At 72.8% G+C, this 57,014-nt stretch carries 45 protein-coding genes and 2 pseudogenes (2 of these 47 cut by a window edge); 24 read left to right on the top strand and 23 right to left on the bottom strand.

Annotated elements, in window-relative coordinates; all coding sequences use genetic code 11:
• Both ACWD1Z_RS22590 and ACWD1Z_RS22595 read right to left on the bottom strand, forming a co-directional pair.
• Positions 1–323, bottom strand: partial view of an N-acetyltransferase family protein gene (locus tag ACWD1Z_RS22590; RefSeq protein ID WP_451121193.1) — the 5' portion only. 160 nt of this gene lie to the left of the window's left edge; only the first 323 of its 483 coding nucleotides appear in the window; its start codon is at positions 321–323; its stop codon lies beyond the left edge, outside the window.
• A 55-nt stretch (positions 324–378) separates the two neighbouring features.
• Positions 379–552 carry a hypothetical protein gene (locus ACWD1Z_RS22595; RefSeq protein ID WP_389418975.1) on the bottom strand — a complete coding sequence of 58 codons (174 nt, stop codon included), beginning with the start codon at positions 550–552 and terminating at the stop codon, positions 379–381.
• A gap of 473 nt (positions 553–1,025) precedes the next feature.
• Here ACWD1Z_RS22595 and ACWD1Z_RS22600 point away from each other — a divergent pair, with 473 nt between their 5' ends.
• On the top strand, positions 1,026–1,478 hold the full coding sequence (locus tag ACWD1Z_RS22600) for a hypothetical protein (RefSeq protein WP_451121195.1): 453 nt from the start codon (positions 1,026–1,028) through the stop codon (positions 1,476–1,478).
• 25 nt (positions 1,479–1,503) lie between these two features.
• Positions 1,504–2,313, top strand: a complete 810-nt coding sequence (locus ACWD1Z_RS22605) for an SDR family oxidoreductase (protein ID WP_451121197.1) — start codon at positions 1,504–1,506, stop codon at positions 2,311–2,313.
• Between the two features lie 70 nt (positions 2,314–2,383).
• Here ACWD1Z_RS22605 and ACWD1Z_RS22610 read toward each other — a convergent pair whose 3' ends face one another.
• The 4 genes from ACWD1Z_RS22610 to glgA form a co-directional block, all read right to left on the bottom strand.
• Positions 2,384–3,877 carry an SDR family NAD(P)-dependent oxidoreductase gene (locus ACWD1Z_RS22610; RefSeq protein WP_451121199.1) on the bottom strand — a complete coding sequence of 498 codons (1,494 nt, stop codon included), beginning with the start codon at positions 3,875–3,877 and terminating at the stop codon, positions 2,384–2,386.
• A gap of 105 nt (positions 3,878–3,982) precedes the next feature.
• Complete coding sequence (locus ACWD1Z_RS22615) at positions 3,983–5,314, bottom strand: wax ester/triacylglycerol synthase family O-acyltransferase (protein ID WP_451121201.1); 1,332 nt, start codon at positions 5,312–5,314, stop codon at positions 3,983–3,985.
• Between the two features lie 127 nt (positions 5,315–5,441).
• Entirely contained in the window at positions 5,442–6,662 is a 1,221-nt protein-coding gene (gene glgC, locus ACWD1Z_RS22620) for a glucose-1-phosphate adenylyltransferase (protein ID WP_451121203.1), read from the bottom strand.
• 52 nt (positions 6,663–6,714) lie between these two features.
• Positions 6,715–7,866, bottom strand: coding sequence for a glycogen synthase (glgA, locus tag ACWD1Z_RS22625; RefSeq protein WP_451121205.1), 1,152 nt, complete (start codon positions 7,864–7,866; stop codon positions 6,715–6,717).
• A 373-nt stretch (positions 7,867–8,239) separates the two neighbouring features.
• Here glgA and ACWD1Z_RS22630 point away from each other — a divergent pair, with 373 nt between their 5' ends.
• On the top strand, positions 8,240–9,322 hold the full coding sequence (locus tag ACWD1Z_RS22630) for a DMT family transporter (RefSeq protein ID WP_451121207.1): 1,083 nt from the start codon (positions 8,240–8,242) through the stop codon (positions 9,320–9,322).
• Here ACWD1Z_RS22630 and ACWD1Z_RS22635 read toward each other — a convergent pair.
• Positions 9,312–10,448 carry a transglycosylase family protein gene (locus tag ACWD1Z_RS22635; RefSeq protein WP_451121209.1) on the bottom strand — a complete coding sequence of 379 codons (1,137 nt, stop codon included), beginning with the start codon at positions 10,446–10,448 and terminating at the stop codon, positions 9,312–9,314. The two genes, ACWD1Z_RS22630 and ACWD1Z_RS22635, sit on opposite strands and share 11 nt — an antisense overlap.
• Before the next feature lie 299 nt (positions 10,449–10,747).
• Between ACWD1Z_RS22635 and gndA the strand changes: the two genes are divergently transcribed.
• A complete protein-coding gene (gndA, locus tag ACWD1Z_RS22640; protein WP_451121211.1) occupies positions 10,748–12,187 on the top strand; it encodes an NADP-dependent phosphogluconate dehydrogenase in 1,440 nt (479 codons plus the stop codon).
• A gap of 751 nt (positions 12,188–12,938) precedes the next feature.
• Here gndA and ACWD1Z_RS22645 read toward each other — a convergent pair.
• Genes ACWD1Z_RS22645 through panD form a run of 3 tightly spaced genes read right to left on the bottom strand, consistent with a single transcriptional unit; the run spans position 12,939 to position 14,399 of the window.
• Complete coding sequence (locus ACWD1Z_RS22645; protein ID WP_451121213.1) at positions 12,939–13,598, bottom strand: aspartate/glutamate racemase family protein; 660 nt, start codon at positions 13,596–13,598, stop codon at positions 12,939–12,941.
• Entirely contained in the window at positions 13,598–13,942 is a 345-nt protein-coding gene (locus ACWD1Z_RS22650; protein WP_451121215.1) for a GNAT family N-acetyltransferase, read from the bottom strand. The genes ACWD1Z_RS22645 and ACWD1Z_RS22650 overlap by 1 nt, the downstream gene beginning before the upstream one ends.
• Before the next feature lie 37 nt (positions 13,943–13,979).
• Complete coding sequence (gene panD, locus ACWD1Z_RS22655; protein ID WP_451121217.1) at positions 13,980–14,399, bottom strand: aspartate 1-decarboxylase; 420 nt, start codon at positions 14,397–14,399, stop codon at positions 13,980–13,982.
• Between the two features lie 202 nt (positions 14,400–14,601).
• On the opposite strand from panD, the pseudogene ACWD1Z_RS22660 reads away from it, so the two are divergent.
• Positions 14,602–15,477 (top strand): annotated as a pseudogene (locus ACWD1Z_RS22660) (oxygenase MpaB family protein); the annotation flags it as partial.
• A 290-nt stretch (positions 15,478–15,767) separates the two neighbouring features.
• A complete protein-coding gene (locus tag ACWD1Z_RS22665) occupies positions 15,768–17,276 on the top strand; it encodes an aldehyde dehydrogenase family protein (RefSeq protein ID WP_451121219.1) in 1,509 nt (502 codons plus the stop codon).
• A 25-nt stretch (positions 17,277–17,301) separates the two neighbouring features.
• Here the strand turns inward: ACWD1Z_RS22665 and ACWD1Z_RS22670 are convergent, their stop codons facing one another.
• Entirely contained in the window at positions 17,302–17,928 is a 627-nt protein-coding gene (locus ACWD1Z_RS22670; RefSeq protein ID WP_451121221.1) for a TetR/AcrR family transcriptional regulator, read from the bottom strand.
• A 126-nt stretch (positions 17,929–18,054) separates the two neighbouring features.
• Here ACWD1Z_RS22670 and ACWD1Z_RS22675 point away from each other — a divergent pair, with 126 nt between their 5' ends.
• On the top strand, positions 18,055–19,194 hold the full coding sequence (locus ACWD1Z_RS22675; RefSeq protein WP_451121222.1) for an acyl-CoA dehydrogenase family protein: 1,140 nt from the start codon (positions 18,055–18,057) through the stop codon (positions 19,192–19,194).
• A 70-nt stretch (positions 19,195–19,264) separates the two neighbouring features.
• Here the strand turns inward: ACWD1Z_RS22675 and ACWD1Z_RS22680 are convergent, their stop codons facing one another.
• The 3 genes and pseudogenes from ACWD1Z_RS22680 to ACWD1Z_RS22690 all read right to left on the bottom strand — a co-directional run bounded on the left by ACWD1Z_RS22680 (position 19,265) and on the right by ACWD1Z_RS22690 (position 23,112).
• The gene (locus ACWD1Z_RS22680) at positions 19,265–21,097 is read right to left on the bottom strand and encodes an AMP-dependent synthetase/ligase (RefSeq protein WP_451121224.1); all 1,833 of its coding nucleotides are present in this window, start codon (positions 21,095–21,097) and stop codon (positions 19,265–19,267) included.
• Positions 21,098–21,209: 112 nt separating this feature from the next.
• On the bottom strand, positions 21,210–22,235 hold the full coding sequence (locus ACWD1Z_RS22685) for an LLM class F420-dependent oxidoreductase (RefSeq protein ID WP_451121226.1): 1,026 nt from the start codon (positions 22,233–22,235) through the stop codon (positions 21,210–21,212).
• A pseudogene (locus tag ACWD1Z_RS22690) lies at positions 22,235–23,112 on the bottom strand (CoA transferase). The gene ACWD1Z_RS22685 and the pseudogene ACWD1Z_RS22690 overlap by 1 nt, the downstream one beginning before the upstream one ends.
• Positions 23,113–23,372: 260 nt before the next feature.
• Between ACWD1Z_RS22690 and ACWD1Z_RS22695 the strand changes: the two are divergent.
• From ACWD1Z_RS22695 to ACWD1Z_RS22710, 4 genes are all read left to right on the top strand, one after another.
• Positions 23,373–24,083 (top strand): TetR/AcrR family transcriptional regulator, encoded by a 711-nt coding sequence (locus tag ACWD1Z_RS22695; RefSeq protein ID WP_451121228.1) that lies wholly within the window; start codon positions 23,373–23,375, stop codon positions 24,081–24,083.
• Between the two features lie 43 nt (positions 24,084–24,126).
• Positions 24,127–24,642, top strand: coding sequence for a DUF4334 domain-containing protein (locus ACWD1Z_RS22700; protein WP_451121230.1), 516 nt, complete (start codon positions 24,127–24,129; stop codon positions 24,640–24,642).
• Positions 24,639–25,730 (top strand): NAD(P)-dependent alcohol dehydrogenase, encoded by a 1,092-nt coding sequence (locus ACWD1Z_RS22705; RefSeq protein ID WP_451121232.1) that lies wholly within the window; start codon positions 24,639–24,641, stop codon positions 25,728–25,730. The genes ACWD1Z_RS22700 and ACWD1Z_RS22705 overlap by 4 nt, the downstream gene beginning before the upstream one ends.
• A 98-nt stretch (positions 25,731–25,828) precedes the next feature.
• Complete coding sequence (locus ACWD1Z_RS22710) at positions 25,829–27,025, top strand: TetR/AcrR family transcriptional regulator (protein WP_451121234.1); 1,197 nt, start codon at positions 25,829–25,831, stop codon at positions 27,023–27,025.
• Positions 27,026–27,106: 81 nt separating this feature from the next.
• Here the strand turns inward: ACWD1Z_RS22710 and ACWD1Z_RS22715 are convergent, their stop codons facing one another.
• A complete protein-coding gene (locus tag ACWD1Z_RS22715; protein ID WP_451121236.1) occupies positions 27,107–28,306 on the bottom strand; it encodes an oxygenase MpaB family protein in 1,200 nt (399 codons plus the stop codon).
• Between the two features lie 176 nt (positions 28,307–28,482).
• Here ACWD1Z_RS22715 and ACWD1Z_RS22720 point away from each other — a divergent pair, with 176 nt between their 5' ends.
• Positions 28,483–29,820, top strand: coding sequence for a diacylglycerol/lipid kinase family protein (locus ACWD1Z_RS22720; protein WP_451121238.1), 1,338 nt, complete (start codon positions 28,483–28,485; stop codon positions 29,818–29,820).
• Positions 29,821–29,857: 37 nt separating this feature from the next.
• Here the strand turns inward: ACWD1Z_RS22720 and ACWD1Z_RS22725 are convergent, their stop codons facing one another.
• Together ACWD1Z_RS22725 and ACWD1Z_RS22730 are read right to left on the bottom strand one after the other, a co-directional pair.
• Positions 29,858–33,784, bottom strand: a complete 3,927-nt coding sequence (locus tag ACWD1Z_RS22725) for a glycoside hydrolase family 2 TIM barrel-domain containing protein (RefSeq protein ID WP_451121240.1) — start codon at positions 33,782–33,784, stop codon at positions 29,858–29,860.
• 92 nt (positions 33,785–33,876) lie between these two features.
• A complete protein-coding gene (locus ACWD1Z_RS22730) occupies positions 33,877–35,808 on the bottom strand; it encodes an ABC transporter ATP-binding protein (protein WP_451121330.1) in 1,932 nt (643 codons plus the stop codon).
• A gap of 69 nt (positions 35,809–35,877) precedes the next feature.
• Between ACWD1Z_RS22730 and ACWD1Z_RS22735 the strand changes: the two genes are divergently transcribed.
• From ACWD1Z_RS22735 to ACWD1Z_RS22745, 3 genes are all read left to right on the top strand, one after another.
• On the top strand, positions 35,878–36,927 hold the full coding sequence (locus tag ACWD1Z_RS22735) for a lysylphosphatidylglycerol synthase transmembrane domain-containing protein (protein ID WP_451121241.1): 1,050 nt from the start codon (positions 35,878–35,880) through the stop codon (positions 36,925–36,927).
• A gap of 80 nt (positions 36,928–37,007) precedes the next feature.
• A complete protein-coding gene (locus ACWD1Z_RS22740; RefSeq protein ID WP_451121243.1) occupies positions 37,008–37,772 on the top strand; it encodes a crotonase/enoyl-CoA hydratase family protein in 765 nt (254 codons plus the stop codon).
• A 294-nt stretch (positions 37,773–38,066) separates the two neighbouring features.
• Entirely contained in the window at positions 38,067–39,164 is a 1,098-nt protein-coding gene (locus tag ACWD1Z_RS22745; RefSeq protein WP_451121244.1) for a mechanosensitive ion channel family protein, read from the top strand.
• A 33-nt stretch (positions 39,165–39,197) separates the two neighbouring features.
• Here the strand turns inward: ACWD1Z_RS22745 and ACWD1Z_RS22750 are convergent, their stop codons facing one another.
• Complete coding sequence (locus tag ACWD1Z_RS22750; RefSeq protein ID WP_451121246.1) at positions 39,198–40,733, bottom strand: M1 family metallopeptidase; 1,536 nt, start codon at positions 40,731–40,733, stop codon at positions 39,198–39,200.
• A gap of 242 nt (positions 40,734–40,975) precedes the next feature.
• On the opposite strand from ACWD1Z_RS22750, the gene ACWD1Z_RS22755 reads away from it, so the two are divergent.
• The 5 genes from ACWD1Z_RS22755 (at position 40,976) to ACWD1Z_RS22775 (ending at position 46,440) form a co-directional block, all read left to right on the top strand.
• Positions 40,976–43,195, top strand: coding sequence for an NADP-dependent isocitrate dehydrogenase (locus tag ACWD1Z_RS22755; protein ID WP_451121248.1), 2,220 nt, complete (start codon positions 40,976–40,978; stop codon positions 43,193–43,195).
• A 160-nt stretch (positions 43,196–43,355) separates the two neighbouring features.
• Positions 43,356–43,703: a twin-arginine translocation signal domain-containing protein gene (locus tag ACWD1Z_RS22760; RefSeq protein WP_451121250.1), complete on the top strand. Its 348-nt coding sequence runs from the start codon at positions 43,356–43,358 to the stop codon at positions 43,701–43,703.
• A gap of 157 nt (positions 43,704–43,860) precedes the next feature.
• On the top strand, positions 43,861–44,373 hold the full coding sequence (locus ACWD1Z_RS22765) for a DinB family protein (RefSeq protein WP_451121331.1): 513 nt from the start codon (positions 43,861–43,863) through the stop codon (positions 44,371–44,373).
• 6 nt (positions 44,374–44,379) lie between these two features.
• Positions 44,380–45,162, top strand: a complete 783-nt coding sequence (locus tag ACWD1Z_RS22770; RefSeq protein WP_451121252.1) for an N-formylglutamate amidohydrolase — start codon at positions 44,380–44,382, stop codon at positions 45,160–45,162.
• A 57-nt stretch (positions 45,163–45,219) separates the two neighbouring features.
• Positions 45,220–46,440, top strand: a complete 1,221-nt coding sequence (locus tag ACWD1Z_RS22775) for a cytochrome P450 (RefSeq protein ID WP_451121254.1) — start codon at positions 45,220–45,222, stop codon at positions 46,438–46,440.
• A gap of 1 nt (position 46,441) precedes the next feature.
• Here ACWD1Z_RS22775 and ACWD1Z_RS22780 read toward each other — a convergent pair whose 3' ends face one another.
• From ACWD1Z_RS22780 to ACWD1Z_RS22790, 3 genes are read right to left on the bottom strand one after another with little or no spacing between them, the layout of a single operon-like run.
• Positions 46,442–46,909 carry a hypothetical protein gene (locus tag ACWD1Z_RS22780; RefSeq protein ID WP_451121332.1) on the bottom strand — a complete coding sequence of 156 codons (468 nt, stop codon included), beginning with the start codon at positions 46,907–46,909 and terminating at the stop codon, positions 46,442–46,444.
• Between the two features lie 11 nt (positions 46,910–46,920).
• Complete coding sequence (locus ACWD1Z_RS22785; protein ID WP_451121256.1) at positions 46,921–47,559, bottom strand: RNA polymerase sigma factor; 639 nt, start codon at positions 47,557–47,559, stop codon at positions 46,921–46,923.
• On the bottom strand, positions 47,556–48,995 hold the full coding sequence (locus tag ACWD1Z_RS22790; RefSeq protein ID WP_451121258.1) for a S8/S53 family peptidase: 1,440 nt from the start codon (positions 48,993–48,995) through the stop codon (positions 47,556–47,558). The genes ACWD1Z_RS22785 and ACWD1Z_RS22790 overlap by 4 nt, the downstream gene beginning before the upstream one ends.
• Before the next feature lie 109 nt (positions 48,996–49,104).
• Between ACWD1Z_RS22790 and ACWD1Z_RS22795 the strand changes: the two genes are divergently transcribed.
• Positions 49,105–51,711, top strand: a complete 2,607-nt coding sequence (locus ACWD1Z_RS22795; protein WP_451121260.1) for a CHAT domain-containing protein — start codon at positions 49,105–49,107, stop codon at positions 51,709–51,711.
• Positions 51,712–52,076: 365 nt separating this feature from the next.
• Here ACWD1Z_RS22795 and ACWD1Z_RS22800 read toward each other — a convergent pair whose 3' ends face one another.
• Positions 52,077–53,846 carry a LuxR family transcriptional regulator AbsR2 gene (locus tag ACWD1Z_RS22800; protein ID WP_451121262.1) on the bottom strand — a complete coding sequence of 590 codons (1,770 nt, stop codon included), beginning with the start codon at positions 53,844–53,846 and terminating at the stop codon, positions 52,077–52,079.
• A 97-nt stretch (positions 53,847–53,943) separates the two neighbouring features.
• Here ACWD1Z_RS22800 and absR1 point away from each other — a divergent pair, with 97 nt between their 5' ends.
• Positions 53,944–55,029 carry a beta-glucuronidase AbsR1 gene (gene absR1, locus ACWD1Z_RS22805; RefSeq protein ID WP_451121264.1) on the top strand — a complete coding sequence of 362 codons (1,086 nt, stop codon included), beginning with the start codon at positions 53,944–53,946 and terminating at the stop codon, positions 55,027–55,029.
• Positions 55,030–55,149: 120 nt separating this feature from the next.
• On the opposite strand, the gene ACWD1Z_RS22810 is transcribed toward absR1, so the two are convergent.
• Positions 55,150–55,968 carry a DUF3152 domain-containing protein gene (locus tag ACWD1Z_RS22810; protein WP_451121266.1) on the bottom strand — a complete coding sequence of 273 codons (819 nt, stop codon included), beginning with the start codon at positions 55,966–55,968 and terminating at the stop codon, positions 55,150–55,152.
• 139 nt (positions 55,969–56,107) lie between these two features.
• On the opposite strand from ACWD1Z_RS22810, the gene ACWD1Z_RS22815 reads away from it, so the two are divergent.
• Together ACWD1Z_RS22815 and ACWD1Z_RS22820 are read left to right on the top strand one after the other, a co-directional pair.
• Positions 56,108–56,800, top strand: a complete 693-nt coding sequence (locus ACWD1Z_RS22815) for a response regulator (protein WP_451121268.1) — start codon at positions 56,108–56,110, stop codon at positions 56,798–56,800.
• An 11-nt stretch (positions 56,801–56,811) separates the two neighbouring features.
• A protein-coding gene (locus ACWD1Z_RS22820) for a sensor histidine kinase (RefSeq protein WP_451121270.1) crosses the window boundary here: on the top strand, positions 56,812–57,014 show its start. 1,252 nt of this gene lie beyond the right edge of the window; 203 of the gene's 1,455 nt are visible here — the first part of the coding sequence; the start codon lies at positions 56,812–56,814; its stop codon lies beyond the right edge, outside the window.

Below are 57,014 nucleotides of genomic sequence, written 5' to 3' on the forward strand. Positions count from 1 at the left end.
TGCGCCTTGGCGGCGGTCAGGACGTGCTCGGCGAGGAGGCGGCCGATGCCGCGGCCCGTGTGCGCGGGGTCGACCATGAAGCCCGCGTTGGCGATCCGGGCGGCGGGGCCACCGTAGTTGGGGGTGAGGTACGCGGAGGCGACGATGGCGCCGGTCTCGTCCTCGACGACGTACACCTGTTTCGCCGGGTTCGTCCACAGGACCCGGGCCGCCTCCTCGGAGGTGCCCGGGTCCCAGGCGTAGGTCTCGCCGGCGGAGACGATGCGATGCCAGAAAGGCCAGATCCGCGGCCAGTCCTCGGCCGCGGCTTCTCTGATCAGCATGGGCGCCAGTCTCGCACGCCCATGCGACCGTCGATCGCGAAGGCTTCGGGGGCCTTCAGTCCACGCTCGGCAGGATGTGGGGCTCGGCGAGGTCGTCCTCGTAACCCGCGAGGCGGATCGGGGCCGACCGGGCCCACACGTCCAGGCTGCCGAGTTCGCCGGGCCGGCGGCCCGCGCGTTCGGGGCGATCCTTGGGGCGTTGTTCGCGCTTCGTCTTCTCCGGTGTCACCGCGCACTCCTTATGTGTCGGGTCACCCTCGGGACCACTGCGCCGGGCCGATGCGCCCGTCGCCGGTAGCCCGCTCGGATGTGAGTCGAAAGACCGTTCGGACGCGGTGGCGCCGGTTCCTCGTACGGAGCAGACCGTTGTGAACCGGCTGTCCCGGGACGGACCGTGGGTGTGGGTGAGACCCAGTTCTGCTGTCCGTCCGCTACAGAGTAACCAAATGAGCGGGTACCCGCTCGATGGGGCTGAAAACTCGGGGTTACTGTCTGAAGACGTCCTGTTTCCTCCCCTGTTGGTTCACCCCTGCGTGGGACCGAGGGGAACGGGTGCCCTGCACGGGCCGTTGGGATGCCCTCCCCGTCGCACGGATCGCGCCGCCGCCGCACGCCGCGCAGTTCAGGTCCCGTTGGTTGAATCGCAAGCCACCCATGGTCTGCTGGCGGACGGCAACGGCTGTCCGGCGGGAGGACTGGCGCATGGAGCTGCGCAGTGTCGAGGAGCTGATGGATCTGCTGTACGCCTGCCGGGGCACATGGGTTGCCCCCGGCCGCGTCGGCACCGCCGGAACCGATCTGCACCAGCACGCGCTGCGCACCGCCGCGCTGCTGCGCCGGTGCCGCCCCGCCGACAAGGAACTCCAGGCGGCCGGGCTGGTCCAGGCGATCGGCCCGCTGCTCGGGCCCGGTGACCGGGCCGCCCGGTCCGGCCGCGCGGCCGACGCCGTACGCGCCCTGCTCGGCGAGCGGGTGGCCCGACTGGTCCGCGCCCAGGGCCCCGGCACCGACCCTTGCGACGACGACCTGCTCCGGCTGCGCCAGGCGGCCGAGGAGGGCCGCACGGCTGGCTTCGACGCCGGGGTCCTGGAGGACTGGCGCACCGTCCTGGAACTGCTCGCCGCCCGGAACTCCCGCCTCGGGGCTGTCGACTGACGGTCCGTCATGAGACGGTACGGCGATGACGCCGCCGTACGGACTCCAGGGCAGGGCCGCCGTGGTCACCGGTGCCACCCGCGGCATCGGTCTCGCCGTCGCCCGCGCGCTCACGGAAGCGGGCGCGCGGGTGTGCGTGACGGCGAGGGACGCGCAGGACGTGCGGCGCACGGCGGCGGAGCTGGGCGGTGCGGGGCTGCCGGGTGACGTGGCCGACCCGGCGCATCCGCGGGCGCTGGCGGACTTCTGCGTGCGGGAACTGGGCCGCCTCGACATCGTGGTCAACAACGCCGCGACGAACCGGCCCTTCGGCCCGCTCATGGACGTCGACCCGCTCGCCTGGCGCACGGCGTTCACGGTGAACGTGGAAGCACCGCTGCGGATGGTCCAGCACGCCTGGCACGCCTGGATGCGCGACCACGGCGGCACGGTCGTCAACATCTGCACGGAGGGCGCCGAACACGTGGGCCCGCACATCGGCGCCTACGGCACCAGCAAGGCCGCCCTCCTGCACCTCACCCGCCAGCTCGCGGGCGAACTGGCCCCGAGGGTCCGCGTCAACTCCGTCTCCCCCGGCCTGATCCGCACCGACATGGCCCGCTTCGTCTGGGAGCACGCGGAACCGCAACTGGCCGCGGCCCTCCCGCTCGCCCGCGTCGGCTCCCCGCGGGACGTGGCCCGAGCCGTCGTCTGGCTGGCCTCGGACGCGGCCGAATGGGTGACCGGCGCCGACCTCCTGGTGGACGGCGGCACCCGGGTCCGGGCGGCGTCCCCGTCAGCGACCGGCTCGCCCCTCCAGGACCGCCTGCGCGACCAGGCGCCGACGGAACCGTGACGGCGCCCCGTGGCGAGCCCGGTCACCCGGTGGGATCATCGACCCCGAAGCCCTTCGGCCGGCCGCGCTGTCACCACTTGCCGGGCGCGTAGTCCTTCAGGAAGACGCCGTACACGTCCTCGCCCGCCTCGCCGCGCACCACCGGGTCGTAGACCCGGGCCGCGCCGTCGACCAGGTCCAGGGGGGCGTGGAAGCCCTCCTCGGCGAGGCGGAGCTTGTCGTAGTGGGGGCGCTCGTCGGTGATCCAGCCGGTGTCGACCGAGGTCATCAGGATGCCGTCCGACTGGAACATCTCCTGGGCGCTGGTCCGGGTCACCATGTTCATCGCGGCCTTGGCGGCGTTGGTGTTCGGGTGCCCCGCGCCCTTGTAGCCGCGGCCGAACACGCCCTCCATCGCCGAGACGTTGACGACGTAGGCGCGGCCCGAGGACGCTTTGCGGGCCGCCTGCGCCATCGCCGGGCGGAGCTTGCTGATCAGGATGAACGGCGCTGTGTAGTTGCACAGCTGGGTCTCCAGCAGCTCCACCGGGGAGATCTGCTCGATGGTCTGCACCCAGGTGTTGGTGTCGACGACGTCGGGGAGCAGACCGCCCGCGTCGATGGCGGTGCCGTCGCGGTGCCGCTCCACGCTGGCGTGGCCCGCGACCAGGGCGAGGTCGGCCACCTGCTGCGCGTCGAGCCCGGAGATCCCGACGGGCAGCGCGGCCAGGCCGTCCACCGCGCCGGAGTTGAAGGCGCCGATGACGTGGTGGGCGGGCAGCTCACCGGCCGGCAGCGGGGCCGACTCGCCGTCCACCAGCGCGGCGTAGGCCGAGGGCAGGCGCCGTACCGTCTGGGTGGCGTTGTTGATCAGGATGTCCAGCGGGCCCTGCTCGCTCATCCGGTCGGCCAGGGCGACGGCCTGGGCCGGGTCGCGCAGGTCGATGCCGACGACCTCCAGGCGGTGGATCCAGTCCGCGGAGTCGTCCATGGCCTTGAAGCGGCGGATGGCGTCCTTCGGGAACCGCGTGGTGATCGTGGTGTGCGCGCCGTCGCGCAGCAGCCGCAGCGCGATGTACATGCCGATCTTGGCGCGGCCGCCGGTGAGCAGCGCCCGCTTGCCGGTGAGGTCCGCGCGGACGTCGCGCTTGGTGCGGTTCAGCGCGGCGCAGTCCGGACAGAGCTGGTGGTAGAAGTAGTCGACTTCCACGTACCGCGTCTTGCAGGTGTAGCAGGAGCGCGGGCGCTGGAGTATCCCGGCGATCCGCCCCTCCTCGGTGGGCGACGACGGCAGCAGCCCCTCGGTCTCGTCGTCGATGCGCTGCGCGGAGCCGGTCGCCGTGGCCTCGGTGACCGCCTTGTCGTGGGCGGTCTTGGCGGCCCGGCGCTCCTGGCGGCGGCGCTGCTTGACCGTGCGGTAGACGCCCGCGGTGGCCCGGCGCACGGCGATGGCGTCGGGGTGGTCGACCTCCAGCTTGTCGAGCTCCTCCAGCACGCTGAGGCAGACGGCCAGCCGCTCGGGGTCGATGCCGGGGCCGTACACGACCTCGTCCGTGGTCGCCGGACCGTCCTCTGTCACCGTCATCGCCGCTGCCGCTTCCCTGCTCACCCGTGCGGCGCTCCGACCGCGTCCGCTTTCGAACGGGGAATTCTACGGAGCGCCGGGCGTCACTACCAAAATCCGGGACGGTCAAGGGTCACAGGCCGTGATCAGCGTCTCCACCTCGTCCGACAGTGCCGCCGCCAGCCGGTCCAGATCCGGTACGGCCTCCGCGTCGGCGACCAGGCCGTAGTGGACCGCGCCGCGGTACGTCGAGACCGCCACCGCGAGGGACTGGCCGCGGGCGAGCGGCGCGTAGGGGAAGACGGCGGTGACCGGGTTGCCGCCGAGTCTCAGGCCGAGGCCGGGCAGCGGGACGCTGGTGACCAGGAGGTCGAACCAGAGCCGGGCGGCCTGGCCGACCAGGGGGCCGCCGAGGCGGTGGCCGAGCGGCGGGACGTGGTCGGCGAGCAGGGCCACCGCGCCCGCGCCGCGGTTCGGGCCCGCGTCCTTGTTGCGGTCCATGGCGGCGCGGACCGTGGCGAGGCGGCGCAGCGGGTCGGGGTCGTCGACGGGCAGCCGCACGAGGTATCCGGAGAGCCGGTTGCCCTGCGGGTGCGCGGTGCGCGGGCGGCGCCTGGAGACGGGGATCAGGGCGCGGGGCGCGACGCCCTCGCTGCCGTCGCCGCGCTCGTCCAGCCAGCGGCGCAGGGCGCCGGCGACGACCGCGATCAGCACGTCGTTGACGGTGCCGCCGACGGCCTTGCGCACCCGGTGCACATCGTCGAGGTCGACGACGACTCCGGCGGTGCGGCGGGTGCCGCTGGGCTCGGCGGTGAGCGCGGCCGTGGAGCGCGCGGCCAGCGTGGCGTCCAGGGTCGAGACGGCGAGGGAGGCGCCGATGTCCAGGGCGCGGCCCACGTCGGACAGGGCGCCCCGGACCAGTCCGGGCAGCCCCCGCAGGTCCGGGAGCAGGCGGCGCGGGGGCTCGGCCGGGCGGGGCCGGGGCTCGGGCAGGTCCATCGGGTCGAGCACGGCCGCGGCGAGGGTCAGCGCGCGCAGTCCGTCGGCGAGGGCGTGGTGGAACTTGAACAGCACGGCGAAGGAGTCGCCGTCCGCGCCGGGCAGCACATGGGCCTCCCAGGGCGGCCGGCCGCGCTCCAGCGGGCGTTCCATGAGGCGTCCGGCGACCGCCTGGAAGTCGTCGGCCGGGGCGTGCAGCCGCACATGGTCCAGGGGGTCGAAGCCGGGGACCGGCTCCCGGGTGGCGGCGCCGAAGGCGAGCGGCTGCCATACGTCCCGGATGCGCATCCGCAGCCCGGGGACCGCGGCGGCGCGGGCCGCGAGGAGGTCGGCGGCGTGGGCCCCGGCGGTGGGCGACCGCGCGGAGAAGACACCCAGGGCACCGAGGTGCATCGGGTGCCGTGCGGACTCGATGTTCCAGAACGCCAGGTCGAGAGGGGCCAGCAGGTCGGAAGTCAAGGGCTTGCCTCGCGTCGACGACGGGGTGGACCAGCAGTCAATCGTCCTTGAGCGATTACGGTCAAGTACGATCAAGCTACGCACAGTTAACAGCAGATTAAGTCCAACCCGTTGGCGGAGCGCGAGGTCAGGTCACCCGCTGCCCCTTCCCCAGTGCGATGACCCCGCCCTCGGAGACCGTGTACAGTTCCGCGTCCCGCTCCGGATTGACGCCGATCGTCGCGCCCGGCGGCACCTCCACGTTCTTGTCCAGGACCGCCCCCCGCACGACCGCGCCCCGGCCTATGTGGACGTTGTCGTGCAGCACCGACCCCTGGACCACCGCCCCGGGGTCCACCACCACACCCGGCGAGAGCACGGACCGCGTGACCTGCCCCCGGATCAGACAGCCCGCGCTGATGATCGACTCCCCGGCGATGCCGCCCGCGTTGAAACGGGCCGGGGAGAGCTGGCCCGAGTGGGTGTAGATGGGCCACTGCCGGTTGTAGAGGTTGAAGGCGGGCCGCTCGGCGATCAGGTCCATATGGGCGTCGTAGTACGCGTCCAGCGTGCCGACGTCCCGCCAGTACCCCTGGTCCCGGGTCGTCTCGCCGGGGACGTGGTTGGCGCTGAAGTCGTACAGCTGCGCCTCGCCCCGCTCGGTGAGCTGGGGCAGGATCGAGCCGCCCATGTCGTGCACGGACCGGTCGTCCTCGGCGTCCCGCTGGAGCGCCTCGATCAGGGCCTTGGTGGTGAAGATGTAGTTGCCCATCGAGGCGAACACGCACTCGGGGTCGCCCGGCAGGCCGGGCGGGTCGGCGGGCTTCTCCAGGAACCGCTCCACCGTCTGCCCGTCGGAGCCGGGACTGATCACCCCGAACGAGGCGGACTCGCCGCGCGGGACGCGTATCCCGGCCACGGTCACCCCCGCGCCGGACTCGATGTGCTGGGCGAGCATCTGCCGCGGGTCCATGCGGTACACGTGGTCGGCGCCGAACACCGCGACGTACTCGGGGCGTTCGTCGTAGATCAGGTTCAGGGACTGCAGGATCGCGTCCGCGCTGCCCAGGAACCAGCGGGGGCCCAGGCGCTGCTGGGCCGGGACCGGGGTGACGTAGTTGCCGAGCAGACTGGACATCCGCCAGGTGGTGGTGATGTGCCGGTCCAGCGAGTGCGACTTGTACTGCGTGAGCACGCAGACGCGCAGGATGTCGCCGTTGACCAGATTGGACAGGACGAAGTCGACGAGCCGGTAGGTGCCGCCGAACGTGACCGCGGGTTTCGCGCGGTCCGCCGTCAGGGGCATCAGGCGTTTGCCTTCTCCGCCCGCCAGCACGATGCCGAGCACCGAAGGTCCGCCACGACGCATGGGCCGCTCCCCTCACCCAGATTGACCCCAGCCTGCCCCCACTCGAGGTGTCCTACGCCTGTTCGAGGATCTCCTCGTAGAGCCGGACCGTGCGCCGCGCCACCGCGTCCCAGCCGAACTCCCCCACCGCGCGCTCCCGTCCGGCCTCGCCCATCGCCCGGGCGCCCTCCGGATCCGCGAGCACGGAGTCCAGGGCCCGCGTGAGCCCCGCCTCGAAGCCGTCGTCCACCGGCACCAGAAGTCCCGTCTTGCCGTCGTCGACGACCTCGGGGATCCCGCCGGTCCGCGAGGCCACCACGGCGGTCCCGCAGGCCATCGCCTCCAGGTTGACGATGCCGAGGGGTTCGTACACCGAGGGGCAGGCGAACACGGCGGCGTGCGTGAGGAGTTGGATCACCTCGGGGCGCGGCAGCATCTGCGGGATCCAGTGCACGCCCGCGCGTACCCGGCTCAGCTCCTCGAAGAGCTCGCGGAACTCCCGGTCGATCTCCGGGGTGTCGGGGGCGCCCGCGCACAGCACGACCTGCGCGGCCGGGTCGATGTCCCGTACCGCGCGCAGCAGATGGGGCACGCCCTTCTGGCGGGTGATCCGGCCGACGAACAGGACGTACGGGCGGCGCCGGTCGATGCCGATCCGGTCCAGCACGTCGGTGCCGTGGTCGGGGCGGTACAGGTCGGTGTCGATGCCGTTGTGCACGACGCGCACCCGCGCGGGGTTCAGCCCCGGGTAGCAGGCGAGGATGTCCTCGCGCATCGCGCCCGACACGGCGATCACCGCGTCCGCGGTCTCGATCGCGGTGCGCTCCGCCCAGCTGGACAGGGCGTACCCGCCGCCGAGCTGCTCGGCCTTCCAGGGCCGCAGCGGCTCCAGGGAGTGCGCGGTCATCACATGCGGGATGCCGTACAGCAGCTTGGCCAGATGGCCGCCGAGATTGGCGTACCAGGTGTGCGAGTGGACCAGTTCGCTGCCTTCCAGGGCGGCGGCCATCGCGAGGTCCACGGAGAAGGTGCGCAGCGCGTCGTTGGCGGTGTCGAGGGCGGACCAGGGGCGGTGGCGCAGCACGCCCTCGGCGCGGCCCTCGCCCCAGGAGTGCACCTCCAGGTCGACCAGGGACGTCAACTCCCGGGCGAGGAACTCCACATGGACACCGGCACCGCCGTACACATCCGGCGGGTACTCCCGGGTCAACAGTCCCACTCGCACCCGCATCCCCCTGTCTCGGCCGGTTCCCCCATGGTCACCCAGATACGGCGCGCGCGGAAGAGCGCAGCGAGCGGGGACTCGGCCGCCTCGCGGGGGTGAAAAGTCATAGAATTGCCGTGAAGATCAGACGATGTCCAACCGTAGGGCCGAGGTCCACGAGGAGCGGTAGTACCAAGGGCGGCCGTAGGCGTCTCGGGGTGCACCCCCCACCCTCAGGAGGACGGAGGGCGTTTTGTACTCCATCGGCAGTAGGAGTGATTGCCTGCTCAGGGACGACGACGGGAAGAACTTTTGACGGCATCGTGTTGGCTATGGAAGCCGACAGCTGGCCGCGCGGGACGACGAGCCCCCGCCTCACGCAGAGGAGCCGCTCATGAGTGCCCTCGCGTTGTCCGTGCTCCTGTCCCTCGTCTCCGCCGTCGCCTACGCGGGCGGAGCGATCGTGCAGGAGCGCGTCGCGGTGTCCACGCCCGGACAGCACTACGCGCCGCTGCGCCGGCCGGTCTGGTGGGCCGCCGTGGCGCTGAACGGCCTGGGCGGCCTGCTGCACGTGGCGGCCCTCGCCTACGGACCGCTGAGCGTGGTCCAGCCGCTGGGAGCGCTCACCATCGTGTTCGCGCTGCCGATGGCGGCCCTGTTCGTCGGCCGCAAGGCCGGGGCGACCGCCTGGCGCGGCGCGATCATGGCGACCGTCGGTCTCGCCGGTCTGCTCTCCCTGGTCGGCGCCTCCGAGTCGCAGTCGCTCGACACCGCGCAGCGCACCGGCGTGGCCCTGGTCACCGCGGGTGCCGTCGCGACCCTGATGATCGCGGGCCGGGCGGCCCACCGGCACCCGGTGGTGCGCAGCGTGCTGCTCGCGACCGCGTCCGGTATCGCCTTCGGTATGTCCTCGGTGTTCACGAAGATCGTCGCCGTCGACTGGGACGGCGGGGTGACGGCGGGTGACCTGCCGTCCCTGGCCACCATCGGTGTCTTCGCCACCGCCGGTCTGCTGCTGTCGCAGGCCGCCTACCGCGGCGCCGGACTCGCGGCCCCGCTGGCGGTGCTGACGGTCGTGAACCCGGTGATCGCGGCCGCGGTGGGCATCACGATGTTCGGCGAAACCTTCCGCTACGGCACCACCGGCACCGCGCTCGCGCTGAGCTGCGGTGTGGTCGCGGCGGGCGGCCTGATCCTGCTGACGACGGAGCGCATTCAACGCGCTCCGGCACCCGCGCGGCCGGTCCCGGAACTCCCCGCGACACCGGCGCCGGTGCCCGCGCCCGCCTCCGCCCCCGCCGAGGAGCTGGTCCTCGCCTCTGCTTCCGCCTCCGCGGAGGAGCTGGTCCTCGCGCTCCCCGCGCAGCAGGAGACGACGCCGAGCGCCGCCTCACCGCACCTCTACGGGCCGTTCTACGGCGGCCCCTACGTCCCGATGCCGGTCCTGGACCGGCACCGGACGCGCGTCAAATCCTGACGCCGCCTGCCCGCAGGTAGGCCACCGGGTCGATGTCCGACCCGAAGCCGGGCCCCGTCCGCACCTCGAAGTGCAGATGCGGGCCCGAGCTGTTGCCCGTGGAACCGGCGCGGCCGATGCGCTGGCCCGCGCCGACCTGCTGGCCGCTGCGCACGGAGATCGCCGACAGATGGGCGTACTGGGTGTAGCGGCCGTCGGCGTGCCGGACCACCACCTGGTAGCCGAAGGAGCCCTCCCAGCCCGCGCCGACCACCTTGCCGTCGGCGACTGACCGCACGGTCGTACCGGTGGCGACGGGGAAGTCGACGCCGGTGTGGTAGCCCTTCGACCAGGAGGTGCCCGCCTTGTGGTAGGGCGTGCCGGTGGGCGCGCTCACCGGGGAGACCATGGTCTTCTTGGAGGTCTTCGCGGGCGTGGACTTCTCGCGAGTGGACTTCTCGGGCGTGGACTTCTCGGAAGTCTTCTGTTTCGGCAGGGACTTGGCGGCCGCCGGAGTCGTCTTCGCGGGGGACCCGCCGCGGAGGGCGAGCCGCTGCCCGGGCATGATCAGGTCCGGATCCGCGCCCACGGTCTTGCGGTTGGCGTCGTACAGCCCCCGCCAGCCGCCCCGGACGTCCTGCTCGTCGGCGATCGTGGAGAGGGTGTCGCCGCGGACCACCGTGTACATCTGGGCCTTTCCGGCCCGGGACTGCGGTGTGGTCTGCGGCTTGACGTCCGGCACCGAGGTCCGAAGCTCGGGGCTCTCCCCGCCCCGGGTGAGCCCGGCCCGCACCGAGCACACCGGCCAGGCGCCGGGGCCCTGTCCGTCCAGGACCTTCTCCGCGACGGCTATCTGCTCGTCCTTGGTGGCCAGGTCGGCCCGCGGGGCGTACCGGGTGCCGCCGTACTGCTCCCAGGTGGACTGGGCGAACTGGAGGCCGCCGTAGTAGCCGTTGCCGGTGTTGATGTTCCAGTCGTTGGTCGACTCGCACGCGGCGACCTTGTCCCAGGTCTCCACGTCCGCCGCCTGCGCGGTTCCGGCGCCGATGAGCGGGATCGCCATCCCGGCGCTGCCCGCCGTCACGGTGAGCGAGGCTCGGTTGATCCTGTTCGGCTGATACCGGCGGTGCCGGCCGCGTGCGGCCATAACGGTGCCCCCTCGACATGCGTCAGGAGGGCCAAAAGTAAGCGCCCGTAACAGGCCATGACAAGACAGCAATCGGCCGCGATATGGCTCAAGAAGCAAGGGCGGGGCTCCGGTTGCGCAACGGCTGAGGCGGGCGGGCCCTTCCGTGCGTATCAGCCTGCGGAACATCGAGCCACCCGGAAGTGCGGCCGGAGTACCGGCACGTCAAGATGGTCCCTGCGGCAATACTGGCGGCCACGACCGGCCTCGACCGGCCACGACCGGCGCCATCGGTACCGGATTCCTTAGGAGCCAACGGAATGAGCAATTCAGCCCAGATCGGCGTCACGGGTCTCGCGGTCATGGGACGCAATCTCGCCCGCAACTTCGCCCGCAACGGCTACACGGTCGCGGTGCACAACCGGACGTCGGCGCGTACCCACGCGCTGGTGGAGGAGTTCGGCGGCGAGGGCGAGTTCATCGCGGCCGAGACCGCCAAGGACTTCGTGGCGGCGCTGGAGCGGCCCCGCCGCCTGGTCGTCATGGTGAAGGCCGGTGAGCCCACCGACGCGGTGATCCAGGAGTTCGCCCCGCTCCTGGAGCCCGGCGACATGATCATCGACGGCGGCAACGCGCACTTCGCCGACACCCGGCGCCGTGAGCGGGAACTGCGCGAGCAGGGCATCCACTTCGTCGGCATGGGCGTCTCCGGCGGCGAGGAGGGCGCGCTCAACGGCCCGAGCATCATGCCGGGCGGCCCGAAGGAGTCGTACGACTCGCTCGGCCCGATGCTGGAGAAGATCTCCGCGAAGGCGAAGGACGGGGCGCCCTGCGTGACGCACGTGGGTCCCGACGGCGCCGGGCACTTCGTGAAGATGGTGCACAACGGCATCGAGTACGCCGACATGCAGCTGATCGGTGAGGCGTACCAGCTGCTGCGCGATGTCGCGGGCTACTCCCCCGCGCAGATCGCGGAGATCTTCCGGACGTGGAACACCGGCCGTCTCGACTCCTACCTGATCGAGATCACGGCCGAGGTGCTGGCCCACGTGGACGAGGCGACAGGCAAGCCGTTCGTGGACGTCGTGGTGGACCAGGCGGAGCAGAAGGGCACGGGGCGGTGGACCGTGCAGATCGCGCTGGACCTGGGCGTCCCGGTGTCGGGTATCGCCGAGGCCGTCTTCGCGCGCTCCCTGTCCGGCCACGCGGAGCTGCGGGCCGCTTCGCGGGAGCTGGCGGGACCGAAGGCGGCGCCGCTCGGTGAGGCCGAGGCGGCCGCCTTCGCCGACCGCGTCGAGCAGGCGCTGTACGCCTCGAAGATCGTGTCCTACACGCAGGGCTTCCACGAGATGGACGCGGCGCGCGCCGAGTACGACTGGGACATCGATCTCGGTGCCGTCTCCGCGATCTGGCGCGGCGGGTGCATCATCCGGGCCGCGTTCCTCGACCGGATCCGCGCGGCCTACGACGCGCGGGCCGACCTGCCGAGCCTGCTGGCGGACGAGACGTTCGCCGGCGAGATCGCATCCGCTCAGGACGACTGGCGTGAGGTGATCGTGGCGGCGACCCGGCAGGGCGTACCGACGCCCGGCTTCTCCGCGGCCCTCGCCTACTACGACGCGCTGCGTGCCGAGCGGTTGCCCGCGGCGCTGACGCAGGGGCAGCGGGACTTCTTCGGGGCGCACACGTACCGGAGGGTGGACCGGGAGGGTTCGTTCCACACGCTGTGGGGCGGGGACCGGTCGGAGGTGACCGGGTAGGAGGGCTTGTGCGGGTGGGCGGGGACCGGTCGGAGGTGACGGCTTGTGCGGGTGGGGGGGCGGGTCGGAGGTGACCGCGGAGGAGGGCTTGTGCGGGTGGGCGGGGCCGGTTGCGCCCCGCGCCCCTCGGTACGTGGGCGCTCGCCGCGGTCTTCTGCCGAGCCCTCTGCCTCACGACAGCGGCGGGCCCGGTCCGGGTTCGGGGGCGGGCGGGGAGACCGCTTGGCGGGGCTCGCGCGGTGAGCGGGGCCAGTTGCTTGCGCCCGCGCCCGTCGGTACGACTGCGCTCGCCGCGTACTTCTACCGCGGCCCCTCCCTCATGAAAGCGGCGGGCCCGGTCCGGGTACGGGACCGGGCGGGGAGACCGCTTAGCGGGGATCGGGCGGTGGGCGGGGCCAGTTGCTTGCGCCCGCGCCCGTCGGTACGACTGCGCTCGCCGCGTACTTCTACCGCGCCCTCTGCCTCACGACAGCGGCGGGCCCGGTTCCGGGTTCGGGACCGGCTCCGGGCCCGGGGGGACCGGGGACGGACTCGGGTCCGGGACCGGCTGCGGGCCCGGCGGTGAGGGCGGGGGCGTGGGGACGGGGCCCGGTGCCGGATGCGGGTCCGGGGTCGGCGGGGGACCCGGCGTCGGCGCGGGGGCCGGGTCCGGGGTCGGGGCGGGGCCCGGGGTCGGGTCCGGGTGGACCGGGTCCGGATACGGATTGGTCATCGTGTCCTCCAGCCTGGGATGAAGCGGCGGCTCCTAGGACTACTGCCCCGCGTACCCCGGCTCGCCCGTGCAGTCACCCGCCTGGGCCCCGGCAGCGAGGCCCGGACGCGGGCTGGAGAGCACGGGGACGGCGGTCGTGGTCAGCCGCTGCGCCGGGGCCATCGAGGCCTGGGCCAGGACGATCACGTCGGCGTCGGTGACCTCGTCGGCGGCGGAGGCGACCCGCGTCGCGTACGCGTGTGCGTCGCCCGCCTCGAAACGCGCCCAGGCGCCCTCGACGAGACGGGTCCGCACCTCGACCGGGCGTCCGGCGCGCGCGGCCTCCTCCCGGATCAGGTCCGCCGTCGGGCCGAGCGTGCTCTCCAGGGCGGCGAGGACGACGACGCGGGTGCCGGTCGCGACCGCGGCCGCCGCCATCGGACGGTCGACGCGCAGCACGGGTACGCCGACGTCGGCCGCCTCGGCCACACCGCCGATGGTCGAGCAGGTGCACAGCACGGCACGCGCGCCCTCGGCGACGGCGCGGCGCAGGACCGCCGCCACGTCCTCCGCGACCGCGTCGGGGCCCTCCGCGCGGGCCCGTTCCAGCAGCCGCTCATCGACGACGTGCCGCAGCTCCAGCCCCGGCTGGGTCTCGTCGCGCAGGGCGTCGAAGACGGGGACGTGGACGGGCGAGGTGTGCAGGAGGGCGAGGGCCATCAGAAGCGGCCGGGGTGCGCCACGACCCACGCCTTCGCCGCGCGCAGCAGCTCGGGGTCGGCGGCGGGGGCCACGTCGGGGTGGCGCTCCGCCCACTTGACGACGTACGGGCACAGCGGGGCGACGACCGTGCCCTCGCGCTCGGCGACGGCGTACAGCTCGCGGGCGAGGGAGCCGGCGATGCCCTTGCCCTCGTGGGCGGGCTCGACGACGGTGTGGACGGGGACCAGGGCGCGCACGGGGGCTTCGAGGACGAAGTACTCGATACGGCCGACCACTTCGCCGCCCGCGACCGCCTCCAGGCGGCCCGCCGCCCGGTCGTCACGGATCTCGATCTCGCTCACGGGCACGCTCCTGGTCCGTCCGGTCCGTCTGCTCCGCTCAGGCCGGTACGGCCTGCGGGCTGCGCTGCTGGTCCGAGCCCGGTACCGGCTCGGACGGGTCGGCGCCGAGGGCCACGATCCGGTTGTCGTGGTCCACGTGCACGACCCGCGGCTGGAGCGTGCGCGCCTCGGCGTCGGTGACCTGAGCGTAACTGATGATGATCACCAGGTCCCCGGGGTGCACGAGATGGGCGGCGGCACCGTTGATCCCGATCACCCCGGAGCCGCGCTCGCCCTCGATGACGTACGTCTCCAGCCGGGCGCCGTTGGTGATGTCGACGATGTGCACCAGCTCGCCGGGCAGCAGATCGGCGGCGTCGAGCAGCTCCGCGTCGATGGTCACCGATCCCACGTAGTGCAGGTCGGCCTGGGTGACGGTGGCTCGGTGGATCTTGGACTTGAACATGGTTCGCAGCATGAACAGCTCCCAATGTGTCTGCTCCCTGCCCGCTCAGCGGGTCAAGGGCGGTCATCGGAGACTACAACGACCGGCACGTCCGGTCAGCTGCCCCCCGGGTATTGACGTCCCATGAAACAACTCAATAGTTTCAGTATCATCGACTCACAGGGGGCGCTCCCTACGGAATGGGTGGCCGTGATTCCCCCGGGAGGGCTCGCCCATGGGCCGCTACAGCCGGCTCCGCCGGATCCGGCAGCTGGATCCGCAGCAGGACTTCGAGCAGATCTACCGGTGGATCATCCACTACGAGTTCCCCCGCGACTATCTCCACGGGACGTCGATCGCGTTCCTGCGCGACTACGGCGTCCCGCGCATATCCCAACTCCTGGACCGTACGCAGGAGTTCGAGCGCTCCGGCCAGAAGCGCTACGACGACACGGTGCTCATCACGTACGAGATGGTCCGTGAGGGGACGGACTCGGAGCACGGGCAGGCAGCCGCCCGCCATCTGAACCGCATACACGGGCGCTACCCCATCCCCAACGAGGACTTCCTCTACGTCCTGGCCACCACGGTGGTGGGGCCGAAGCGGTGGATCGACCGGTTCGGCTGGCGGCGCCTTAGCGAGCAGGAGACCGAGAGTCTGGCGCTGATGGGCCGGCGGATGGGCGAGATGATGGGCATCTCCGGCGTCCCCGGCACCTATGCCGCGTTCGAGCGACTCCACGACGACTACGAGCGCGAGATGTTCGCCTACCATCCCGCCAACCGCAGGGTCGCCGCGGCCACCCTGCGGGTCCTCGCCTCCTGGTACCCGGCCCCGGTGCGACGGCTGGCCTCCCGGGTTCCGCTCGCCGTCCTGGACGAACCGCTGCTGAACGCCCTCGGCTTTGCCCCGGAACCGCGCTGGCTTCGGGTCGCGGTCCACCGCGCGTTCCGTATCCGGGCCGCGGTCATCCGGCTGCTGCCCGCACGGCCCGAGTGGTTCCCGCGCAAGCCCAAGGCACGGACCTACCCGTTCGGCTGGACCCTGGACGATCTCGGCCCGCACTGGGCACACTCCCGCCCGACGACCCCGCTCCAGGACGAGACCCCGACGGAAGGGGCCTCCGCCAAGGGGCAGAGATCGGCGTACGGGTCCTCCGCACAGACGCACACACTGACGGACGGGCCCTCCACCCCGGCGCAGATCCCCAGGGATCGAGCCTCCATCCCGGCACAGAAACCGAAACCGACGGACGGGCCCTCCCCCCAGCCACCGAACCCCCGGGACGGAGCCCCCGCCCCGGCGCAGAAACCCGCAGAGGAGCCCTCTGCCCAAGCGGCACAGCCCTCCACCCCCGCGGCGCAGCCGTCCACCCCGCATGCCTCCCGTCAGGAGAGTCGATGACCGACACCGCCCCGGCCGCCGCCGCACCGCCCCTCCGCGTCTTGATCACCCACTCCCCCGCGACCGGCAAGCCGCTCGCCGAGTACCCGGTGCACGGGCCGGAGGAGGTTTCCCGGGCCGTGTCGCGGGCCCGGGGCGTCCAGGCGGGGTGGGCCGCGCTGCCCGCGTCCCGGCGCCGTGAGCAGTTGCTGCGCTGGAAGAAGGCCCTCGCCACCGACCTGGACACCGTGGCCCGCACCATCGCCGAGGAGACCGGCAAGCCGCCCGGTGACGCCGCGCTGGAGGTCGTCCTCACGCTGGAGCACCTGGGCTGGGCCGCACGCCACGCCGGACGGATACTGCGTCGGCGGAAGGTGAGCACCGGATTGTTCGCCGCGCACCAGCGGGCCTCGCTGGTGCACCGGCCGCTGGGCGTGGTCGGCGTGATCGGCCCCTGGAACTACCCGCTGTACACCCCGATGGGCTCCATCGGTTACGCCCTGGCCGCGGGCAACGCCGTGGTCTTCAAGCCGTCCGAACTGACCCCGGGCACCGGGGTCCTGCTGGCCGAGCTCTTCGATGCCGCCGTGCCCGGGCAGGCCGGGCTGCTCTCCACCGTCACGGGCGCCGCGTCCACCGGGGACGCCCTGGCCCGGTCCGGGGTCGACAAGCTGGCGTTCACCGGTTCGCCGGGGACGGCCCGCAAGGTGATGGCGGTGTGCGCGCGGACGCTGACGCCGTTCCTCGCCGAGTGCGGCGGGAAGGACGCGGTGATCGTCACCGCGGACGCGGACCTGGACGCCGCCGCCGCCGCGATCGTGTGGGGCGCGCTGAGCAACGCGGGCCAGACCTGTGCGGGGGTGGAGCGGGTCTACGCGGTGCGGGAGATCCACGCGGAGCTGTGCGAACGGGTGGTCGAGCGGGCTGGGGCGGTCCGCCCTGGTGCCGAGGCGGACGCCTCCTACGGCCCGATGACGCTCCCGAGCCAGGCCGCCGTCGTGGAGCGGCATGTGACCAGTGCGCTCTCGGCGGGGGGCCGGGCCCTGCTGGGCGGACCGGAGTCGGTGCGCGCTCCGTATGTCGCGCCGGTCGTGCTGACCGACGTACCGGAGGACGCGGCGGCGATGACGGAGGAGACCTTCGGGCCGGTCGTGGCGATCAACCCGGTGGCCGACGTGGACGAGGCGGTGTCCCGCGCCAACGCCTCGCGTTACGCCCTGGGGGCCGCGGTGTTCTGCCGCGACAAACGCGCCGGTGCCGCGATCGCCGCGCGCCTGCGGGCCGGGGCGGTGTCGGTGAACTCGGTGCTCGGCTTCGCCGCCGTACCGGCGCTGCCGTTCGGGGGTGCGCAGGACTCCGGCTTCGGGCGGATCCACGGCGAGGAGGGGCTGCGCGCCTTCACCTCCGTGCAGTCGACGACCGTGCAGCGGTTCACCCCGCCGATCGCGCTGACCTCCTTCGCCGTACCGGCCGCCACGCGGGAACGCGCGGTGCGGCTGGCGCGGGCCCTGCACCGGCGCCGCTGAACGGCGGGCCCGCGCGGCCGGCCGCTCAGGCGTCCAGCAGCGGGGCCAGGTAGCGGCGGGCGAAGGCCCGGGCCTGGTCCTCGTCCTCCATCTCGATGCAGCTGGCGGGGTTGAGCAGGAAGGACACGGCGACCCGCACCATCAGCTCGGCGACCGGGCGGGGATCCTCGTCGGGACGGCCCTCGACCTGTTGCGCCCGGCGCAGATGGACCGTCAGGTACTCGACGGTGGCGGAGAGCGAGGAGCTGCCCTGCACGGTCAGATAGGGCAGCACCAGCTCGGGTTCGAGCCGCAGCAGGCCGCCGAAGAGGGGATGGGCGCGCGTGTGGCGCAGGGCGACCACGAAGCCCTCGACGACCCGTTCCTTCATGGTCGGCAGCGCGGCCACCGCGGCGTCGAGACGCTGGAAGAACCGGCTGAGCTCGCGCAGCAGGGTCTCCTCGACCAGCTTGTCCTTGGTCTGGAAGCGCCGGTACACGGTGACCCGGGAGACGCCGGCCCGCTTCGCGACGTCGTCCACGGAGGAGCGGCGCAGACCGAGAAGGGTGAACTGCTCCAGTGCTGCGTCGAGGATCCGCTGCGCCGTGCGGTCCTCCGGCTCCGGCTGGGCGAGGGCCCGCGCGAGCCACGAGTCGTTCGTGTCAGTTCTCATGGTGCTCCTCACGATACCGGCGAACGACTCCCTCAGCTCCTTTGAAACAACTATCGTATCTCTGTAACATCGCTGCGTGCCCGATCTGACCGAGCCGCCGACCGGCGCCGGATCCCGGAGGACCTGATGGGCAGTCGACTCACCGAGGAACAAGCCGCCTTCGCCGCGGCCGTCCGCGACTTCGCCAAGCGCGAGTGCGGCACCCGGGAACAGCGCGACGCGCTGACCGGCGGCGGCCGCGAGGCCCACCACCCCGGGCTGTACGGCAGGCTCGCCGACCTGGGCTGGCTCGGCGTGTGCCTGCCCGAGGAGTACGGAGGTTCCGGCGGCGGGGTGGCCGACGCCTGCCTCTTCCTGGAGGAGACCTCGTACGGGATGGTCCCGTGCGGGGGGTTCGTCACCACCGTCATCACCGCGAAGGTGTACGAGCGGTTCGGCACCGAGCGGCAGCGGCAGGAGGTGCTGCCCGGCGCCGTACGCGGGGACGTCCTCGCCATCGCCATGTCGGAGCCGGGGGCCGGGTCGGACGTCGGCGCGCTGCGCTGCCGGGCCCGGCGGGAGAAGGACGGCACCTGGGTGATCGACGGTCAGAAGACCTGGATCTCCAACGCGCACTGCGCGCGGAGCATCCTGCTGGTGGCCCGTACCGGCGAGGACAAGCACGGCGGTCTCACCATGTTCCATCTGCCCGCCGACACCCCGGGCGTGGAGGTACGGGGCATCGAGACCATGCGCGGCCGGGAGGTCAACGACGTCTTCCTCACCGGCGTGCGACTGCCCGCGGATGCCGTCGTCGGCCAAGTGGACCACGGCTGGCGGCAGTTGATGGCCGGCCTGAACCACGAACGGCTCTTCCTCGCCGCGAACATGCTGGGCCTGGCGCGCCGCGCCTTCGACGACGCCGTCTCCTACGTCCGCGAACGCGAGCAGTTCGGCCGGCCCGTCGGCTCCTTCCAGGCGCTCCGGCACCGGGTCGCCGATCTCGCCACCGAGATCGAGTGCGTACGGCTGCTGGTGCGCGAGGTGGCTCTGGACTGCGACGCGCGGCCGGAGAGGCTGTTCCCGCGCGAGGCGTCGATGGCGAAGCTGAAGGCCACCGAGATCGCCAAGCGGACCGCCCTGGAGGGGATGCAGATGATGGGCGGCTACGGCTACACCACGGAGTTCGACATGGAGCGCCACTTGCGCGCGGCGGTCGTCTCCACGGTCTACGGCGGGACCAGCGAGATCCAGCGGGACGTCATCGGCAAGACCTACGGTCTGTGAGCCGGTCCCGGCACGGCGGCCGCCCGCCCCCGGACGGGGCGGGCGGCCGCCGTGGGACGACGTCCCGGGGTCACTCCTTGTAGAGCGCGGACAGTTCGTCGGCGTACTTGTCCCGGATGATCCGCCGCCGCATCTTCAGCGACGGCGTCAGCTCGCCGCTCGCCGGACCCCACTCCTCCGCCAGCAGTTCGTACCGCTTGACCTGCTCGGTGCGGTTGAGCCGGGTGTTGGCGGCGGCCACCGCACGGTCCACCTCGGCCCGCACGGCGGGGTGTCGCACCAGCCCGGCCAGGCCCCCCTCCGCGTCGACGCCGTGGGCCGCGGCCCAGGCGGGGGCGGCCTCCGCGTCGAGCACCAACAGGGCGACCAGGTAGGAGTGGTTGTCGCCGTGGACCATGGCCTGGCCGATCAGCGGGTGTTCCTTGAGGGCGTTCTCCACCAGGGCGGGTGAGACGTTCTTGCCGGTGGAGGTGATGATCATCTCCTTCTTCCGGTCGGTGAGCCAGAGGTAGCCGTCCGCGTCGATCCGGCCGATGTCACCGGTGGCCAGCCAGCCGTCGGCGTCCAGGGCGGACCGCACCGAGCCGTCCGGCTGGAGGTATCCGGAGAAGACGGACGGACCCCGCACCAGGATCTCGCCGTCCTCGGCGACGCGGATCTCCACGCTCTCCACCGGCCGGCCCACCGAGCCGAGCCGGAAGCCGGTCTTCGGGCTGTTGCTGGTGGCCACGCCGGTGGTCTCGGTCAGCCCCCAGGCGTCCATGATGACGATGCCGAACCCGGCCCAGAACCGCACCACCTCGGCCGACATCGGCGCCGACGCGCTGGCCGTCCAGGTCACCCGGTCCAGACCGCCCGCGGCCAGCATGGGCAGCAGGACGTCCTTGCGGGCGCGCAGGTAGCGCTCCTCCAGCTCGGCGGGCGGCTCCTCGCCCCGCTCGCGGTACCCGACGCGCTCCCGGGCGACCTCGAACGCCCGCTCGATGACGGCCAGTTGGTCGGCCGGCATCAGCGACAGGACGGCCCGCACGGCGGCGGACAGTTTCTCCCAGATCCGCGGTACGCCGAAGAACTGCCTGGGGCGCACCTTGCGCACCACCTCACCCACGCGCGCCGGGTCGGCGCAGAGGTAGACGTGCGAGGCGCGGTGGCAGGGCAGGTAGACGCCGAGCATCCGCTCGGCGATGTGGGCGAAGGGGAGATAGCAGATGTGCTCGGCGTGCGGGGGCAGCTCCACCACGGCGTCCAGCGCGCGGGCGTTGGCCATCACCACGCGGTGGGTGAGGACCACGCCCTTGGGCTCGCCGGTGGTGCCCGAGGTGTAGACGACGGTCAGGGGGTCCTCGGGGCGGGCGGCGTCCAGTTCCCCGGCGAACCCCTGCGGCACCGGCTCGCGGAGCAGGTCCGCGTACGCGGTGTGACCGTTCTCGGCACCCGGCTCGGCCACCACCAGGAGCTCCAGCGGGGTTTCGCCGTCGGACAGCAGCGGCTCCCACACCGCCGCCTGGGCCGCTCCTTCCACGACGGCGAGGCGGGCACGGCAGTTGCGGGCGATGTGCTGGATCTGCTCGGGGGCGGCGGTGCCGTAGACGCTGACCGGGATCGCGCCGAGGCGGACCAGTGCCAGGTCGGACAGCCAGTGCTCGGGCCGGTTGGACATCATCATCAGCACGTGGTCGCCGCGGCCCACACCCAGGGCCCGGTAGCCGGCGGCGAGGCACCGGGTGTGCTCGTCGACCTCCCCCCAGCGATACGTCGTCCACTCGCCGTCCGAGTCCGGCGACTGCCAGGAAAGGGCGGGGAGCTGGGGGTACTCCCGTGCGTTCCGGGCCAGCAACTGCGGCAGGGTCCGGTCGGCCGGGTCGTCCGGCAGATCACCGGTGATGCGGGGGGCCGATGTCATCGGGGCCTCCTTGAGATCGGAGAGGGAACTGCCGGGGAGACCGGGGGCGGGGAAGTGAGGAAGCCGCGGGGTTCGTCGACCACGATCGGCGTCCCGCGGATCCGCCGCACGGTCACAGCCAGCTCCTCACGCGTTCGATCAGCCGGGCGGGATCGGGTCCGACGGGGGAGACGTTGAGCATGGTCACGCCCGCCTCGCGGAAGACCTCGACGCGGTCGCGGACGTAGCCCTCGGGACCGGCCAGGCACAGCCGCTCCAGGAGTTCGGCCGGTACGGCGGCTTCCGCGTCCTTCTTGCGGCCCGCGAGGAAGTGCTCCTGGACGGCCACCGCGGCGGCCTCGTAGCCGTAGGCGCAGACCAGGTCGAAGTAGAAGTTGCGGCCGGGCGCGCCCATGCCGCCGACGTAGAGGGCGACGGTGGGGCGCATCAGGTCGCGGGCGGCCTCGGCGTCGTCGCCGATGGCCAGCGGGCCGCCCGCCACGACCGACAGCGGGCCGAGCGCGGGGTCGCGCCTCGCGGCGCCCTCGGCCAGGGAGGTGCCCCAGACCTTGTCGGCGTGTTCGGGGACGAAGAGAAAGGGCAGCCAGCCGTCGGCGATCTCGGCGGTCATCCGGACGTTGGCCGGGCCCAGCGCCGCGACGTAGACGGGGATCGTGTCGCGGACCGGGTGGTTGAGCAGCTTCAGCGGTTTGCCGAGGGTGCCTCCCCGCTCGGGTGGCAGGGGCAGGTCGGTGATGCCGTGGTGCTCGATGACCTCGCGCCGCCAGATCCGCCGGGACAGCTCGATCACCTCGCGGGTGCGGCCCAGAGGGCGGTCGTACCGGCGGCCGTGCCAGCCCTCGACGACCTGGGGTCCGGAGGCGCCGACGCCGAGGAGGGCCCGGCCACCGGTGAGGGCGTCGAGGCCGGCGGCGGTCTGGGCGATCAGCGCGGGGGTGCGGGAGTAGACGTTGAGGATGGCCGACCCGATCCGCATCCGCTCGGTCTTCGCGGCGAGGTAGCCGAGGATCGTCGGCGAGTCGAAGCCGTAGGCCTCGGCGACCCAGACGGCGTCGAGACCGGCGGACTCCAGGAGGGCTGCCTGGTCCGCGGCGGCGCGCGGTGCACCGGCGTACGTCAGGGGTGTGGACAGTTCCATCAGCGGTCGTCCTTCAGGAGTTCGGGCACGCCCCAGTCGCGGGCCACGTCGGAGGTGTGCGTGCCGGGCACGGCCGGCGGGAGCCGGAGGGTGCCGGGGGTGTCGGAGAAGCGGGGGGCGGGGGCGGGCTGGGTGATGCCGTACGCCTCGGTGTAGGTGCCGCGGCCGGCCAAATGCCGGTGGCGGGCCGCCTCGTGCAGCGAGAGCACGGGGGCGACACAGGCGTCGGTGCCTTCGAAGACCGCGGTCCACTCGGTCCGGGTGGCGGCCTTGAAGCGGGCGGTGAACTCGGCACGCAGGGCGGGCCAGTTGTGCGGGTCGGCGCGGTCCGGGAGGTCGTCGGTGTCCAGGCCCAGCAGGGAGAGGAACACCGCGTAGAACTGCGGTTCCAGGGCGCCGACCGCCATCCAGCCGCCGTCGGCGGTCTCGTGGACGCCGTAGGAGGGGCAGCCGCCGTCGAGCAGGTTGCGGCCGCGGGCGTCCTGCCAGGTGCCCTCGGCGGGCCGATGTCGTGTCCGGCCAGGGCGGCGAGGGGTCCGCGCCGGCCCCGGCCGGTCGTCCGGCCGTAGACCAGCGCGTGGTTGACGGCCAGGCACTCCTCGGGGCCGGCCCCGAGCCGCTCGGCGACACCGGGGCGGCAGCCCTCCACGAGGATGTCGGCGCGCGCGGCCAACGCCCTTACGGCGCGGGTCCCTTCGGGTGACTTGAGGTCGGTCACCACGGAGCGCTTGTTGGGGTTGGTCACGTCGGCGCCCAGGTCGGCCGGCACCATCGCGGCGAACGGACCGGGGCCGATGCCCGCCGGCTCGACCACGCGCACGCCGTCCAGCGGGCCCGTCATCTCGCGGCCGGGTCGGTCGGTGGAGTGCCGGCTCATGGGTTCCCTTCTCGGGGCGGGGCGGGCTCGCTGCCCTCCAGCCGGAGACTTACTGAGCGTTCGCTAAAACGTAGAAGTGCCGTGCCGGTCGGTCAACTACCCGTGCGGGACTTGTTTTTGTGGACGCAGACCGGGAAAGTTGCCTCGGAACGACCGCGGATGCCAGCTCTGGCTGATCGATCGCTAAGCAGGCGGAAGGAGGGGCGTCGGACTCACGGTCGTACGATGTCGCCGATCGCCGCCCGTCCCGAGGAGAGCCGTTGAACACCGCGCCGAGCCAGGACTCCACCCCACCGGCGGAGCACTGGCGCTCCTACGCGCCCCTGGACCTGCACCCGATCCTGATGCGCGCCATGGAGGCCTTCAACGAGCACGGCTACCACGGCACTTCGGTCCGCGACATCGCCGGCCGGGTCGGCGTCACCGTGCCCGCGCTGTACTACCACTACGAGAACAAGCAGGCGTTGCTGGCCACGCTGCTGGAGACGTCCATCAAGGACGTCCTGGACCGCTGCCGGGCCGCGGCCGGCGAGGCCGGGGACGATCCGCTGGCGCGCTTTTGCGGCATGGTCGAGTCGATCGTGCTGTACATGGCCCACCGACAGCAACTGGCCTTCCTGGACACCGAGATCCGCAGCCTGGAGCCCGAGAACCGGGCGCGCTACGTCGCCCTGCGCGACTATCTGGAGCACATGCTGCTGGACACGGTCGAGACCGGCCGCGCGCAGGGCGTGTTCACCACGCCGATCCCGGCCGACGCGGTGCGTTCGGTGCTCGTGATGTGCCAAGGGGTCGCCAACTGGTTCCGCGCGGACGGCCCGCTCACGGCGGAGGAGGTCGCCGAGCGCCACGTGCTGCTGAGCCTCGGCACCGTCGGCCACCCCGGCGCGGTCACCGGCGACCCTCCGCCGCCGTATCCGCGGCGCGCCGCGCTCCGGGGTGCCGCCGCGCACACCCCGGCCCCATCCTGACGTCCCCCTTCCAGGGTGACGCTCCGACGAGAGGACACCCCGCATGGACGCGATCGAGGCCCGCGCCCGGTTCAAGGAGCTACGGAAGCGGAACGACCTCGTCGATCCCGCCGAACTGGACGACATCTGGGCGGCGTTGGCCACCGTCCGCCCCGAGGACATGCTCGGCGAGTGGCGGGGCGGGGAGTTCGACACCGGGCATCCCCTCAACGGCATGCTGGTGAAGGCCGGCTGGTACGGCAAGACGTTCACCACCGTGCACGACGTCAAGCCGCTGGTCTGCCGGGACGCTTCGGGTGAGCTGTACTCGAACCAGGAGCTCGGCCAGGGCGAGGCGAGCCTGTGGACCGTGGAGTTCCGGGGCGAGACGACGGCCACCATGATCTACGACGGCCGGCCGGTCCTGGACCACTTCAAGCGGGTGGACGACACCACCTTGATGGGGATCATGAACGGCAAGGGGATCCCCGCGGAGGGCCCCTTCTACTACTTCTTCCTCGAACGCGTCCCCGCCCCCGGCGCCCCGCACGGCGGCACGGGCGCCGAAGAGGGCGCGTGAGACGTGTCCGGGCCGCGGTCACCGAGGCGCCCGGCGCGCCGTTCACCGTGCGGGAAGCGGAACTTGAGGACCCGCGACCGCGTGAGGTGCTGGTGGCGATGACCGCGGCCGGCATCTGCCACACCGACCTGGGGATGCGGGACTCCTGGCCCCGGCAGCTCACCCCCATGGTCTTCGGCCACGAGGGCGCCGGACGGATCGAGGCGGTGGGCGCGGAGGTGACCGGCCTCGCACCCGGAGACCAGGTCTGCCTCACCTTCGCCAGCTGCGGCGCCTGCGAGCAGTGCGCGACGGGGCACCCGGCCTACTGCCACGCCGCACGGACGCTGAACTTCTCCGGTGGCCGCGCCGACGGCACCACTCCCCTCTCCCTCGACGGCGGACCGTTGCACGCCGGCTTCTTCGGCCAGTCCAGCTTCGCCACGCATGCCGTCGTCCACGAACGCGGTGTGGTCAAGGTGGACTCCGGCCTGCCCGCCGCGGTCGCCGCGCCGCTGGGGTGCAGCGTCCAGACGGGCGCGGGCACCGTGCTCAACCGCCTGCGCCCCGGACCGGGCTCCTCGCTGGTCGTCCTGGGCGCGGGCGGGGTCGGGCTGAGCGCGCTGATGGCCGCGGTGGCCGCGGGCTGCGACCCGGTGGTGGCCGTCGACCCGGTCGCCTCCCGCCGCGCCCTGGCCACCGCACTCGGTGCCACCGCGGCGCTGGCCCCCGGGGACGGTCTGGTGGGGGCGCTGCGCGACCTCACCGGCGGGGGCGCCCACCATGTCGTCGAGACCACCGGCCGTCCGGAGCTGGCCCGCCGGGCCGTCGGGGCGCTGCGCCCGCGCGGCGACCTCGCCCTTCTCGGCATGGGTGGTGAGGTGACGTTCGACGTGATGGGGCTGCTCGCCAAGGGCGTCCGCGTGCACGGTGTGATCGAGGGGGACTCCGACCCCGGCCGCTTCGTCCCCGAGCTGATCGCCCTGCACGGGCGGGGTCTGCTGCCGGTCGACAAGCTGGTCACCACGTTCCCGTTCGAGGACATCGGCGCGGCCGTGGCCGGCATGCGGGACGGCACCGTCGTCAAGCCGGTCCTCACCTTCGGCTGACCGGCCGTACCGACACCGGGAACGGCGCCGCCGGACGGCGTGTCCCCCGCCGAACCGCCCACGGCCCGCTCCTGACGGCCTGTGATTGACTGAGCCGCATGGCCCCCGCCTCCCCGTCCGCCCGTTCGGCCGCGACCGCCGATCCGGCCGCGGCCACGCGGCCTCGCAACCGCAGGCAGCTCATCGTCGACGCGGCCGGGCGGGTCTTCAGCGAGCGCGGCTACCACAAGGCGTCCATGGAGGAGGTCGCCGCCGGTGTGGGCATCACCGCGGCCGCTCTGTACCGGCACTTCCCGAACAAGTACGCGCTGTTCGCCGAGTGCGCCCACGTCATGGTCGACCGGCTGGTCACGGCGCTCGACGAGGTGCCGTCCGGGGCGGCCCTGACGGATGTGCTCGCCGCGCTCACCCGGGTCACCGTGGCTCATCGCGCGTCGGGCGGCGTGTACCGCTGGGAGGCCCGGTACCTCGACGGTGAGGACCGCCGGCGTCTCGGGGTGAAGTTCGCCCATCTCGTCGAGCGGGTCGACGCGGCGGTACGGCGCGAACACCCCCTGCCCGACGAGCGCCTGCGGGCCATGGCGGCCCTCGGCGCGATCGGGTCCATCACGATGCATCACATCTCCATCGCCCAACGCCGGGCCGAGGACCTGCTGCTGGCGTCCGCCCTGCGGGTGGCCGCGACCGATCCGGTGGCGGGCGGGCCGGGCGCGCACCCGGTGGAGCTGCCCGCCCGGCCGGTGGCGCGGACGCGACGGGCGGAGATCCTCGCGGCCGCCATCCCGCTGTTCGCCCGGGACGGCTTCGCGAACGTCACCAACGGACGGATCGCGGAGGTGGTGGGGCTGACCCCGTCCGCGCTCTACCGCCACTACCCCGGCAAGATCGACATCCTGGCGGCGGCATGCCTGCAGGCGGCGGGACTGCTGGCCCAGGGGGTGGAGCGGAGTCTGCACGGGGTGACCGACCCGCACGACGCCCTGGTGGCGCTGGCCGCGACGTACGTGGCCTACAGCTTCGAGTACACCGAGCTGAACAGCGTCGCCGAGGCCGAGCTCGCCGGCTTGCCGGCCGACCTGCGGCGGCCGGTGGTCCTGGCGCAACGGGAGCACATCGCCGTCTGGGAGCAGCAGTTGCGGCTGGCCCGGCCGGAGCTGGACCCGCGCCAGGCCAGGGTGCTGGTGCACGCGGGGTTCGGCGTGGTGGTGGAGGCGGGGCGCAGGCTGCGGTGGCAGGACAGCCCCGGCCATCGTGAGGCCGTGACCGCGCTGGTCGTGGGCGCTCTGGGTCTTTGAGGCAGCCCCCTGCCCCGCCCCGGTCCGGCTGCCGCGGGGCGGGTACAGGTGGGGCGGGTACAGGTGGGGCGGACCGGCGGCTCAGCCCGGCCTGTTTCCGGTCGGGATCGTGATGGGGGTGGTGGCCCCGGAGGAGCCCTTGTTGAGGAACAGCATGGCCAGGGCGCGCACGAACTGGTCGAACAGGTAGAAGGTGCCGGGCATGACGGGCGACAGCCCTTCCCGGAACAGGATGAACGCCGGCCATCCGGTGCGGACCAGGGCCGCCGCCGCGTAGTCGCGCTTCAGTCCCAGCCAGTCGCCGACCTCGTCGCTGAGGACGTAGCGCACGAACTCGCTCAGGAACCCCCGGGTGACGCCGAGGTCGACCTGTGCGGTCAGGCCCAGGAGTTCCTCGGCCAGCTCGATGCCCTCGGTCGACGGGCTGAGGACCGGGGTGAGCACCCGCGCCGACTGCGCCTCGGCCTCCGCCCAGGTCCGCGGGATGTGCTCGTCCGGCACACCGAGCAGGTGGACGGCGACCTGCCACGAGTGCAGGAACGCCTCCCGGTCCGCGGCCGGGAACGGGATCTTCCAGTCGACCAGCTTGCGGTAGACGTAGGTGCCCAGGCTGTGGAAGGTGACCAGGATGTCGGCGGCGCTGATCGGGATGGTCTCGTCGGCGACCGCCCGCCAGTGCGGTGACTGCGGCAGCAGGTGACGCACCGCCGCGTGCACCACGCGCGTCTTGTTGGCGGTGACCACGAACTGTCCCGTCGGCGTGAAGGCCCCCAGCTCGGACAGGTCGTAGCCGAACGTGAACGTCTTGGCCGCCCGGTCCTGCATGTCGGCACCGCCCGCGGACCAGTAGACGCTCTTGGCCTCGCGCGGGATGACGGTGCTCATGATGCCGCTGCCGAGCCCGTACAGCATGAAGAGGTAGGTGTCCCTGCGCCGGTTGAAGTCGGCGGCGCGGGCGAGCTTGGCGGGGTCGGCCCACGAGGGCAGCCGGTTGACCTGCCGCAGGTACGCGGCGAATTCGGCCGGCAGGCCGCTGGGCAGCGGGTCGTTGTTGTTCACCCACGACGCCCATGCGGTGTTGATCGCCGGCACGTGTCCGTTCTTGAGCATCGAGGCCATCAGGGGGTCCGCCGCGTCGTCCCAGATCCACTCCGGACCGGTGCCCGCGGCGGCGCCGGTCGCCGAGCCGGTCGACGCCCACGCCTGGACGGGGTGCGCCACACCCACCAGGCCGAGCGCCACCCCGAGCGACAGAGCCTTTCGCCTGCTGAGGTTTTCCATTGACTTACCTGCTTCCCTCAAGGGCCAGATGGTGCCAGGTACGCTCGCAGACTTGCCATTTGTGCGACCCAGGGCGTGCTGGCTCCCGACGCACACATGTGATTTCCGATTAACATAGCGAGGTACGTTGCCGTCGGCAATGGTGGTGGCCGAAGGCGCGTCCCTACGATGACCGCATGATCGACGACGTGAGCGGACGCGCCTATCGCGCGCAGCGGTGGGCCGCCAGGGCAGCACTGGCCGCGGCCGGACTCGCCGTGGCCGTGCCGCTCTGGTACGGCCGCCTCGGGGGTCTGCTGCTGCTCCTCGGCGGCGCGGTCGGGCTGGTCGTCACCGCGGCCGCCGTGTGGTGGACGGTGAGTCTGCGCGGTCCGGTGCGATGGGTGGCCGCGCTGGTGGCCCTGGCCGTTCCCGCGTTCGTCATCACCCTGTTCGCCGCCACCGTCTTCTGGGCGCTGCCCCTGTCGATACTGCTCTGGGGCGTCGCCGTCTGGTGCGGCCGGTACGCGCTGCGCGGCGCCGGCTCCTACCGGGTCAAGGAGCGCCGGTGCCCGCCGCCGGAGCGGCCCTTCCTGATCATGAACCCGCGCTCCGGCGGCGGAAAGGTCGTCCGGTACGGCCTGCGGGAGCGGGCCGAGCGGCTCGGCGCCCGGGTCGTCGTCCTCGATCCCGAGCGACCGCAGGACGTGACCGCGCTGGCCCGGGCCGCCGTCGCCGAGGGTGCCGATCTGCTCGGGGCCGCGGGCGGCGACGGCACCCAGGCACTGGTCGCGGCCGTGGCCGCCGAGCACGGCATCCCGTTCCTGGTGCTCAGCGCCGGTACCCGCAACCATTTCGCGCTGGACCTGGGCCTGGACCGCGACGACCCGGCCGCCGGTCTGGACGCGCTGACCGACGGCGTCGAGCTCCGGGTGGACCTCGGCTTCGCCGGTGACCGGCCGTTCGTGAACAACGCCTCCTTCGGCGCCTACGCGGCGATCGTGCAGAGCCCCTCGTACCGCGACGACAAGCTCGGCACCAGTCTGGAGCTGCTGCCCGACCTGCTCACCGGCCGGGAGGGGACCCGGCTCACCGTCCTCGCGGGGGAGGTCGCCCTGAAGGACCCGCAGGCCGTGCTGGTGAGCAACAACCCGTACCGGACCGGCGATCCCTTCGGGTTCGGACGCCGCGACCGGCTCGACACGGGGGTGCTCGGCCTGCTCGCGATACGGGTGGAGAGCGCGGCGGAGGCCGCCGCGCTGATCCTCGACCCGGCCCCGGCCGCGCTCACCGTCCACACCGCCCGCGAGGTCGTCGTGGAGTCCGACGGGCCCGAGGTCGAGGTGGGCCTCGACGGCGAGGCGCTGGTGCTGCCCTCACCGGTCCGCTGCCGCGTCGCGGCCGGCGCGCTCGCCGTCCGGGTGCCGCGCAAGCGGCCGGGGCTCGCCCGGCACCGACCCCGGCTCGACTGGCGGCGGTTGCGCAAACTGGCCGCGACGGTCGGCCGTACGGCCGCGCCCGGCCGCCGTCGCTGACCGGTCCGGTCAGTCCGTTCCGGTCAGTCCGTTCCGGTCAGTCCGTCGCCGTGGGCCGTCGCGAGACGCGGGTGGCCTCGGCGAGGTCGGCCAGGGGGCGCAGCCGGTAGGTGTAGGCGTAGTCGCGGTTCGCGAACAGCTTGTACTCGTCGTGCGTGTGCGCGCCCCAGCTGTTGTCGCCGCCCACCCCCATCTGGCGGTGGCTCACCCGGAGCACGACCTCCTCCCTCGGGGTCAGCTGGTAGTCGTGGCGTGCGCCGACCGACAGGTCCTCCGGGGTGAAGTGCGAGGCGTTGACCTCCAGCAGGGGTTCACCGCAGACGAGCAGCCCGGTGCCGTCGGGGCCGGTGAGGGCGATCCAGCGGACGTCGGTCCGGTTGCCGTTCTCCTGCGGGCGGATGTAGGGCTCCCACTGTCCGGAGACGGTGCCGGACCAGAGGCCGACGTCGGTTCCGTTGTTGCGGTCCCAGTGGTTCTCCTCGGGACCGCGGCCGAAGTAGTCCAGCTGCTCCAGCCGGCCGGGCAGGAAGAGCAGGTTGCCGACCTCCGGGATGTACGGCAGTGAGGCCGCGCCGGGGCGCAGGGTGTTGTCGACCTTGATCTCGCCGTTGCCGAAGACGGTGTAGGTGGTGGTGTACGCCGACTCCGTGGTCGTGGGCAGGGTGCCGCTGACCTTGATCTCGACGGCCCTGTCCCGCAGCCCGCGCACGGTGACGTCCGTGACCTTGCGGCCGGTGCCGGCGTCCCGCCAGGTCTGGTTGCGGGTGTGCTGGCCGTTGCCGCGGTCGTTGTCGGTGGGCGCCCGCCAGAAGTTCGGGACGGGGCCGGAGGTGATGAGCTGGGCATCTCCGGCCCGGTAGGAGGTGATGACGCCACTCTTCTTGTCGACGGTGACCGAGAAGCCGTCGCCGGTGACGGTCACCGCGCTGTCACCGTCCTGGTAGGCCAGTGCCGTAACGCTGTCCAGCGGCACCGGCGTCACGGCCGGGCTGCCCGCGTCGACCGGAAGCTGCTGCCTGGCGACCTCGAAGCCGGCCTTCGCCCACTTCGTCGTCTCCTTCGTGGTGAAGGACAGCTCCAGGAAGTACTCGGCGCCCGGCGCCGGTTCGCCCGGCACCGTGAACGGCACGGTGATGTCCTTGGCGGACAGCGGCGGCACGTCCAGTTGGGCACGGGTCAGCTTCCCGCGCCGGAGCACCTCCCCGTCGGCGAGGAGTTCCCAGGTGCCGTCGAGTTCCCGCAGGTTCGTGAACAGGTACTCGTTGGTGAGGGTGACCGCGGCGCCGGGAGCGAGCCGGTCACCGGAGGCGGGGGCGGCGTTGACCGCCTGGTAGATCCGCTTGACCTCGGCGGCCTTGCCGGTGTGTCCGCGGTCGGCGGTGACGACGCCGTCGGCGACGAAGTTGAAGTCATTGGGGTTGTCGCCCCAGTCGCCGCCGTAGGCGAAGAAGGTCTTCTCCTTCGGCCGCTTCTCGGTGAACCCGGCCGTCGCCGCGTCGAACCAGAACCGCACCCCCTCGTCACCGGGACCGCGGCGGTCGGTGGCGGCGAGTTCGCCGGCGCTCAGGGCGCGGGCGTGGACGCGGGCCCGCCGGATGGTGCCGCTGAACTCGCGGTGGGGGTTGTCCACGTCGGTGGCGAGCGCCAGGGGGGCGGTGTTCCGGGCGGGCCGCTGGGTGGTGGTGCGGGTGGCCCTGGCCTGTCCGTCGACGTAGAGGGTGAGGCTGCCCGCCGCCGCGTCGAAGACGCCCGCGACGTGGTGCTCGGTGCCGGTCCAGCCGTCGGGCAGCGCCCAGGTCACGGTGATCCACTGGCCGCCGCCGTGGATGAAGAACTCCAGGTTCTTGTTGTTCTGCTTCAGCGCGTACTGGGTGTCGCCCTTGGCGATGATCGGCTGGTGGTAGCCGAGGACGTGCGGGGTGATCCACGCCTCCAGCGTCAGCGAGCCGGTGAGGTCGAGGCTCGCGTCGCGGGCGAAGACGGTGCCGCCGGAGAGGCCCTTGGCGCGGTCGAAGGTGCCGCTGGGCGCGAGGATCTCGCCGCGCAGGCCGCCCGGCCCCGTCTCGGTCAGCTGCTTGCGGGTCGGGGTGGGCCAGTTCAGCGACTGGTCGGCGAAGTCCCAGATCCAGCCGCCCTGGAGGACGGGGTAGCGGCGGACCAGGTCCCAGTACTTCTTGAAGTTGCCGTTGGAGTTCCCCATCGCGTGGGAGTACTCGATCATGACGTACGGCCGGGTGTCGCCGGTGCTCTTCGCCCGGGACTCGACGGTGGCGGGGGTGTCGTACATCTCCGAGCGGATGTCGCTGATCGCCGGGCGGTCGTCGCCCTCGTACTGGACGACGCGGGTGGGGTCGTAGGACTTGATCCAGTCGCGCATGGCGACGAACGTGCTGCCGCCGCCCGCCTCGTTGCCGAGCGACCAGATGACGACGGAGGCGTGGTTCTTGTCGCGGTGGACCATGTTCTTCGCGCGGTCGACGCACGCCACCGTCCAGTCGGCGTGGTCGCGGGGGTACCGGCTGCTGATGCCGTGGGTCTCCAGGTTGGTCTCGTCGACCAGGTAGAGGCCGTATTCGTCCGCGAGTTCGTACCACACCGGGTTGTTGGGGTAGTGCGAGGTGCGGACGGAGTTCATGTTCAGCCGCTTGATGAGCGTGATGTCCTCGATCAGGTCCGCCCGGTTCAGGGCGATGCCGCGGTCGGGGTGCATCTCGTGCCGGTTGGTGCCGCGCAGGGAGACGGGCTTGCCGTTGATCCGCATCAGGCCGTCCTTCAGCGCGAACTCGCGCAGGCCGACGCGGTGGGACAGGGTCTCGATCACCCGGCCGGCCGGGTCGCGCAGGTGCAGGACGGCGGTGTAGAGGTACGGGTGCTCGGCGGACCAGAGCGTCGGCGCGGGGACGGCCTTGTCGGCCCGTACGGTCACGTCCTCGCCGACGGCGTCCACGTCGACGCCTTGTTCCAGGGGGCGGGTCCAGACGGCGTGTCCGGCGGCGTCGTACAGCTGGGTCTCGACCGTGTAGCGTCCGGCGCCCCCGGCCGCGTAGGCGCGGACGCTCGCGGTGACCGAGAGGGCGGCTGCCCGGTAGCCGTCGCTGAGCGGGGTGTCCAGCTTGAAGTCGCGCACGTGCACGACGGGGGTCGAGTACAGGTAGACCGAGCGGAAGATGCCGCTCAGCCGGATCATGTCCTGGTCCTCCAGCCAGTCGCCGTCGGAGTAGCGGTAGACCTCCACCGCGATCCGGTTGGTCCCGGGCTTGAGGTACTCGGTGATGTCGTACTCGGCGGGGGTGAAGGAGTCCTCCTTGTAGCCCGCCAACTCGCCGTTGATCCATACGTAATGGGCGGACTTCACGCCCTCGAAGTGCAGGAAGGTCCGCCGTCCCGACCAGTCCTCGGGGACGGTGAAGGTACGTCGGTACTGGCCGACGGGGTTGTAGCGGGTGGGGGCGTTCGGCGGCTGCGGGTCCTCGCCGAGGCCGTTGGGACCCCAGTACGGGTAGGTGATGTTGACGTAGATCGGGAAGTCGTAGCCGTGCAGCTGCCAGACCGAGGGGACCGGGATGGTGTCCCAGTCCTGGTCGTCGAGGTCGGTGCGGTGGAAGTCGGGGTCGCGGTCGTCGGGGCGGTCGGCGTAGGCGAACTTCCAGGTGCCGTCGAGGCTCAGGCGGTACGGCGAGCGGGTGCGGTCGGCCGCCAGGGCCTGCTTGACGTCCGCGTACGGCATCAGCGTGGTGTGCGGCGGCTCGGCGCCGACCTGGAAGAGGCCGATGTTGCCGTTCCACTCCGGCGCACCGGCCGCGGCCCCGGCCTCGTCGGCCGCGCGCGCCCCCGCCGATGACGTGCCGGACAGGGCGAACGCGCCGAGGACGGCCGCCCCGCCCTCCAGGAGTCGGCGGCGGCTGACGGCCACGCCCCGGGGGCGGGGCGGGCGGCCTGCGAAGGGCTCGGAGGGGTGCGGCATGACCAGGGCCTTCCTCGGGACGACAGTGCGGCGCTGCACAGCTTGAGGGAGCGTCAGGTCCTGTTGGATCCTGTTGGCAAACCGAACGCACCCTAGGCTCTGCGCCCAAGTGAAGCAAGGATGTTGTCGTTCTTTGTGTGTTCCTGAGCGGCGAGTTGGCCGGTGCTGGCCGTTTGCTCGAACTGCGTCCGGTACAGCTCGGCGTAGCGTCCTTCCGCCGCCAGCAACTCGTCGTGCGTGCCCTGCTCCACGATCCGGCCGTCCTCGACCACCAGGATCCGGTCGGCCGCCCGCACGGTCGACAGCCGGTGCGCGATCACGACCGCGGTCCTGCCCTCCAGCGCCTCGGTGAGGGCCTCCTGGACGGCGGCCTCGGAGGTGTTGTCGAGGTGGGCCGTCGCCTCGTCGAGGATGACGACGCGCTGCCGGGCCAGCAGCAGCCGGGCGATGGTCATGCGCTGGCGCTCGCCGCCGGAGAGCCGGTAGCCGCGCTCGCCGACCACCGTGTCCAGGCCGTCGGGCAGGCCGCGGACGAGACCGTCGAGACGGGAGCGGCGCAGGGCGTCCCACAGCTCCTCGTCGGTCGCGGCGGGGCGGGCCAGCAGCAGATTGGCGCGAACCGTGTCGTGGAAGAGATGGCCGTCCTGGGTGACCATGCCGAGGGTCTCGCGCAGCGAACGGGCGCTCACCTCACGGACGTCCACGCCACCGAGGCGTACGGCGCCGCCGTCGACGTCGTACAACCGCGGCAGCAGGCTCGCGATCGTCGACTTGCCGGCGCCGGAGGAGCCGACGAGCGCGACCGTCTGTCCCGGCTCGGCCCGGAAGGAGATGCCGCGCAGCACCTCGGCGCCGCCGCGGCTGTCGAGCGCGGCGACCTCCTCCAGGGAGGCGAGGGAGACCTTGTCGGCGGACGGGTAGCCGAAGCGGACGTCGCTGAACTCCACGGAGACCGGGCCCTCGGGGATCTCCCGGGCGTCGGGGCTGTCCTGGATGAGGGGTTCGAGGTCGAGCACCTCGAAGACGCGCTCGAAGCTGACGAGGGCGCTCATCACCTCGACGCGCGCTCCGGCGAGGGCGGTCATCGGCGCGTACAGCCGGGTCAGCAGCAGGGCCAGCGAGACGACGGCGCCTGCTTCGAGGCTGCCGCGCAGGGCGAAGAAGCCGCCGAGGCCGTAGACCAGGGCGAGGGCGAGGGCGGAGACCAGGGTGAGGGCCGTGATGAACGCCGACTGGGCGGTGGCGGTACGGATCCCGATGTCGGCGACGCGGCGGGCCCGGGCGGCGAACTCCTCGGACTCCTGCTCGGGGCGGCCGAAGAGCTTGACGAGGGTGGCGCCGGGGGCCGAGAAGCGCTCGGTCATCCGGGTGCCCATCGCCGCGTTGAGGGTGGCCGCCTCGCGCTGCATCCGGGCCATCCGGCGGCCCATGCGGCGGGCCGGGATCACGAACACCGGGAGCAGCACCAGCGCGAGCAGGGTGATCTGCCAGGACAGGGTGAGCATCACGACGAGGGTGAGCAGCAGCGTGACGAGGTTGCTCACCACGCCGGACAGGGTGTTGCTGAAGGCGCGCTGGGCGCCGATGACGTCGTTGTTGAGACGGGAGACGAGCGCTCCCGTACGGGTGCGGGTGAAGAACGCGACCGGCATCCGCTGCACATGATCGAACACGGCCGTGCGCAGATCGAGGATGAGTCCCTCCCCGAGCGTCGCCGACAGGCGCCGGGAGACGATCCCGAGCGCCGCCTCCAGGACCGCGATCAGGGCGATCAGCAGGGCGAGGCGGACGACCGCGCCCTCGTCGCCGCCTGACACGATCGTGTCGACGACCTGTCCCGCCAGGACGGGCGTCGCCACCGCGAGGAGCGCGGTGACCACCCCGAGTACGACGAACCGCGCGATGCGCGCGCGGTGGGGGCGGGCGAACGCGCCGATGCGGCGGAGCGTGTCGCGCGCCAACGGGCGGCGCTCGTGCTCGGCGTTCATGACGGTGTGCAGCTGTGTCCACGCTGTGGTCTCCATGCTCATGAGGGAGAACGTAGAACCTCAACCTTCCTTGAGGTCAAGGCGCCGACCGGGCCGGGGGTCCCGATGACCGGACGTAAGCCGGAAGCCCTGTTTCCGCAACCCGCAGTTGGCGCGGCGCGGAAACCCTCTCCGACTGTGACAGCGGTACAGCTTTCCGACCCGCCCCCGGGACGACTCCCCCGACGCGTCCCCGTCCGGCAGATCCTGTGTCTGCTTCCGCTCGTGCTGGTCGCGGTGGTGGCGGTGCGGCACCGTGCCGTGCTCGCCGAGGGCTTCGCGCAGCTGGGCACCGCCGAGTGGCCCTGGCTGCTGGCGGCGGCCGGGGCCACCTGTCTGACCTGGGTGGCCGCCGCGTGCTGCCGGCAGGGTGCCGTGGTCGAACGGCTGCCCTCGGCACGGCTGCTCGCCACGCAGTTCGCGGCGGGCGCCGCCAACCATCTGCTGCCGACCGGCCTCGGCGCGAGCGCGGTCAACCTGCGGTTCATGACCGTGTGCGGGCTGCCGCTCGCCCGCTCCTCGGCGGCCCTCGCGCTGTATCTCCTCGCCGAGTCCATCGGCCGGCTCGCCCTGCTGGCGGCGCTGCTGCTGGCCTTCCCCGACGCGCTGCGGCTCGGCAGTCTGCTGCCGGAGGGGACGGCGGTGGGCCCGCTGCTCCTCGCGGTGGCGGCGGCGGTCCTGCTGCTGGCGGGCGTCCTGGCGCTGATCCGCCGGGTCCGCACGACCGTGGTCTCCTTCCTGCGCACCGCGCTCGGCGAGGCCCGCTCGGTGCACTCCCGTGCCTCCCGGGCGCTGGCGCTGTGGGGCGGGGCGTTCGCGTTCCCGGCCCTCCAGGCGGCCGGGCTGGTCGCGGTGGGCGAGGCGCTGGGCCTCGACGTGCCGCCGCTGCACGTCGCGGTCGCCTATCTCGCCGCGACGGTCGCGGTCGCGCTGATCCCCACGCCGGGCGGCCTCGGTTCGGTCGAGGCGGCGCTGATCGTGGCGCTGGTGGCGGCGGGCGGCCCGGCGGCGGTGGCCACGGCGGTGGTGCTGGCGTACCGGATCATCACGGTGTGGCTGCCGATGCTGCCGGGGGCGCTGACGCTGGGCGCGCTGGTGCGCTGGAAGGTGATCTGACAGCCGCCGAGGGACCGGCCCGCAAGGGCCTCCCCCATGGAACACTCCCTGGGTCGTCGCCCACCGAAGGGGATCGAGCCATGCCCGTCCGCGTCGAACGCCAGGGACCCGTCACCACGGTCGTCCTGTCCCGCCCCGAGGCCCGCAACGCCGTCGACGGACCGACGGCCGCCGAACTCGCGGACGCCTTCCGGGAGTTCGAGGCGGACGAGGAGGCGCGGGTGGCGGTGCTGTGGGGTGCGGGCGGGACGTTCTGCGCCGGCGCGGACCTCAAGGCGCTCGGCACCGGGCGGAGCAACCAGGTCACCGAGGACGGTGACGGCCCGATGGGCCCGACCCGGATGCGGCTGTCCAAGCCGGTGATCGCGGCGGTCGCCGGGTACGCCGTGGCCGGGGGCCTGGAGCTGGCGCTCTGGTGCGATCTGCGGGTGGCCGAGGAGGACGCCGTCTTCGGGGTCTTCTGCCGCCGCTGGGGTGTCCCCCTGATCGACGGCGGCACGGTACGGCTGCCCCGGCTGATCGGCACGAGCCGCGCCCTGAACATGATCCTCACGGGGCGGCCGGTGGCGGCCCCGGAGGCGTACGGAATGGGGCTGGTCAACCGGGTGGTCCCCCCGGGCACGGCGCGCGCTCAGGCCGAGGCCCTGGCCGCCACGATCGCCGCCTTCCCCCAGGCGTGCCTGCGCGCCGACCGCGCCTCCGTCCTCGACCAGGAGGGCCTGGCCGAGGGGGCCGCGCTGCGCTCCGAACTCCGGCACGGGGCAGGGGTGTTGGCGGAGAGCCTGGAGGGGGCGGCGCGGTTCGCCTCGGGGGCGGGGCGGCACGGAGTCTTCGGGGACATGTAGGCCGGGCCCGGCAGGCCCGGAGTCTCCGGGGATCCCTCGGCCCGGAGCGTACGCGGGCTCACCGCCCTGTCCCGTCCGCGCTCCGCCCGATGCGGCACCCCGCCCTCCGCACGGGTGGCCGAAGGCCCCGCACCTGGTGCGAACTGCTGTGCGGGATACGGCAGGATGAGCCGTCGTGCCCGAACGGCACGCGACCGTACCGTCCGGACATCGAGCAGGGGACAACGTGACGAAACTTCACATCCGGCCGTCGGCGGAGCATGTCGCCGCCGCTTCTTTCACCGGAGGTGACCGGTGAAGCGGGATCTCACCATGGACGACCTGGTCATCGCCGGAATCGCGGTGGCCGCGGGCCTGTTGGCGGCGTTTCTGCTCCGGATGCTGATGCGCTGGCTGGGCAAGCACGCCGACCGGACCCGGTGGAGCGGCGACGACCTCATCGTGGACGTGCTGCGCAACGTGGTGCCGTGGGCGGCGTTCCTCGGCGGCGCGGCCTCCGCGGGCGCGGCGCTGCCGCTGACCAGGACGGTCCAGCACCACGTCAACCAGACCCTGACCGTACTGCTGATCTTCATGGTGACGCTGGCGGTGGCCCGCGGGATCGCCGGGCTGATGCGGACGGTCACCCAGTCCCGGCCCGGTGTCGCCGGTTCGGCCACCATCTTCGTCAACATCACCCGGATCCTGGTCCTCGCCATCGGCTTCCTGGTGGTGCTCCAGACCCTGGGCATCTCCATAGCGCCCATGCTCACCGCCCTGGGCGTCGGCGGTCTGGCGGTGGCGCTCGCTCTCCAGGACACGCTCGCCAACCTCTTCGCGGGCATCCACATCCTCGCCTCCAAGACCGTCCAGCCCGGTGACTACATCCGGCTGAGCAGCGGCGAGGAGGGCTATGTCGAGGACATCAACTGGCGCCAGACGACGGTCCGCAACCTGTCCAACAACCTGGTCGTGATCCCCAACGGGCAGCTCGCGAAGACGAACATGACCAACTTCATGCGTCCCGAGCAGGAGTTGACGATCCTGATGCAGGTCGGCGTCTCCTACGACAGCGATCTGGAGCAGGTCGAGCGGGTGACCAACGAGGTCATCGCCGAGGTGATGACCGAGGTCGAGGGCGCGCTGCCGGACCACGAGCCGATCATCCGCTTCCACACCTTCGGCGACTCCCGGATCGGCTTCACCGTCATCCTGGGCGTCGGCGAGTTCAGCGACCAGTACCGGATCAAGCACGAGTTCATCAAGCGCCTGCACAAGCGCTACCAGCGGGAGGGCATCCGCATCCCGGCGCCCACCCGGACGGTGGCGATCCAGCAGGGGTCGGTGGCGATACCGCAGCAGCGCGGCACGGAGCACCAGCCGGGCGACATCCCGGCCGCCCGGTTCGACTGACCCCCGCTCACCGACCCCCGCTCGACCGGTCCCTCAGAGAGTGGCCGAGTTGTCGTGGTGGCCGCTCCGCCGCCTGCGCGGGGCGGCCGGGGCCGACGCCACCGGGTTGACCGTCCAGTCCGGATGCCCCGGCATCCGCGGGGTCTTCGTGCCGTAGAGCCAGTCCCGCAGGAAGCCCGACAGGTCCTGCCCGGACACCTCGGAGGCGACGGCGATGTAGTCCTCGGTCGTCGCCGACGCGTTGCGGTACCGCTGGAGGAAGGCGCGCTCCAGGGCGTTGAACGCGTCCTCGCCGACGGCCTGCCGCAGGGCGTACAGGACGAGGACGCCGCCCAGGTAGCGCTGGGAGTCGAAGAGGTTGGCGGCGTTCGGCGCGGCCACCGGACCGGACGTGGCGCGCCACTGGTCACCCTTGGCGTAGGTGTCCTTCATCCGCGCTTCCATGGTGGTCATGCCGAGCGAGTCGGGCCAGCCGCGCTCGTAGCGGTACAGCAGCCCGTAGAAATCGGCGTGTCCCTCGTTCATCCAGAGGTCGGACCAGGTGGCGGGGGAGACGCTGTTGCCGAAGTAGGAGTGGACCAGCTCGTGCATCATGTGCGAGGCGATCTTCGACTCCTCCTGGAGGAGGTACTTCGGCCGGTAGATGGTGAGCGTCTGGGTCTCCAGGCCGGTGAAGCCGAAGGGCTCCGCGAGGTCGGAGTTGCAGGGCAGCAGGCCGTACGTCTCGAAGGGGTAGGCGCCCAGGCGCCGCTCGACCCACTCGACCAGGGCCGGGGTGAGCGCCAGCGCGGGCTCCAGGGCGGCGGCCCGCGCGGTCGGCACGACGTCCCGCAGGGGCAGCCCGTGCGGGCCCTGCCGGTCCTTGATGACGTAGTCGCCGACGGTGATCTGCACGACCTCGGTGGCGATCGGCGAGCGGGAGCGGTAGGTGTACGCGGTCCGGTCGCCGGCCAGGTGCTCGGTGCGCACGAGGTGTCCGCTCGCCACGCCGCGCAGGCCCGCGGGGACGGTGAGGCGGAAGGTGAAGTCGGCCTTGTCGACCGGGTGGTCGTTGCAGGGGAAGACGGTGTGCGCGGAGTCCGGCTGGCAGGCCACCGCGAACCCGTCCGGGGTGGGAACCCAGCCGGTGTGCGGCAGGCTGCGGCGCGGGTCGGCGGCGTACTCCACGCAGACGGTGACCGCGGCCTTCTTCGGCAGGGTCGCGGCCGGGGTGATCCGCAGCTTCTCCCCCGCCTGCTCGAAGGTCGCGGCGCGCCCGCCGACCCGGACGGAACGGATGTCCAGGCCGAGGGCGTCCAGGGAGAACCGGGTCAGGGCCTGGGTGGTGCGGATGCGCAAGGTGGCGGTGGCGTCGACGAGCTGTGTCGTCGCGTCGTAGGCGAGATCGAGGTGGTACGCCGAGACGCGGTAGCCGTCGTTGCCGAGGGCCGGGTAGACGGGGTCGCCGAGGGTCTCGGGGCCCGGGGTGCCGCTCCTGCCCCCGGCGGCGTGGGCCGAGGGTGCCAGGCTCAGCGCGGCGGCCGTGCCTATGAGGGCGGCCGGGGCTGTCACTCTGGTGCGATTTCTCATGGTCTGCCTTCGCTCGGGTGGCCGGGTGGTCAGGTCCGGCCATCGCCTCGGATGAGTGATCCACCTGCATGACCGCGGGAACGGCCGTGGAGGTTGCACTTCCGCCGAAACTTCTCTCCCCCGTCGCACGCGCGTACGCGCACCCCTGTCCTCACACGCGTGTGCGGACCCCTGTCGAGTCGAGGGCGATCACGAGATATCTTGATGTCGAGCAATGTTGCAGACGTGGAGCGGAGCACCCGGTGACTGACTCGACCATCATCTATACGCACACTGACGAGGCCCCGGCCCTGGCGACGTATTCCTTCCTGCCGGTGGTCCGGGCATACGCCTCGCAGGCGGGTGTCGCCGTGGAGACGCGCGACATCTCGCTGGCCGGCCGCATCATCGCGGTGTTCCCGGAGTACCTCACCGAGGACCAGCGCATCCCGGACGCCCTGGCCGAGCTCGGTGAGCTCGCGAAGACGCCCGAGGCCAACATCATCAAGCTGCCGAACATCTCGGCGTCCATCCCCCAGCTGAAGGCGGCCGTCGCCGAGCTCCAGAGCCAGGGCTACGCGCTGCCGAACTACCCGGACGACCCGAAGACCGACGAGGAGCGGGACATCCAGGCCCGTTACGACAAGATCAAGGGCTCCGCCGTGAACCCGGTCCTGCGCGAGGGCAACTCCGACCGGCGCGCCCCCGCCTCGGTCAAGAACTACGCCAAGAACCACCCGCACCGCATGGGCGCCTGGACCGCCGAGTCCAAGACGAACGTGGCGACGATGGGCGTCGACGACTTCCGCTCCACCGAGAAGTCGGCCGTGGTCTCCGAGGCCGGTTCGCTGCGGATCGAGCTCAAGGGCGACGACGGCTCCACCACCGTGCTGCGCGAGTCGGTACCGGTCACCGCGGGCGAGGTCGTCGACGCCTCCGTGATGCGCGTCGCCGCGCTGCGCGAGTTCCTGACCGCGCAGGTCGCCAAGGCCAAGGCGGAGGGCGTGCTGTTCTCCGTGCACCTGAAGGCCACGATGATGAAGGTCTCCGACCCGATCATCTTCGGCCACGTCGTCCGCGCCTTCTTCCCCAAGACGTTCGCCCGGTACGGCGAGCAGCTCGCCGCCGCCGGTCTGACCCCGAACGACGGCCTCGGCGGCATCTACAAGGGCCTGGAGGCGCTGCCCGAGGGCGCCGAGATCAAGGCGTCCTTCGACGCCGAGCTGGCCGACGGCCCGGCCCTGGCGATGGTCGACTCCGACAAGGGCATCACCAACCTGCACGTCCCGTCCGACGTCATCGTCGACGCCTCGATGCCCGCCATGATCCGCACCTCCGGCCACATGTGGGGCCCCGACGGCCAGGAGGCCGACACCCTCGCGGTGCTGCCGGACTCGTCGTACTCCGGTGTCTACCAGGCCGTGATCGACGACTGCCGCGCCAACGGCGCCTACGACCCGTCGACGATGGGCTCGGTCCCGAACGTCGGCCTCATGGCGCAGAAGGCCGAGGAGTACGGCTCCCACGACAAGACCTTCGAGATCCCGGTGACCGGCACGGTCCGCCTCGTCGACCAGAACGGCGAGGTCGTCATCGAGCAGGCGGTCTCCGCGGGCGACATCTTCCGCGCCTGCCAGACCAAGGACGCGCCGATCAAGGACTGGGTGAAGCTGGCCGTCACCCGGGCCCGCGCCACCGGCGACCCGGCCGTCTTCTGGCTGGACGAGACCCGCGCGCACGACGCCAACCTGATCGCCAAGGTCAACGCCTACCTGCCGGAGCACGACACCGAGGGCCTGGACATCCGCATCCTGCCGCCGGTGGAGGCCACCAAGCTGTCGGTGGAGCGCATCCGCCGCGGCGAGAACACCATCTCGGTCACCGGCAACGTGCTGCGTGACTACCTCACCGACCTCTTCCCCATCCTGGAGCTGGGCACCAGCGCCAAGATGCTGTCGGTCGTCCCGCTGATGGCGGGCGGCGGCCTGTTCGAGACGGGCGCCGGCGGCAGCGCGCCGAAGCACGTCCAGCAGCTGGTCAAGGAGAACTACCTGCGCTGGGACTCGCTCGGGGAGTTCTTCGCCCTGGTGCCGTCCCTGGAGCACTACGCGAAGACCACGGGCAACGCCCGCGCGCAGGTCCTCGCCGACACCCTCGACCGGGCCACGGCGACCTTCCTCAACGAGGACAAGTCCCCGACCCGTCGCGTCGGCGGCATCGACAACCGCGGCAGCCACTTCTACCTGTCCCTGTACTGGGCGCAGGAGCTGGCCCGGCAGACCGACGACGCCGAGCTCGCGAAGGCCTTCGCGCCGCTCGCCGAGACGCTCACGACGAACGAGCAGAAGATCGTCGAGGAGCTGAACGCGGTGCAGGGCTCCCCCGCCGAGATCGGCGGCTACTACCAGCCCGACCCGGCGAAGGCGGCGGCGGTCATGCGTCCGTCGGCCACCTGGAACGAGGCGCTGGCGTCCCTGAGCTGACGCGGGCGCCGACTGTGCGGAGGGCCGGCACCACCACGGTGCCGGCCCTCCGTGCCGTTTACCGGATGATCTGGTTCAGCCCCGCCCCACGGTCGATCATGCTTACGATCGGGCCCGCGGCCCCGGGAGACACCCGCACGGCCCGCGATGGAGGGGAACCTTGTCCAGCATTTCGAGACGATCCCTGATCGGCTACTCCGGTACGACGGCCGCGGGGGCGGTGCTCGGCACCGCGGCGTCGGCGCAGCCCGCCCAGGCGGCGGAGGCCGAGGCGGAGGCGACCGAGTTCGCCGCCCACACGTTCTTCAAGGGCCGGACGTACCGGACCATCGGCGACGACACGCACGCCGAGGTGGAGATCGAGTTCCGGGTGGCGAACCACGAGGTCCCCTCGGCCCTCGCCATCACCCCCCTGGAGATCGCGGACCTGCTCAGCGAACTCGCCGCCTCCCGCGGCTGGCCCCCGATCACCTTCTACGGCACTCCCGCACCCGCGCCGCTGAACTGACGTCGGGCACCACGCGGTCGAGGGGCGGGCCCGCACGGCACCTCGGGCCCGCCCCCCGGAAAACCGCTTGCGCGCCGGGCGTCCGGCTCCGCATCGTGAGCCCGTGAGCGACGACGACGTACCCCAGCGATGGACCCAGGCCGGCGTCTACCCCGACATGTGGGCGGACCCCGATCAGGACCCTCGCGACAACGACGGACCCGGTCCGGAAGGCGAGTCGGCGACGTACCGGAGCGTGCTGCGGGACTTCCGGCTGACCCTGGAGATGAAGTGCCAGGGGCTGGACCCGGAGCAGCTGGCGCGCCGCTCGGTGCCGCCGTCGACGATGTCCCTGCTGGGGCTGGTCCGCCATCTCGCCGAGGTCGAGCGGGACTGGCGCGGCTGGATCGTGCCGGAAGGACCGGAACCGAAGCTCTACGGGTCCCGGGACGCCGACTTCGACGGTGCCGCCGCGGAACAGGCGCTGGTGGAGGGCGCGTTCGCCGACCTCGCCCGCGAACAGGCGGCGACCGACGCGGTCTTCGACGAGTACCCCGACCTGGCCACCCGGGTGGGCAAGGACGGCAACTCGGTGCGCGAACTGTGGGTGCACCGCATCGAGGAGTACGCCCGCCACTGCGGCCACGCGGACCTGCTGCGCGAATGCGTCGACGGACGGGTGGGACAGTAGGGCCGCATGAACTTCTCGCTCACCCCGGGTGCCGGGCACTCCCCCGTGATCCTGCACGTCCCGCACTCGGCGCGGGAGATACCGCAGGACGTGCGGGCCGGCATCGTGCTGGACGACACGGCGCTCCAGCGGGAGCTCGACCACATCACCGACGCGCACACCGCGCGGATCGCCGGGGAGGCGGCCGATGCCTGTGCGCCGAGGCCCTGGGTGTTCGCCAACCGGCTGTCCCGGCTCGTCGTCGACCCCGAGCGGTTCCCCGACGAGCGGGAGGAGATGCTCGCCGCCGGCATGGGCGCCGTGTACACGCGGACCACCCACCAGGACGTGCTGCGCGAGGAGGACGGCGATCACGAGCCGCTGCTCGCGCGGTACTTCCGGCCCTACGCGCGGGCCATGAGCGAGGCCGTGGCCGGGCGGCTGGCCGCCACCGGGCGGGCCCTGATCATCGATGTGCACTCCTATCCGAGCGCCCCGCTCCCCTACGAACTGCACGGCGACGGGCCCCGCCCGGCGGTCTGCCTCGGTACCGACTCCTTCCACACCCCGCCGGGGCTGCTCGCCGCGGCCCGCGAGGTCTTCGCGGAGTGCGGGGACGTCGGCCTGGACAGCCCCTTCAGCGGGACGTACGTGCCCCTGGAGTTCTACGGAACCGATCCGCGGGTGAGTGCGCTGATGGTGGAGATCCGGCGGGACACCTACATGACCGAGCCGGGCGGGGACGCCGGGGCGGGGCTCACCCGGATCGCCTCCGCGCTCGCGCGGCTCGTGGCCGCCCTGCCCGGCTGACCACCGGCTGGAGCACTCCCGGGCGACAGCCGGGCGCACGGCGGTGAGGGTGGGGACATGACTGAGGAGACCACCACGCTCACCGGCCAGGCCCCGCCCCCGGTCCGGGACTGGCCCCCACTGGACCTCGACGGCACCGACTTCGACCCGGTGCTCGCCGACCTCATGCGGGAGGGCCCGCTCACCCGCATCCGGCTGCCGCACGGCGAGGGCTGGGCGTGGCTGGCCACCCGCTACGACGACGTGAAGGCCATCACCAACGACCCCCGGTTCGGCCGGGCCGAGGTCACCACCCGCCAGGTGACCCGGATGGCCCCGCACTTCAAGCCCCGCCCCGGCTCGCTCGCCTTCGCCGACCAGCCCGACCACAACCGGCTGCGCAAGCCGGTCGCCGGCGCGTTCACCGTCAGCGCGATGAAGCGGCTGCGCCCCCGCGCCCAGCGGATCCTGGACACGCTGGTCGACGCAGTCGTCCAGGACGGACCGCCCGCCGACCTCGTCGAGCGGGTCCTGGAGCCCTTCCCGCTCGCCGTGGTCAGCGAGGTGATGGGCGTGCCCGCCGCCGACCGGGCGCGGGTGCACGCCTGGACCCGGCGGATCATCTCCACCACCGGCGCCGAGGACGCGGAGCAGGCCAAGAACGGCCTGTACGGGTGGATCACCGAGACCGTCCGGGCCCGTGCGCACAGCAGCGGCGACGACGTGTACTCGCTGCTCGGCTCCGCCGTACAGCGCGGGGAGATCAGCGAGACCGAGGCGGTCGGGCTCGCCGGGCCGCTGCAGATCGGCGGCGAGGCCGTCACCCACAACTGCGGGCAGATGCTGTACCTGCTGCTCACCCGCCCCGAGCTGATGGAGCGGATGCGCGCCCGCCGCGAACAGCGCGGTGCCGTCCTGGACGAGCTGCTGCGCTTCATCCCGCACCGCAGCAGCGTGGGCCTGGCCCGGATCGCCCTGGAGGACGTCGAGCTGCACGGCCTGCGGATCCGGGCCGGCGACCCGGTGTACGTCTCCTACCTGGCCGCCAACCGCGACCCCGAGGTCTTCCCCGAGCCGGACCGCATCGACCCGGACCGCGCCGCGAGCCCCCACCTCGCCTTCGGCAACGGCCCGCACTACTGCACGGGCGCGGTGCTCGCCCGCCTGCAGACCGAACTGCTGGTCGACACCCTGCTGGACCGGCTGCCGGGACTGCGGCTCGCGGTGGCGCCCGACGAGGTCGTCTGGCGCCGCAGGACCATGATCCGTGGTCCGCAGTCCCTGCCCTGCGTCTGGTGAGTCAGGCGCGCAGCCACTCCGTGACGACCACGGCACCGCCGGTCCGCAGCCGCAGCGCGAACGGGCCGGCGGGCGGGGCGTCGCCGGAGAAACGGCCCATGGTGTCCGCCGTGAGGGGCGCCGCCGACTGAGGGCCGCTGAGCACCTCGATCCGGGCCGGCTGGGGCGGCAGCACCTGCCCCATCAGGCCCTGTCCGGTCACCTCGACGTCGACGGTGACCTCGCCCGCCCGGAAGGTGAGCATCCGCGGTACGTCCCTCGCGCCCCGGACGGGGATGGCGTCCACCACCGAGTCGAAGGTCAGCTCGGCGATCCGGGCGTCGAGGTCGTGCAGGGCGTAGGCGTCGACGGCGATCCGGCTCAGCTCCGCCGGAACCGGGTCCAGGATGGCGGCGGCCCGCCTCAGCTCCTCCTCCAGCAGGTCGCTGTCGAAGCCGGCGTCGTCGAACTCTCCGAACTCGTCGTTCATGTCGTCGTCGTTCACAGTGCTCCCCGTGCGTCGAGTCGGGCCCTCAGGCGGCGCAGACAGCGCTGGCGCAGCGGTCCGATGCTGCCCACGGCGATGCCCAGCGCGGCGGACACCTCCTGGTAGCTGGGCGGCGGTGTGGACATCAGCACCCGCAGCAACTGGCGGCAGCGGTCGCCGAGTTCCTCGAACTCCTGCCACAGCCGGCGCACCCGCTCGCTCTGGGCGGCCGCCTCCTCGGAGTCCAGCAGCGACTCCTCGGGCGTACGGTCCTCGCTGACCCGGTCCAGCAGGTGCGGGTCGTCCGTCGGTGTCAGCCGCCGCAGGCTCTTCAGGACCTTCAGGCTCTCGTGCCGGGCGGTGCTGGCCAGCCAGGACCCGGCCTTCTCCGGTTCCCGGATGCGGCCCAGGTGCTGGGCGAAACGGAACCAGACGGTCTGGTACACCTCGTGCGCGTCGGCGTCGGAGAGCCGGTGGGCGCGCACCACCGACCACACCAGCGGGCTCAGCCCTTCCACGAGCGCCTTCCAGGCCGCCGCGTCACCGTCGACGGCGGACTGGACGAGCGCGCCGGTTTCTGCACGATCCACGGCCCCACCCCTCGTGTACGGCAAGTCATCGTACGCCGCGGAGGGGGCGGTTCCGACCCTCATGCCGGACGCGTGAGCGGGACGACGGGGACCGGACGCCAGGTGGGCGGGCGCAGCGCCGGCACATGCGCCCCGCGCACCTCCGCGAACTCGGTGTTGGAGGCAAGCAGTTGGGCGCGGGCGGCGCGCGGGTCGGTCTCCTTGTGCGCGCTCATGTGGGCGGCGACCATGCCGGCCACCACCGGGGTGGCGAACGAGGTGCCGCTCCAGTGCGCGAAGCCCTCGAACATCACCTGGTCCGGCTTGCCGGTGGCGGTCGCGGCCCGCTCCTCGCTCAACAGGCCGGTGTGGCGCGGCGACTGGCAGGTGCACACGTAGGCGAAGCCGTAGCGGCAGGAGTCGTAGGTGGAGTGCTGGTACACGTACGGGACCGGCACGTCGAAGCCGGTGAACGAGCTGGTGAGGCGCTCACCGGGGGCGTAGGCCTTCACCCAGGCGCCGTGGTTGCTGAAGCAGGCGCCGTGCTCGCCGTCCCCGCGCAGCGCGCCGATCGACAGCACGGCGTCGGCGTAGGCGGGGAGGTCGGCGTAGGCCGCGGGCCAGAAGGGGGTGGCGCTGCCGTTGTTGCCCGCGGCGGCGACCAACAGGGTGCGCTGGGTGCGCAGTTCCTCCATGAAGGCGTCGAGGCCGAGCAGGCCGTCGGTCCGGCCGTTGGGGGTGCCGGCGGACAGGCTGAGGATGTCCGGCCAGCCGCCGCGGTCGACGGCCTCGAAGAGCTTGTCCCCGAACTCGGACTCCAGGATGGCGCCGGCGTCGTTGAGGGTGTTGCGGACGGTGATCTCGGTGTTGGGCGAGACGGCCGCGACGAGTCCGGCGATGAACGTGCCGTGTCCGACGTACTGCTGGAGGATCCCGTCGTCGTCGCACTCCTTGATCTGCAGGTCGCCGTCGGTGTGCGCGAGGAGGGGGTAGGAGCGGTAGTCCTTCATCAGGCCGGTGTCGATGACGAGGACGCCGACGGCGGTGTCCGCGTCGTAAGTGCCCTCCGCGGGCGCGGGGTTGGGCGTCTGGGTGAGCGGGGCCGGTACCGGTTCGTCGCCGGGGCAGGCGTTCACGGCGATGGACACCACATGGTTACGGCTGACCAGCCGGCGCCCTGCCCGGCCCTCCGCGGACCGCAGGGCCCGCAGTGCCCCCGCGACGGCCCGGTCGCCGCGCACGTCGCCCTGGCCGGGGTCGCCGACCTGGATCCGGGTGATGCCGGACCGGTTGGACTCCGGGCTCGCCCGGCGCACGTGGTCGGCGGTGAGACCGGCGAACGACGTGAAGTGCTCGCGCACGGCGTCCTCGACGACGCGCGCCTCCTCGCCGTCCCGGGCCAGCACGACGCCCTTCTCGTAGAGGAACTCGGCGGAGTCGTCAGGACCCATCGCCAGGGGGACGTCGGGCATGGAGCGCTGGATCTGGTCGAACTGCTCGGTGAATCGCTGTGGTGCCATGGCGTGTCCTCCCGCTGAGGCGACGGTCGTCAGTCAGAGCCCCGCAGCCGTCGATTGATACAGCGCCGACCCTGTGTGGGCGGCGGAGGGGAGCACTACTATCCGTAAAGTGACAGCGGGAAGCGAGTCGGTTCTCGAACTGCTGCCGAAGGTGTTCGCCGCACCCGGCGAGGCTCTGGCGGAGGCGGAAGAGGTACTCGGCGCCGATCCCTCGCCGCTGCACGCCTCCGTCGCCCATCAGGTGATCGGCATCTGGCAACGGGACTTCGGCGATCTGCGCCTCGCGCTGGCCCATCTGCGGCGGGCCCGCGATCTCGCGGCACGCGCGGACTCCGCGGACCGGGAGGCGGACGTCCTGGGCACCCTCGGCGTGGCGCTGGTGCACGCGGGCCGCACCCGGCAGGGGCTCGCCGCGTTCGAGCGGGGGGTCGCCCGCGGCACCGGACACACCCGGGCGCGGGTGCTGTACCGGCGGGCGTACGTCTGGTGGGTGCTCGGGCATCACCGGGAGGCGCTGGAGGACGTGCGGCGGGCGATCCCGGTGCTGCGGCAGGCGGACGACGTGATCTGGACGGCGCGGGCGCTGACGTTGCGCGCCACGGTGCATCTGGCGCTCGGCGCGGTGGAGCGGGCGGACGCGGACTTCACGTCGGCCGAGGCGCTGTGGGAGACCACGGGCCAGGAGCACGACAAGGCGGACGCCGTGGAGAGCCGGGGGCTCGCCGCGTTCCGGTCCGGGGACATCCCGGCGGCGCTGCGGCTGCTGGACGAGGCGGAGGAGCGGTACGCCAAGCTCGGCACGCCGACGTTCATGCTCGACATCCGGCGCTGCGAGGTGCTGATGGCCGCCGGTCTCGCCCCGGAGGCGCTGGCCGAGGCGGACGCGGCGATCGGGGTGCTGGACGAGATCGGCGGACAGTCCACGCGCAAGGCGGAGTTGCTGCTCGTCGCCGCGCGGGCGGCCCGGCTGGCGGGTGATCCGCACACCGCCATCGCGCGCGCGGCCCTCGCGGTGCGGCTGTTCGCCGGGCAGCGGCGCACCTGGTGGGAGACGCACGCCCGGCTGGTGCTGATCGAGGCGCGGCTGGTCACCGGGCGCGCCTCGGGGCGGCTGGTCGCGGACGCCGCCGCGGTCGCCGACCGGCTGGCCTCCTTCGGCGCCCCGGCCGCGCCCGAGGCGTCCCTGCTCGCGGGCCGGATCGCGCTCGCGCTGGGCTGGCGGGCGGACGCCGAACGGCACTTGGGGACGGCCGCCCGCAGCAGGCGTGCGGGGCCGCCGCTGGCGCGGATGACGGGGTGGGCGGCGCAGGCGCTGCGGGCGCGGGCCGCGGGATCGGGACGCGGGGTGCTGGAGGCGTGCCGGCGTGGCCTGGACGTGCTCGACGACCACCGTACGACGCTGGGCGCCTCGGAGCTCCGGGCGCGCGCCACCGCCCAGGGCGCCGAACTCGCCGCGCTGGCGCAGCGGGTGAGCCTGGACTCCGGGGGGCCGCGGCGGCTGCTGGTGTGGAGCGAGCGGTGGCGGGCGACGGTGCTGACCGCCCCGCCGACCCGGCCGCCCGCCGACCCCGCCCTGCAGAGCGGGCTCACCGCCTTCCGGGAGATCGCGGCCCGCGCGGAGGCCGCCCGCATGGAGGGGCGGCCGGTGCCCGCCCTGGAGCGCGAACAGCGCCGTCTGGAACGGGAGATACGCTCGCGGACCCTGCACATGCGCGGGGAGGCGCCCGGTGACGGGGACCGCTTCGACCCGTCGCGGCTGCTGGCCAGGCTGGGTGACGCCGTCCGGCTGGTCGCGCTGGTCGTGGTGGACGGGCGGGTGCAGGTGCTGCTGTGCGGACAGGGGCGGGTGCGGCGCTACGAGGCCGGGCTGCTCGCCGACGCGGAGACCGAGGCCGAGCATGTGCAGGCCGGACTGCGGCGGTTGGCCCACCCGGGCGCCGAGGCGCGGCTTCCGGTGGTGGAGGCGGCGGGGCGGCGGCTGGAGGAGCTGCTGCTGGGTCCGGCGGCGGAACACCTGGGCGACGGACCGGTGGTGGTCGTACCGCCCGGCCGGCTGCACCGTGTGCCGTGGTCGCTGCTGCCGTCGCTGCGCGAGCGGGTGGTCAGCGTGTCGCCGTCGGCGACCAGTTGGCTGCGGGCCCGGGAGACCGAGCCGCCGCCGGGCGGCCGGCAGGTGCTGGTGCGCGGTCCGGGCCTGGCCACCGGGGGCGCGGAGGTGCCCGAGCTGGCCGACCGGTACGGCACGGCGACGCTGCTGGAGGACGACGGGGCGAACGTGCCGCGGGTGCTCGGGGAGCTGGACGGGGCGGCGCTGGCGCACATCGCCGCGCACGGCGCCTTCCGGGCGGACAGCCCGCTGTTCTCCTCGCTGCGGATGGCGGACGGCCCGCTGATCGTGCACGACTTCGAACGCCTCGACCGCAGCCCCTACCGCATCATCCTCTCCTGCTGCGACACCGCCCGCTTCGCGTCGGTCGGCGCCGATGAACTCCTCGGCCTGGTCACCGCGTTGCTCCCGCTGGGCACGGCCGGGGTGGTGGCGTGCAGCGCCCCGGTCAACGACGCCGCGGTGGTCCCGCTGATGGTCGCCCTGCACAAGGGAGTGAGCTCGGGCCTCTCCCTGGCCGAGGCCCTCCGCGACGCCCGCGCCGCCCTCCCCGGCGACGCGGTGCACCAGGCGACGGGCTGGGCCTTCTCGGCCTTCGGAGCGGCCTGACGACGACCACTGGGCCTGCGCATCCGCCCCGACAGCACGCCGCGCGGGCCTCCGGCCGCCCGGCGCGAGCGAAGCCCCCCGCTGCGCGTCGGCGCGCCCGCCCTCTCATCGCCACAGCCACTTCGCGCGGCGCGGGGACGGCGGTCGCCATCCGCCCGCGGCGGTGCTGCGCGCACCTGCCGACTCCGGCCGCCCCGGGCAGGAAGCGCGCCGCCCCGACGCACCAGTCCGCTCACCGTGCCGACCCGCGACGCGCGCTCCGCGCCGGCTGCCCGGCAAGCACGTCGGGCCTTGGTTGTGCCCGCCCTTCGGCGCCACCCGGCCGCGGCGGATGCCCTGCGCGCCGGAGCAGCCGGCGCCCTCGTTCAAGCCGGTTGTGCGGTCGGCAGGTCGACCAGCCACGGCAGGGCGCCCCGGTCGCTGGCGCCGAGGCGGGCGTAGGCGCTGTAGAGGTGGTTGCCGACCGTGCGGACGGAGAGGGTGAGGCGTTCGGCGATCTGGCGGTTGCTGAGGCCGGCGGCCGCCAGCGTGACGATCTGCCGTTGACGGGCGGTCAGTTCGCCGAGGACCAGGCCGGACAGGGCCGGGGTGCGGGCACCCTGGCAGCGGCGGGCGAGGGCGACGGCACGGGTGCGGGAGGTGCGGGCCGCGCGGGGGTCGCGATGGGCCCGTACGGCCTGGGCGTGCGCCTCGGCCGCGTACAGCAGCAGCCCGCGCTCCTGGAGCGCCTCGGCGGCCCGGTCGAGGGCGGGCCCGTCGCCGCGGGCGAGCGCGTCGGCATGCTGCGCGAAGACGCCGTCGAGGCGTCCGGCGGCCCGCTCTGGCGCGCCGAGGCGTACGGCGTCGTACGGCTCCACGGTGGCCAGCGCGGCGTCGAGGTCCCCGCGCGCGACGGCGGGCCAGCCGTCCCCGGCGCCGTCGGCCGCGGCCGTCACCTCGCCCGACTGCGCCACGGCCAGGGCGAGTTCACCGCGGCAGTCCGGGTCCCGCGGCGCGTCCCGCAGGCCCTCCCTGGCCCACGCCTCGGCCTCCTTCAGCCGCCCGCCGATGCGGGCGAACCGGGCGCGCAGGGCCGCGTATCCGGCCGGGACCCGCGCGCCTTCGTCCACCAGCCACTCCCCCACGGGCGCCGACACCGCCCGGACGTCGGCCAGGCGGACACTGCGCGCCAGTACGGCCGTCTCGGCGTCGAGGGCCGCCGCGCACTGGTCCGGGGTGCGGGCCAGGCGCCGCGCCCGGAGCCGGCCGGCCGCGGCCCGCAGCACCGGGCCGTGCAGGGGGTGGGCGAGGCGTACGGCGCCCCGGTCGTCGATGCGGATCAGTCCGCCGGCCTCCAGGCGTTCGAGGGCCCACAGGTCGAAGAGGTCCATGTCGGGGGCGAGGGGTTCGCCGAAGGCGAGGCGTTCGAGGGTCTCGCGCTCCTCGGGGTGGGTGCGGTCCAGGACGTGCGCGGCGCGCTCGCGCACGGTCGCCGTCAGCGGCAGCGGGCCCCGCCAGGCCCAGCCGTCCGTGCCCGGGACGCGGGTGAGCAGTCCGCGCTCGCGCAGCGCGCCCGACAGGTCGCGCAGCAGTCGCAGATCGCCCTGGCACAGCCGGTGCAGCCGGTGCACGGTGAGGGGTTCGAGGTCGTCGCCGAGCAGCTGTGCCGTCTCCTCCGGCGGCAGCGGGTCCAGGGTGAGACGGGGCAGCAGTTCGCCGGTCCAGAGGCGGGAGACCGCCCCGGGCGCGGGGACGCCGTCGGTGGCCACGACCACGAGCCGGGTGCGGCCCTGCACGGCCAGCTGGTGGACCAGGGCGGCGGACGCGTCGTCGAGGAGGTGCGCGTCGTCGACCACCAACAGGCGTACCGCGGAGAGGAGTTGCACGGCCCGGTGCAGGGTGACCGCTTCGGGCAGCAGGTGGGCGAAGGCGGCGAAGGGGATGGTGCGGGCCTCGGGCGTGCCGGCCACCTTGGCGCTGTCGGTGCCACGGGTGGCCTCGGCGGCGAGCCGCGTCTTGCCGCAGCCCGCCGCTCCGGTCACCACGATGCCGTGCCGGCCCGCGGCCAGGGACCGGCGGATCAGCTCGACTTCGCTGTCCCGTCCGGTGAACGGCCAGGGCAGCTCCAGGGTCTTCGCATCCCGTTCGAATGTCATCACACCTACAAGAGCACCCCTACTCATCCCTGATACAGGGTGACTTGAGTAGCCCCCGACTCAGGCGCCCGGCCGCCGCCGACGGCAACCTTGGCGCATGACCGCTCGCTACTGCTCCCTCGCGCAGCAGTCGGCCCCCGTTCTGGCACCGGGGCTGACCGCCGAGCGGCAGCGTGCGCTCATCGGCGGACGCCGGATGTGGGTCAACCACACGGTCCTGCACTACTACTTCTTCGACGGCGACAGCGACGCGTCCGTGATTCCCGTACCGGGGACCGGGGGGTCCCGGCGGGTGTCGTGGGTCGGCTCGAAGGAGCAGCGGGACGTGGTGCGCGAGTGCTTCCAGGAGTGGCAGGGCCTTGGCATCGGGGTGTCGTTCACCGAGGTCCAGGACCGCTCGGAGGCCGAGTTGCGGATCGGGTTCCAGCTGGGTGACGGTTCGTGGTCGACGGTGGGCAAGGACGCGCTCCAGGTCGGCCAGCACGAACGGACCATGAACTTCGGCTGGGACCTGACCGCGCCTTCGGAACGCGGCACGGCCCTGCACGAGATCGGGCACGCGCTCGGCATGCTGCACGAGCACCAGAGTCCGTTCGCCGGCATCCACTGGGACGACGAGACCGTCTTCGCGGACCTGGCGGGCCCGCCGAACTTCTGGAGCCGGGAGACGACGTTCTTCAACATCCTGCGCAAGCTGGACCCGGACGAGGTCAACGGCTCCGTCTGGGACCCGCAGTCGATCATGGAGTACCCCTTCGAGGCGGGGCTCATCCTGGAGCCGGAGCAGTTCCGCGCGGGCCTGAACCCGCCCGGCGCGCTCTCCCCCGCCGACAAGGAGTACGTCCTGCGCTGGTACCCGCCGGCCGGCCCACCCCGGCCGCCCGCGCTGGTGCCGTTCCGCTCGGCGCCGATCGCTCTCGGCCCGGGTGAACAGGCCGACTTCGCCGTCGAGCCGCCGGAGACGCGTGAGTACACGGTGGCCACGTTCGGCGACAGCGACGCCGTGGTGGTCGTCTTCGAGGAGCGGGACGGGGAACCCCGCTACCTCGCCGGCCGGGACGACGGGGGCATGGCCGGGAACGCCACGATCAGGGCCCATCTCGTCAAGGGCCGCCGCTACTTCGTCCGTGTGCGTCTGTACTCCACCTGGGGATCGGGGGAGACCGCGGTGATGTGCTGGTAACAGCACGGGTACAGCCGTACGCGGGCGGACGGACCGCAAGTCCGGCGCCGGGGGAGTGGCCGGGTACATCGCCTTCGGGGGAGGGTGATGTGCCCGGCCGCGGCGTTGTGTGCGCCGTGGTCAGGAGACGGCCGGTCCGGTGAGGTAGCGCCCCTCCTCGTCGTACGGCCAGACATTGGGTACGCAGCCGTTGAGGCCCTTGATCTGCTGCATCATCGCGGGCGCGGGCTGTCCGGGGCCCGGGCAGCCGACGTGGCCGTGGCCGAGGAAGTGGCCGACCTCGTGGTTGATGATCAGCGCGCGGTAGGCCGTGACGTCCTCGGCGTAGACGGGGGTCGCCAGCAGCCAGCGCTCCAGGTTCACCATCACGTTCCGCTCCACGTTGCAGTTGTACTCGCCGCCGTTGTCCAGCCCGTACTGTCCGCAGATCCGGTCCACGGTGCCCGGTGTCGCGACCTTCACGACGAAGTCGGCCGGACCGCTCGGCACCCGCCGGAACGCCGAGCGGCCGTCCGCGGTCCAGCCGCGCGGGTCGGCCAGGACGCGCTCCACCTGCCGGGCCACGTCGGCGGCCGAGAGGTCGACGGTGTCCTCGACCTCGACCCGGTAGCGCAGGGCCGTGCCCGATCCCGCCTGTGCGCCGGAGCCGGCGGCGGAGGTGAAGGTGCCCGGTCCGGTGGCCGGGATGTCGGGCTCGGACGGGTCGGCGGAGGGCGAGGACGAGGGCTGTGCGCCGCGGGCCGAAGCGGGGGTCCCGGTGGGCCCGGCCGGGCCGGCGTGCGCTCCGCCCCCGTCGTCCGTCGCCGCGAACCCGAAGGCCCCCAGCACGGCCAGTGCGACCAGCCCTGCCCACAACACCCCCCGCCGCCTGCGCGGAGAGGCATGGGACGGGCCGCCCCGCCGACGGCCACGGGGAGAACGAGCGGTACGCGTGGTCATGTCGGCCAGGCTGTGACCGCCATGTGATCGGACCGGGCGCAAACAATAACGAAGCGATAACGCGCCCGCCGATCCGGGTTCATATGATCATCCCGTAACAAAGTCCCTGGGCGTCGGCTGCCGTACGGATACTGAGCGCATGCCACGCGTTCTGCTGATCGAAGACGACCGTGCCGTGCGGGAGGGAGTCGCACTCGCCCTGCGCCGCCAGGGGCACGAGGTCGCCGCCGTGGCGACCGGGGAGCACGGTCTGGAGCGGGTGCGGTCGTTCCGGCCGGACGTCGTGGTGCTGGACCTCATGCTGCCCGGCCTGCCGGGTCTCGACGTGTGCCACGAGATACGCGCCCTCGACCAGACCCTGCCGATCATCATGGCGACCGCGCGGGGCGACGACGAGGACATCGTCGTGGGCCTGGAGGCGGGCGCCGACGACTACGTGGTCAAGCCCGTCCAGGCCCGGGTGCTCCAGGCGCGCATCCGGGCCGTGCTGCGCAGGGCGGGCGGTACGTCCGGCGAACCCGGCATCCCGAAGATCGACACCTACGGGGAGCTGGCCGTCGACCGGGCCGGCCTCTCGGTCGCCCGCAACGGCGTGCCGATCGCGCTCGCCCCGTCCGAACTGCGGCTGCTGCTCACCCTGTCCGCCTCCCCCGGCCAGGTGTTCAGCCGCCAGCAGTTGCTGGAGGCGGTCTGGGAGCACAGCTACCACGGGGACGCGCGCCTGGTGGACGCCTGCGTCAAGCGGCTGCGCGCCAAGATGGGCGAACCGCCGCGCGAGCCGCGCTACATCCAGACCGTGCGCGGCTTCGGCTACCGGTTCGCGGCCCGGTGAGGCGGCCCCGGGTGCCGCAACTGCGCGGTCTGCGAACGCGGTTGGTGGTGGCCTTCGCGCTGGTCGCCGCCGTCACCGCCGCGACCACCGGCGCCCTGACCTTCCGTGAGGCGCGCACGGGTGTGCTCCAGCAGAGCCAGGACACCGTGATCCAGCTGCTGCGCACCCAGGTCGGCCGGCTCGCCGAGGAGCTCTCCTTCCCGCCGGGCGAGGA

The organism is Streptomyces sp. NPDC002784, from assembly GCF_053592135.1.

Coding starts and splice junctions, on each gene's coding strand:
- glgC (WP_451121203.1), bottom strand. CDS start 6,662: ATGCGTCGTGGCGGACCTTCGGTGCTCGGCATCGTGCTGGCGGGCGGA.
- ACWD1Z_RS22635 (WP_451121209.1), bottom strand. CDS start 10,448: ATGGCCGCACGCGGCCGGCACCGCCGGTATCAGCCGAACAGGATCAAC.
- ACWD1Z_RS22750 (WP_451121246.1), bottom strand. CDS start 40,733: ATGAGAAATCGCACCAGAGTGACAGCCCCGGCCGCCCTCATAGGCACG.
- ACWD1Z_RS22815 (WP_451121268.1), top strand. CDS start 56,108: ATGCCACGCGTTCTGCTGATCGAAGACGACCGTGCCGTGCGGGAGGGA.
- ACWD1Z_RS22810 (WP_451121266.1), bottom strand. CDS start 55,968: ATGACCACGCGTACCGCTCGTTCTCCCCGTGGCCGTCGGCGGGGCGGC.
- absR1 (WP_451121264.1), top strand. CDS start 53,944: ATGACCGCTCGCTACTGCTCCCTCGCGCAGCAGTCGGCCCCCGTTCTG.
- ACWD1Z_RS22790 (WP_451121258.1), bottom strand. CDS start 48,995: ATGGCACCACAGCGATTCACCGAGCAGTTCGACCAGATCCAGCGCTCC.
- ACWD1Z_RS22735 (WP_451121241.1), top strand. CDS start 35,878: ATGACCGGACGTAAGCCGGAAGCCCTGTTTCCGCAACCCGCAGTTGGC.
- ACWD1Z_RS22740 (WP_451121243.1), top strand. CDS start 37,008: ATGCCCGTCCGCGTCGAACGCCAGGGACCCGTCACCACGGTCGTCCTG.
- ACWD1Z_RS22710 (WP_451121234.1), top strand. CDS start 25,829: ATGGCCCCCGCCTCCCCGTCCGCCCGTTCGGCCGCGACCGCCGATCCG.
- ACWD1Z_RS22680 (WP_451121224.1), bottom strand. CDS start 21,097: ATGACATCGGCCCCCCGCATCACCGGTGATCTGCCGGACGACCCGGCC.
- ACWD1Z_RS22700 (WP_451121230.1), top strand. CDS start 24,127: ATGGACGCGATCGAGGCCCGCGCCCGGTTCAAGGAGCTACGGAAGCGG.
- ACWD1Z_RS22770 (WP_451121252.1), top strand. CDS start 44,380: ATGAACTTCTCGCTCACCCCGGGTGCCGGGCACTCCCCCGTGATCCTG.
- ACWD1Z_RS22730 (WP_451121330.1), bottom strand. CDS start 35,808: ATGGAGACCACAGCGTGGACACAGCTGCACACCGTCATGAACGCCGAG.
- ACWD1Z_RS22800 (WP_451121262.1), bottom strand. CDS start 53,846: ATGACATTCGAACGGGATGCGAAGACCCTGGAGCTGCCCTGGCCGTTC.
- ACWD1Z_RS22665 (WP_451121219.1), top strand. CDS start 15,768: ATGACCGACACCGCCCCGGCCGCCGCCGCACCGCCCCTCCGCGTCTTG.
- ACWD1Z_RS22645 (WP_451121213.1), bottom strand. CDS start 13,598: ATGGCCCTCGCCCTCCTGCACACCTCGCCCGTCCACGTCCCCGTCTTC.
- ACWD1Z_RS22630 (WP_451121207.1), top strand. CDS start 8,240: ATGAGTGCCCTCGCGTTGTCCGTGCTCCTGTCCCTCGTCTCCGCCGTC.
- ACWD1Z_RS22780 (WP_451121332.1), bottom strand. CDS start 46,909: ATGAACGACGAGTTCGGAGAGTTCGACGACGCCGGCTTCGACAGCGAC.
- ACWD1Z_RS22685 (WP_451121226.1), bottom strand. CDS start 22,235: ATGGAACTGTCCACACCCCTGACGTACGCCGGTGCACCGCGCGCCGCC.
- ACWD1Z_RS22720 (WP_451121238.1), top strand. CDS start 28,483: ATGATCGACGACGTGAGCGGACGCGCCTATCGCGCGCAGCGGTGGGCC.
- panD (WP_451121217.1), bottom strand. CDS start 14,399: ATGCTGCGAACCATGTTCAAGTCCAAGATCCACCGAGCCACCGTCACC.
- ACWD1Z_RS22610 (WP_451121199.1), bottom strand. CDS start 3,877: ATGACGGTGACAGAGGACGGTCCGGCGACCACGGACGAGGTCGTGTAC.
- ACWD1Z_RS22605 (WP_451121197.1), top strand. CDS start 1,504: ATGACGCCGCCGTACGGACTCCAGGGCAGGGCCGCCGTGGTCACCGGT.
- ACWD1Z_RS22725 (WP_451121240.1), bottom strand. CDS start 33,784: ATGCCGCACCCCTCCGAGCCCTTCGCAGGCCGCCCGCCCCGCCCCCGG.
- ACWD1Z_RS22600 (WP_451121195.1), top strand. CDS start 1,026: ATGGAGCTGCGCAGTGTCGAGGAGCTGATGGATCTGCTGTACGCCTGC.
- ACWD1Z_RS22670 (WP_451121221.1), bottom strand. CDS start 17,928: ATGAGAACTGACACGAACGACTCGTGGCTCGCGCGGGCCCTCGCCCAG.
- ACWD1Z_RS22715 (WP_451121236.1), bottom strand. CDS start 28,306: ATGGAAAACCTCAGCAGGCGAAAGGCTCTGTCGCTCGGGGTGGCGCTC.
- gndA (WP_451121211.1), top strand. CDS start 10,748: ATGAGCAATTCAGCCCAGATCGGCGTCACGGGTCTCGCGGTCATGGGA.
- ACWD1Z_RS22765 (WP_451121331.1), top strand. CDS start 43,861: ATGTGGGCGGACCCCGATCAGGACCCTCGCGACAACGACGGACCCGGT.
- ACWD1Z_RS22785 (WP_451121256.1), bottom strand. CDS start 47,559: ATGAGGGTCGGAACCGCCCCCTCCGCGGCGTACGATGACTTGCCGTAC.
- ACWD1Z_RS22775 (WP_451121254.1), top strand. CDS start 45,220: ATGACTGAGGAGACCACCACGCTCACCGGCCAGGCCCCGCCCCCGGTC.
- ACWD1Z_RS22675 (WP_451121222.1), top strand. CDS start 18,055: ATGGGCAGTCGACTCACCGAGGAACAAGCCGCCTTCGCCGCGGCCGTC.